The 55,408-nt window shown below is 72.5% G+C and carries 53 protein-coding genes and 1 pseudogene (1 of these 54 running past the window's edge); 23 read left to right on the forward strand and 31 right to left on the reverse strand.

What is annotated here, in order from left to right; genetic code table 11:
- Window positions 1–427 precede the first annotated feature (427 nt).
- The 7 genes from asnB (at window position 428) to ACIBCT_RS26950 (ending at window position 9,572) form a co-directional block, all read left to right on the forward strand.
- Entirely contained in the window at window positions 428–2,338 is a 1,911-nt protein-coding gene (gene asnB, locus ACIBCT_RS26920) for an asparagine synthase (glutamine-hydrolyzing) (protein ID WP_399193098.1), read from the forward strand.
- A complete protein-coding gene (locus tag ACIBCT_RS26925) occupies window positions 2,323–3,618 on the forward strand; it encodes a lipopolysaccharide biosynthesis protein (protein WP_399193100.1) in 1,296 nt (431 codons plus the stop codon). The genes asnB and ACIBCT_RS26925 overlap by 16 nt, the downstream gene beginning before the upstream one ends.
- A gap of 393 nt (window positions 3,619–4,011) precedes the next feature.
- A complete protein-coding gene (locus ACIBCT_RS26930) occupies window positions 4,012–5,148 on the forward strand; it encodes a glycosyltransferase (RefSeq protein WP_399193102.1) in 1,137 nt (378 codons plus the stop codon).
- Complete coding sequence (locus ACIBCT_RS26935; protein ID WP_399193104.1) at window positions 5,145–6,110, forward strand: NAD-dependent epimerase/dehydratase family protein; 966 nt, start codon at window positions 5,145–5,147, stop codon at window positions 6,108–6,110. Before ACIBCT_RS26930 ends, ACIBCT_RS26935 begins: the two co-directional genes overlap by 4 nt.
- 60 nt (window positions 6,111–6,170) lie before the next feature.
- Window positions 6,171–7,160, forward strand: a complete 990-nt coding sequence (locus ACIBCT_RS26940) for an NAD-dependent epimerase/dehydratase family protein (RefSeq protein WP_399193106.1) — start codon at window positions 6,171–6,173, stop codon at window positions 7,158–7,160.
- Window positions 7,157–8,194, forward strand: coding sequence for a glycosyltransferase family 4 protein (locus tag ACIBCT_RS26945; RefSeq protein ID WP_399193108.1), 1,038 nt, complete (start codon window positions 7,157–7,159; stop codon window positions 8,192–8,194). Before ACIBCT_RS26940 ends, ACIBCT_RS26945 begins: the two co-directional genes overlap by 4 nt.
- The gene (locus ACIBCT_RS26950) at window positions 8,178–9,572 is read left to right on the forward strand and encodes a polysaccharide biosynthesis tyrosine autokinase (RefSeq protein WP_399193110.1); all 1,395 of its coding nucleotides are present in this window, start codon (window positions 8,178–8,180) and stop codon (window positions 9,570–9,572) included. Before ACIBCT_RS26945 ends, ACIBCT_RS26950 begins: the two co-directional genes overlap by 17 nt.
- Here the strand turns inward: ACIBCT_RS26950 and ACIBCT_RS26955 are convergent.
- The 3 genes from ACIBCT_RS26955 to ACIBCT_RS26965 form a co-directional block, all read right to left on the reverse strand.
- A complete protein-coding gene (locus tag ACIBCT_RS26955; RefSeq protein WP_399193112.1) occupies window positions 9,550–10,275 on the reverse strand; it encodes a hypothetical protein in 726 nt (241 codons plus the stop codon). The genes ACIBCT_RS26950 and ACIBCT_RS26955 overlap by 23 nt on opposite strands.
- 79 nt (window positions 10,276–10,354) lie before the next feature.
- Entirely contained in the window at window positions 10,355–12,121 is a 1,767-nt protein-coding gene (locus ACIBCT_RS26960; protein ID WP_399193114.1) for a DUF4012 domain-containing protein, read from the reverse strand.
- Window positions 12,111–13,046 (reverse strand): hypothetical protein, encoded by a 936-nt coding sequence (locus ACIBCT_RS26965; RefSeq protein ID WP_399193116.1) that lies wholly within the window; start codon window positions 13,044–13,046, stop codon window positions 12,111–12,113. Before ACIBCT_RS26965 ends, ACIBCT_RS26960 begins: the two co-directional genes overlap by 11 nt.
- A 269-nt stretch (window positions 13,047–13,315) precedes the next feature.
- On the opposite strand from ACIBCT_RS26965, the gene ACIBCT_RS26970 reads away from it, so the two are divergent.
- Entirely contained in the window at window positions 13,316–14,065 is a 750-nt protein-coding gene (locus tag ACIBCT_RS26970; RefSeq protein WP_399193118.1) for an SDR family NAD(P)-dependent oxidoreductase, read from the forward strand.
- A gap of 119 nt (window positions 14,066–14,184) precedes the next feature.
- On the opposite strand, the gene ACIBCT_RS26975 is transcribed toward ACIBCT_RS26970, so the two are convergent.
- Both ACIBCT_RS26975 and ACIBCT_RS26980 read right to left on the reverse strand, forming a co-directional pair.
- Window positions 14,185–15,672 carry an ice-binding family protein gene (locus tag ACIBCT_RS26975; protein WP_399193120.1) on the reverse strand — a complete coding sequence of 496 codons (1,488 nt, stop codon included), beginning with the start codon at window positions 15,670–15,672 and terminating at the stop codon, window positions 14,185–14,187.
- Window positions 15,673–16,077: 405 nt separating this feature from the next.
- Complete coding sequence (locus ACIBCT_RS26980) at window positions 16,078–17,298, reverse strand: ABC transporter ATP-binding protein (RefSeq protein WP_399193123.1); 1,221 nt, start codon at window positions 17,296–17,298, stop codon at window positions 16,078–16,080.
- 177 nt (window positions 17,299–17,475) lie between these two features.
- On the opposite strand from ACIBCT_RS26980, the gene ACIBCT_RS26985 reads away from it, so the two are divergent.
- Window positions 17,476–18,474 carry a LacI family DNA-binding transcriptional regulator gene (locus ACIBCT_RS26985; protein ID WP_399193125.1) on the forward strand — a complete coding sequence of 333 codons (999 nt, stop codon included), beginning with the start codon at window positions 17,476–17,478 and terminating at the stop codon, window positions 18,472–18,474.
- On the opposite strand, the gene ACIBCT_RS26990 is transcribed toward ACIBCT_RS26985, so the two are convergent.
- Entirely contained in the window at window positions 18,446–18,931 is a 486-nt protein-coding gene (locus tag ACIBCT_RS26990; RefSeq protein WP_399193127.1) for a glutathione peroxidase, read from the reverse strand. The genes ACIBCT_RS26985 and ACIBCT_RS26990 overlap by 29 nt on opposite strands.
- A gap of 319 nt (window positions 18,932–19,250) precedes the next feature.
- On the opposite strand from ACIBCT_RS26990, the pseudogene ACIBCT_RS26995 reads away from it, so the two are divergent.
- From ACIBCT_RS26995 to ACIBCT_RS27005, 3 genes and pseudogenes are all read left to right on the forward strand, one after another.
- A pseudogene (locus tag ACIBCT_RS26995) lies at window positions 19,251–19,541 on the forward strand (transglycosylase SLT domain-containing protein); the annotation flags it as partial.
- Between the two features lie 337 nt (window positions 19,542–19,878).
- Entirely contained in the window at window positions 19,879–20,376 is a 498-nt protein-coding gene (locus ACIBCT_RS27000) for a transglycosylase SLT domain-containing protein (protein ID WP_399193129.1), read from the forward strand.
- 162 nt (window positions 20,377–20,538) lie between these two features.
- Complete coding sequence (locus ACIBCT_RS27005) at window positions 20,539–21,666, forward strand: ferritin-like domain-containing protein (protein ID WP_399193131.1); 1,128 nt, start codon at window positions 20,539–20,541, stop codon at window positions 21,664–21,666.
- A 76-nt stretch (window positions 21,667–21,742) separates the two neighbouring features.
- On the opposite strand, the gene ACIBCT_RS27010 is transcribed toward ACIBCT_RS27005, so the two are convergent.
- The 4 genes from ACIBCT_RS27010 to ACIBCT_RS27025 all read right to left on the reverse strand — a co-directional run bounded on the left by ACIBCT_RS27010 (window position 21,743) and on the right by ACIBCT_RS27025 (window position 23,785).
- Window positions 21,743–22,492, reverse strand: a complete 750-nt coding sequence (locus tag ACIBCT_RS27010; RefSeq protein WP_399193133.1) for a hypothetical protein — start codon at window positions 22,490–22,492, stop codon at window positions 21,743–21,745.
- 23 nt (window positions 22,493–22,515) lie between these two features.
- Window positions 22,516–22,956, reverse strand: a complete 441-nt coding sequence (locus ACIBCT_RS27015) for a DUF202 domain-containing protein (protein WP_399193135.1) — start codon at window positions 22,954–22,956, stop codon at window positions 22,516–22,518.
- 24 nt (window positions 22,957–22,980) lie between these two features.
- Window positions 22,981–23,322: a DUF202 domain-containing protein gene (locus tag ACIBCT_RS27020; RefSeq protein WP_344900739.1), complete on the reverse strand. Its 342-nt coding sequence runs from the start codon at window positions 23,320–23,322 to the stop codon at window positions 22,981–22,983.
- A 61-nt stretch (window positions 23,323–23,383) separates the two neighbouring features.
- Window positions 23,384–23,785 (reverse strand): hypothetical protein, encoded by a 402-nt coding sequence (locus tag ACIBCT_RS27025; RefSeq protein ID WP_399193137.1) that lies wholly within the window; start codon window positions 23,783–23,785, stop codon window positions 23,384–23,386.
- 149 nt (window positions 23,786–23,934) lie between these two features.
- Here ACIBCT_RS27025 and ACIBCT_RS27030 point away from each other — a divergent pair, with 149 nt between their 5' ends.
- Window positions 23,935–24,198, forward strand: coding sequence for a UBP-type zinc finger domain-containing protein (locus ACIBCT_RS27030; RefSeq protein WP_399193139.1), 264 nt, complete (start codon window positions 23,935–23,937; stop codon window positions 24,196–24,198).
- A gap of 55 nt (window positions 24,199–24,253) precedes the next feature.
- On the opposite strand, the gene ACIBCT_RS27035 is transcribed toward ACIBCT_RS27030, so the two are convergent.
- The 5 genes from ACIBCT_RS27035 to ACIBCT_RS27055 form a co-directional block, all read right to left on the reverse strand.
- Window positions 24,254–25,075, reverse strand: coding sequence for a GyrI-like domain-containing protein (locus ACIBCT_RS27035; RefSeq protein ID WP_399193232.1), 822 nt, complete (start codon window positions 25,073–25,075; stop codon window positions 24,254–24,256).
- A gap of 210 nt (window positions 25,076–25,285) precedes the next feature.
- Complete coding sequence (locus ACIBCT_RS27040; protein WP_399193142.1) at window positions 25,286–26,209, reverse strand: RNA polymerase sigma-70 factor; 924 nt, start codon at window positions 26,207–26,209, stop codon at window positions 25,286–25,288.
- 141 nt (window positions 26,210–26,350) lie between these two features.
- Window positions 26,351–26,824: a carboxymuconolactone decarboxylase family protein gene (locus ACIBCT_RS27045; RefSeq protein ID WP_399193144.1), complete on the reverse strand. Its 474-nt coding sequence runs from the start codon at window positions 26,822–26,824 to the stop codon at window positions 26,351–26,353.
- 113 nt (window positions 26,825–26,937) lie between these two features.
- Window positions 26,938–28,521: a Na+/H+ antiporter gene (locus ACIBCT_RS27050; protein WP_399193146.1), complete on the reverse strand. Its 1,584-nt coding sequence runs from the start codon at window positions 28,519–28,521 to the stop codon at window positions 26,938–26,940.
- Window positions 28,522–28,727: 206 nt separating this feature from the next.
- Window positions 28,728–30,188 carry a hypothetical protein gene (locus ACIBCT_RS27055; RefSeq protein ID WP_399193148.1) on the reverse strand — a complete coding sequence of 487 codons (1,461 nt, stop codon included), beginning with the start codon at window positions 30,186–30,188 and terminating at the stop codon, window positions 28,728–28,730.
- 284 nt (window positions 30,189–30,472) lie between these two features.
- Between ACIBCT_RS27055 and ACIBCT_RS27060 the strand changes: the two genes are divergently transcribed.
- Complete coding sequence (locus ACIBCT_RS27060; protein WP_399193150.1) at window positions 30,473–32,680, forward strand: ATP-dependent DNA helicase; 2,208 nt, start codon at window positions 30,473–30,475, stop codon at window positions 32,678–32,680.
- A 63-nt stretch (window positions 32,681–32,743) separates the two neighbouring features.
- On the opposite strand, the gene aroQ is transcribed toward ACIBCT_RS27060, so the two are convergent.
- From aroQ to ACIBCT_RS27090, 6 genes are all read right to left on the reverse strand, one after another.
- On the reverse strand, window positions 32,744–33,178 hold the full coding sequence (gene aroQ, locus ACIBCT_RS27065) for a type II 3-dehydroquinate dehydratase (protein ID WP_399193152.1): 435 nt from the start codon (window positions 33,176–33,178) through the stop codon (window positions 32,744–32,746).
- Between the two features lie 168 nt (window positions 33,179–33,346).
- A complete protein-coding gene (gene aroB / locus ACIBCT_RS27070) occupies window positions 33,347–34,423 on the reverse strand; it encodes a 3-dehydroquinate synthase (RefSeq protein ID WP_399193154.1) in 1,077 nt (358 codons plus the stop codon).
- A 124-nt stretch (window positions 34,424–34,547) separates the two neighbouring features.
- A complete protein-coding gene (locus tag ACIBCT_RS27075) occupies window positions 34,548–35,051 on the reverse strand; it encodes a shikimate kinase (protein ID WP_399193156.1) in 504 nt (167 codons plus the stop codon).
- A 64-nt stretch (window positions 35,052–35,115) separates the two neighbouring features.
- Window positions 35,116–36,294 (reverse strand): chorismate synthase, encoded by a 1,179-nt coding sequence (aroC, locus tag ACIBCT_RS27080; RefSeq protein ID WP_399193158.1) that lies wholly within the window; start codon window positions 36,292–36,294, stop codon window positions 35,116–35,118.
- A gap of 102 nt (window positions 36,295–36,396) precedes the next feature.
- Window positions 36,397–37,125 (reverse strand): prepilin peptidase, encoded by a 729-nt coding sequence (locus tag ACIBCT_RS27085; protein ID WP_399193160.1) that lies wholly within the window; start codon window positions 37,123–37,125, stop codon window positions 36,397–36,399.
- A 155-nt stretch (window positions 37,126–37,280) separates the two neighbouring features.
- A complete protein-coding gene (locus tag ACIBCT_RS27090; RefSeq protein WP_399193162.1) occupies window positions 37,281–37,889 on the reverse strand; it encodes a TetR/AcrR family transcriptional regulator in 609 nt (202 codons plus the stop codon).
- Window positions 37,890–37,953: 64 nt separating this feature from the next.
- Here ACIBCT_RS27090 and ACIBCT_RS27095 point away from each other — a divergent pair, with 64 nt between their 5' ends.
- The 3 genes from ACIBCT_RS27095 (at window position 37,954) to ACIBCT_RS27105 (ending at window position 40,495) form a co-directional block, all read left to right on the forward strand.
- On the forward strand, window positions 37,954–38,370 hold the full coding sequence (locus ACIBCT_RS27095) for a VOC family protein (RefSeq protein WP_399193164.1): 417 nt from the start codon (window positions 37,954–37,956) through the stop codon (window positions 38,368–38,370).
- A 134-nt stretch (window positions 38,371–38,504) separates the two neighbouring features.
- Window positions 38,505–39,497 carry a hypothetical protein gene (locus ACIBCT_RS27100; RefSeq protein WP_399193166.1) on the forward strand — a complete coding sequence of 331 codons (993 nt, stop codon included), beginning with the start codon at window positions 38,505–38,507 and terminating at the stop codon, window positions 39,495–39,497.
- Window positions 39,494–40,495: a hypothetical protein gene (locus ACIBCT_RS27105; RefSeq protein WP_399193168.1), complete on the forward strand. Its 1,002-nt coding sequence runs from the start codon at window positions 39,494–39,496 to the stop codon at window positions 40,493–40,495. Before ACIBCT_RS27100 ends, ACIBCT_RS27105 begins: the two co-directional genes overlap by 4 nt.
- Here the strand turns inward: ACIBCT_RS27105 and ACIBCT_RS27110 are convergent.
- The 5 genes from ACIBCT_RS27110 to ACIBCT_RS27130 all read right to left on the reverse strand — a co-directional run bounded on the left by ACIBCT_RS27110 (window position 40,416) and on the right by ACIBCT_RS27130 (window position 44,266).
- A complete protein-coding gene (locus ACIBCT_RS27110; protein WP_399193170.1) occupies window positions 40,416–40,970 on the reverse strand; it encodes an SseB family protein in 555 nt (184 codons plus the stop codon). The two genes, ACIBCT_RS27105 and ACIBCT_RS27110, sit on opposite strands and share 80 nt — an antisense overlap.
- A 78-nt stretch (window positions 40,971–41,048) precedes the next feature.
- On the reverse strand, window positions 41,049–42,140 hold the full coding sequence (locus ACIBCT_RS27115; protein WP_399193172.1) for a ring-opening amidohydrolase: 1,092 nt from the start codon (window positions 42,138–42,140) through the stop codon (window positions 41,049–41,051).
- 24 nt (window positions 42,141–42,164) lie between these two features.
- Entirely contained in the window at window positions 42,165–43,082 is a 918-nt protein-coding gene (locus ACIBCT_RS27120; RefSeq protein ID WP_399193174.1) for a carbamate kinase, read from the reverse strand.
- A 217-nt stretch (window positions 43,083–43,299) separates the two neighbouring features.
- Window positions 43,300–44,028: a thioesterase II family protein gene (locus tag ACIBCT_RS27125; protein WP_399193176.1), complete on the reverse strand. Its 729-nt coding sequence runs from the start codon at window positions 44,026–44,028 to the stop codon at window positions 43,300–43,302.
- 25 nt (window positions 44,029–44,053) lie between these two features.
- Entirely contained in the window at window positions 44,054–44,266 is a 213-nt protein-coding gene (locus ACIBCT_RS27130; RefSeq protein ID WP_399193178.1) for an MbtH family protein, read from the reverse strand.
- 288 nt (window positions 44,267–44,554) lie between these two features.
- On the opposite strand from ACIBCT_RS27130, the gene ACIBCT_RS27135 reads away from it, so the two are divergent.
- Window positions 44,555–45,463, forward strand: a complete 909-nt coding sequence (locus ACIBCT_RS27135; protein WP_399193180.1) for a cation diffusion facilitator family transporter — start codon at window positions 44,555–44,557, stop codon at window positions 45,461–45,463.
- 101 nt (window positions 45,464–45,564) lie between these two features.
- Here the strand turns inward: ACIBCT_RS27135 and ACIBCT_RS27140 are convergent, their stop codons facing one another.
- Entirely contained in the window at window positions 45,565–46,140 is a 576-nt protein-coding gene (locus ACIBCT_RS27140; protein ID WP_399193182.1) for a TetR family transcriptional regulator, read from the reverse strand.
- A gap of 81 nt (window positions 46,141–46,221) precedes the next feature.
- Here ACIBCT_RS27140 and ACIBCT_RS27145 point away from each other — a divergent pair, with 81 nt between their 5' ends.
- Window positions 46,222–47,832: an MDR family MFS transporter gene (locus ACIBCT_RS27145; RefSeq protein ID WP_399193185.1), complete on the forward strand. Its 1,611-nt coding sequence runs from the start codon at window positions 46,222–46,224 to the stop codon at window positions 47,830–47,832.
- Window positions 47,833–48,021: 189 nt separating this feature from the next.
- On the opposite strand, the gene ACIBCT_RS27150 is transcribed toward ACIBCT_RS27145, so the two are convergent.
- From ACIBCT_RS27150 to ACIBCT_RS27160, 3 genes are all read right to left on the reverse strand, one after another.
- Window positions 48,022–48,585: an RICIN domain-containing protein gene (locus tag ACIBCT_RS27150; RefSeq protein ID WP_399193187.1), complete on the reverse strand. Its 564-nt coding sequence runs from the start codon at window positions 48,583–48,585 to the stop codon at window positions 48,022–48,024.
- Window positions 48,586–48,984: 399 nt separating this feature from the next.
- Window positions 48,985–50,037, reverse strand: a complete 1,053-nt coding sequence (locus ACIBCT_RS27155; protein ID WP_399193189.1) for a bifunctional 5,10-methylenetetrahydrofolate dehydrogenase/5,10-methenyltetrahydrofolate cyclohydrolase — start codon at window positions 50,035–50,037, stop codon at window positions 48,985–48,987.
- A gap of 164 nt (window positions 50,038–50,201) precedes the next feature.
- Complete coding sequence (locus ACIBCT_RS27160) at window positions 50,202–50,603, reverse strand: helix-turn-helix transcriptional regulator (protein ID WP_399193191.1); 402 nt, start codon at window positions 50,601–50,603, stop codon at window positions 50,202–50,204.
- Between the two features lie 59 nt (window positions 50,604–50,662).
- Between ACIBCT_RS27160 and ACIBCT_RS27165 the strand changes: the two genes are divergently transcribed.
- Window positions 50,663–51,031, forward strand: coding sequence for a hypothetical protein (locus tag ACIBCT_RS27165; RefSeq protein ID WP_399193193.1), 369 nt, complete (start codon window positions 50,663–50,665; stop codon window positions 51,029–51,031).
- A 162-nt stretch (window positions 51,032–51,193) separates the two neighbouring features.
- On the opposite strand, the gene ACIBCT_RS27170 is transcribed toward ACIBCT_RS27165, so the two are convergent.
- Window positions 51,194–52,375, reverse strand: coding sequence for a pyridoxal phosphate-dependent aminotransferase (locus ACIBCT_RS27170; protein WP_399193195.1), 1,182 nt, complete (start codon window positions 52,373–52,375; stop codon window positions 51,194–51,196).
- A 218-nt stretch (window positions 52,376–52,593) separates the two neighbouring features.
- Here ACIBCT_RS27170 and ACIBCT_RS27175 point away from each other — a divergent pair, with 218 nt between their 5' ends.
- The 3 genes from ACIBCT_RS27175 to ACIBCT_RS27185 all read left to right on the forward strand — a co-directional run.
- On the forward strand, window positions 52,594–52,899 hold the full coding sequence (locus tag ACIBCT_RS27175) for a hypothetical protein (RefSeq protein WP_399193197.1): 306 nt from the start codon (window positions 52,594–52,596) through the stop codon (window positions 52,897–52,899).
- A gap of 273 nt (window positions 52,900–53,172) precedes the next feature.
- Window positions 53,173–55,155, forward strand: a complete 1,983-nt coding sequence (locus ACIBCT_RS27180) for a VWA domain-containing protein (protein WP_399193199.1) — start codon at window positions 53,173–53,175, stop codon at window positions 55,153–55,155.
- Window positions 55,152–55,408: the start of an extracellular solute-binding protein gene (locus ACIBCT_RS27185; RefSeq protein WP_399193201.1), read on the forward strand. The gene runs 1,114 nt beyond the window's last position; 257 of the gene's 1,371 nt are visible here — the first part of the coding sequence; it begins with the start codon at window positions 55,152–55,154; its stop codon lies off the right edge, out of view. Before ACIBCT_RS27180 ends, ACIBCT_RS27185 begins: the two co-directional genes overlap by 4 nt.

The following is a 55,408-nucleotide window of genomic DNA, read 5'->3' on the forward strand; positions in this document are numbered from 1 at the left end:
CCGTTCAGCGAGAAGGAAGGAAAGGGACGCGGCGTCGCGGCCGGATCCCGGGGTCCGCCGCGGGCGTCCGCCGGGCGGGCCGGCGCGCGTGCCGGGCGCCGGCGACGAGCCGGAGTCATGCCTTCCGCCACGTTCGTTCACACGCTCACACGCCGCCGCCCGCGCGCGGCGCGCGGCGGCTCCCCCGCGAGCAATGATCTTCACGATCCTTACCCGGCCTTGGGACACCTGGCCGCGGGACGCCCGGTGGCGGAACGCCCCTTGGCGGAACGCCCGGCGACACGCCCCCGCGGCCCGCTGGCCGGTGACACCCCGCTCCGTTACCGTGATCTTGCAGAACGTCACCGACGGGGGCCGCCCGCGCCGGCGAACGGGCACGGGCCTGCGGGCGCCGGCCGACGAGCGTCACCGAGCAATGGAGGACCCGATGTGCGGGATAGCCGGAGTCGCGTCGACGTCGCGTCCCGATCCGGAGCTGGTGCGCCGCATGTGCGACGTGATCGTGCACCGGGGCCCGGACGGCGCCGGTTTCCACACCGACGAGCACGCCGCGCTCGGCATGCGCAGGCTCGCCATCGTCGACGTGGCGACCGGGCACCAGCCCGTCCACAGCGAGGACGGGCGGGTCGTGTCGGTCTTCAACGGGGAGCTCTACAACTTCCCCGAGCTGCGGCGGGAGCTGACGCGGCAGGGGCACCTGCTGCGCTCCTCCGGCGACTCCGAGTGCCTGGTCCACCTGTACGAGGAGCACGGCCCCGACCTGGCCCGGCTGCTGCGCGGGATGTTCGCCTTCGCCGTCTGGGACCGCGACCGGCAGCGGCTGGTCCTGGCCAGGGACCGGGCCGGCAAGAAGCCGCTGTACTGGTGGGCCGACGGGACCTCGATCCGGTTCGGCTCGGAGCTGAAGTCGCTGGCCCGCGACCCCGGCATGCCCCGCGAGATCGACCCGGTGGCGCTGCACCACTACCTGACCTACCGCTACGTCCCCGCCCCCTGGTCGATCTACCAGGGCGTGCACAAGCTGCCTCCCGGTCACGTGCTGGTCTGGGAGCGGGGTCGGATCACCGTGGACCGCTACTGGCGGCTGGACCGCACCCCGCGGGCGGTGACCGACGTCCGCGAGGAGGAGGAGCGGCTGCGGGAGCTGATCCTGGAGGCGACCCGGGTCCGGATGGTGAGCGAGCGTCCCATCGGCGCGTTCCTGTCCGGCGGGATCGACTCCTCCGCGGTGGTGGCCGCGATGGCCATGCAGAGCCGCGACCCGGTCAAGACGTTCTGCGTCGGTTTCGACGACGGCCGCTACGACGAGCGCGCCGAGGCGCGGTTGGTGGCCGAGCGTTACTCCACCGACCACCACGAGCTCATGGTGACGGCCGACGTCCCGGACGTGCTGCCGCTGCTGGCCTGGCACTTCGACGAGCCGTTCGCCGACTCCTCGGCCGTGCCGAGCTTCTACGTGGCACGGCTGAGCCGGCGGCACGTCACCGTGGTGCTCAACGGGGACGGCGGGGACGAGTGCTTCGGCGGCTACCAGCGCTACGCCCTGATGAACCAGGCCGCCAGGATCCCGGCCATGCCCGGCGCCCTGGCGGCCATGTCGGCCCGCGCGGGCACCCGCATCACCGAGCAGAGCCGCTACCGCTCACCCGCGCGGCTGCTGGGACGGTTGATGCGGTTCGCCGCCGAACCCCCCGCGCGGCGCTACGCCGGGCTGATGTCCTGCTTCACGCCCGAGCAGAAGGACGAGCTGTACGAGCCCGCGCTCCGTGAGCGGCTGGCGGGGGTGGACAGCGGCGCGCTGCTGGAGGAGGCGTTCCTGGCCTCCTCGGCGACGACCACGCTGGGCCGGGTGATGGACGTGGACACCACCGGCTACCTGCCGTACGACCTGCTGGTGAAGGTCGACATCACCACGATGGCCAACTCCATGGAGGCCCGCTCCCCCTTCCTGGACCACCACCTGATGGAGTGGGCGGCCGGGCTGCCCGACCCGCTGAAGGTCCGTGACCGGAGGACCAAGCTGCTGCTGCGGCGGGCGGTCGCGCCCTGGCTGCCCGCACGGCTGCACAACCGCCCCAAGCGGGGGTTCGGCGTGCCGCTCGCCGCATGGCTCCGGGGCGAGCTGCGCGACCTCGCCCACGACGCGCTCACCGACGACACCGCCCGCGGCCGGGGGCTGTTCCGGCCGGAGGTCGTGGCCGATCTGCTGCGGCGGCACGACGAGGGCGCCGACCACGGCGACCGCCTCTGGGCGCTGCTGCAGTTCGAGCTCTGGCACCGCGCGCACGCGGTCCCGGACGGCGCCGTGCCCGCGGAGATCGGATGCCCGGGGTCCTGAACGGGAGCACCGCCCTGAAGCGGGCCGTCCAGACGATGGCCAGCCACCTGGTACGGCTGACGCTGGCGGCGCTGACGGGCATCCTCATCGCGCGTACCCTCCAGCCGGAGGGGCGGGGCGTCTACGCGATGATCGCGACCACCGGCGGGATCGCGATCGTGCTGGGCAACCTGTCGATCGGCAGGTCGCAGATCGCGCTCTGGCCCGACCCGGCGCGGCACCGCGCGCTGACGGGCAACGGCCTGCTCCTGGGGCTGCTGCTCGGCGTGGTGTCGGCGCTGGTGACGCTGGCGGCGGTGACCGCGCTCGTGCCCGTCCCCGCGCCGCACCTGCTCGTCGTCGCCCTGCTGGCGGTGCCGTTCGGCGTGGCGGCGGTCAACCTCAACGGGATCGCGCTGCTGCGCTCGCGCAGCGACCTGGCCAACCGGGGCGTGGTCGCGACGGCGCTCGTGCTGAACCTGCCGATCCTGGTGCTGTCGGCCGCCGGGGGGCTCACCGTGGCGGCGGTGATCGTCTGCTGGACGCTCGCGATCACCGCGCCGTTCTGGCTGCTCCTCGCGGGGCTCGGGCCGCGCGCCATGCGCGTCGAGGCGGCGCTCGCCCGCCGCCAGCTCGCCCTGTCGTGCCGCTACCATCCCGGGCTGGTCGCGTTCCACCTGCTGCTGAGCGCCGACATCTTCCTGCTCGGCGCCCTGACCTCCCCGGCCGAGGTGGGCCTGTACACGGTCGGGACGGCCTTCCTGACCTTCTCGCGGGTGCCGGCCGACGCGGTCACCCAGGTGGTCCTGCCCCGCCAGACGGTCGTGGACGGCGCCGACGCCCGGGACGTCACCGTCCGGGTGCTCCGGCTCAACCTGGCGCTCTCGGCACTGTTCGCCGGCGCGCTGGCGGCCGTCTCGCCCGTGCTCGTCCCCCTGCTGTACGGCGCCGCGTTCACCGGCAGTGTGACGCCGCTGCTGCTGCTGGCCCCCGGCATGGTCGCGCTCTCGCTGCTGCGGCCGGTCGAGCAGTACCTGATCCGCCTGGAGCGCCCGACGACCATGACCGTCATCGCCGCCGGCGCCCTCGCACTGGACCTGGCCCTGAACGCCGTCCTCATCCCCCGCTGGGGAGCCGCCGGAGCGGCACTGGCCGCCAGCGTGAGCTACACGGCGATGGCCGCGACCGAGATCGCCTGGTTCGCCACCAGAACCTCCACCCCCCTGCGCGCCCTCCTCCCCCGCCCCTCCGACCTGAAAGCCGCCCTCAGACCCACCACCCCGATCACCACTCCCCCATGAGGACACGTCGGGGACCGGCCCCATGAATCCCCCGCCAGGGACTCCCCGTGAGGCCGCGCCGGCGACTGGACCGAGGAGGGAGGGGTCGTGAGGAACGAACGATCCCTCCCGACGAGGGAAGGAGCCGGATCAGAGCGGCCTCACCGCGACGCGCAGCGTCGCCATGAACACAGAGCCGGATCAGAGCGGCCTCACCGCGACGCGCAGCGTCGCCATAGACGCAGCTACATCACGTTTAGGTAGGGAGTAGGAAAAACATCGCGCCGCTCCCGTGATGGTGTCGGCGGACGGATCGGGTGGAGAACTAGTTTCTCCGACGTGAGCCAGGCCTGTCAGCAAGGAGCCTCCATGAAGCCAGACGGCCGGATTCGCGTTATGGAGATCATCGCGCGAATGAACGTCGGCGGTCCCGCCACCCAGGTCTCGGGGCTGCACGAGCGTCTGAACCGCGAGGAGTTCGACCACCGTCTCTACACCGGCCACGTCGGCGCCGGGGAGGGTGACCACCTGCTGCTGCACGGCGCGCGCGCCCCGGTGCACCGGGTCCCGGGCCTGGGCCGCTCGGTCAGGCCCGGTGACGACCAGCGCGCCCTGTACTGGCTGGTCCGCGCCATGCGGTCGTTCCGGCCGCACATCGTGCACACCCGTACCGCCAAGGCCGGTGCCCTGGGCCGGGTGGCGGCCCGGCTGTCGGGCGTCGGCGCGGCCCGGGTCCACGTCTTCCACGGCCACCTGCTGCACGGCTACTTCTCCCCCTTCAAACGCGGGCTCTACGTACGGTCGGAACGGCTGCTGGCGCTGCTGTCGGACCGGCTGGTGACGGTCGGGACCCGGGTGCGGGACGAGCTGCTGGAGGCGGGGATCGGCCGGCCAGAGCAGTACGTCGTCATCCCGCCCGGGGTGCGGCTGGGGCCGGTGCCCGCCCGCGAGGCGGCCCGCGCCGCGCTGGGCCTGCCGCAGGACGCGCCCGTGGTGGCGTACGTGGGGCGGCTGACCGGGGTGAAGCGGCCCGACCGGTTCGTCACGGTGGCCCGTACCGTGCTCGGCCGCGTCCCGAACTGTCACTTCGTGGTGTGCGGCGGGGGCGAGCTCGCCCGGACGATGGAGCGGGAGACGGAGTCCATGCGCGGCTCCTTCCACCTGCTGGGCTGGCGCGCGGATCCCGAGACGGTCTACGCCGCGGCCGACGTGGTCCTGCTGACCTCCGACAACGAGGGCACCCCGGTGACGCTCGTCGAGGCGGGGATGGCGGGCGTCCCGGTCGTGTCCACCCGGGTGGGGAGCGTGGCCGAGGTCGTCAGGGACGGCCACACCGGTCTGCTGTCGGGTGCCGGGCCGGACGAGCTGGCGGCGCACGTCGTCCGGTTGCTGAACGATCCCGCGCTGGCCCGGCGGATGGGCGAGGCGGCCCGCGACTGGACCACGTACGCCTTCGCGGTGGACCGCCTGGTCGCCGACACCGAGAACCTGTACCGGTCGCTGTGCCCGGTTCCCGGCCGCGATCCGCTGCCCGAGCGGAGCAGCCGATGAGGGTCCTGGTGACGGGCGGCGCGGGTTTCATCGGCGCGCACATGTGCCGGACCCTGGCGGCCAGGGGCGACGTGGCGCGCGTCACGGTGCTGGACGACCTGAGCAGCGGCGATCTCGCCAACCTGGACGGGGTCGAGGCCGAGGTGGTGACCGGCAGCATCCTGGACCGGGACCTGCTGGGCGACCTGGCGGCCGACGCCACGCACGTGATCCACCTGGCCGCGCGGCCGTCGGTGCCCCGGTCGCTGGCCGATCCGATGGCCTCGCACACCGTCAACGCGACCGGCACCCTGCACGTGCTGGAGGCGTGCCGCGCCGGGCGGCCGCACGTGATCCTCGCGTCGTCCTCCTCGGTGTACGGCGACCGTCCCGAACCCCGCAAGCACGAGGACCTGCCCACCAGGCCGCTCAGCCCGTACGGGGCCGGGAAGCTGGCCGCCGAGGCCTACACGCTGGCGTACGCGGCCAGCTACGGCCTGCCGGTCCTGCCGTTCCGCTTCTTCAACGTCTACGGGCCGCTGCAGAGCGCGGGTCACGCCTACGCGGCGGTGATCCCGGCGTTCGTCTCGGCCGCGCTGCGCGGCGAGGCGGTGCCGCTGCACGGCGACGGCGGGCAGTCGCGGGACTTCACCTACGTGGGGTCGGTGACCGAGATCCTCGCCGACGCCGCGGCCCGGGGGGTGACGAGCGCCAAACCGGTGAACCTGGCCTTCGGCACCCGTGTCTCGCTGCGGCAGCTGATGGACGTCCTCGGCGAGATCCTCGGCCGCACGATCGAGACGGTCCCGCTGCCGCCGCGCCGGGGTGACATCCGCGAGTCCCAGGCCTCCAGCCGCCTGCTGCGCGAGCTGTTCCCCGGTGCGTGCCCGGTCTCGCTCGAGGACGGGCTGCGCAGGACGGTGGCCTGGTTCGAGGGGACGCGGGCACCGGGCGCGGACGCGAGACTCGGCGCGCCCGCGTGAACCACCGCCGCCTCCTGCCGGCAACCCAGTTCTCTCCAAGCACGCGATGAGGAGCAGCACGTGAGCAAGGCATCAAGAACCCGCTATCTGATAACGGGTGGCAGCGGATTCATCGGATCGCATCTGGCCGACGCGCTGCTCGCCCGCGACGACTCCGTCGTCGTCCTGGACAACCTCTCGACGGGGCGGCTGGAGAACCTCCGGCCCCACCCCGACCTGCACTTCGTGCACGGTTCGGTGCTGGACGAGCTCATGGTGGACGAGCTGGTCCACCGGTGCGACGTGGTGGTGCACCTGGCGGCCGCGGTCGGCGTCAAGCTGATCGTCGAGCAGCCGCTGCGGTCCCTGACGACCAACATCCGGGGCTCGGAGATCGTCATCGAGGCCGCGCACCGCTACCGCAAGAAGATCCTGATCACCAGCACCAGCGAGATCTACGGCAAGAACTCCTCGGGCGCGCTGCGCGAGGACTCCGACCGCATCCTGGGCAGTCCCGCCGTGGTCCGCTGGGCCTACAGCACCGCCAAGGCCGTGGACGAGATCCTCGCCAACGCCTACCACAAGGAGCGCGGCCTGCCGACGATCATCGTCCGGCTCTTCAACACCGTGGGCCCGCGGCAGAGCCCGACGTACGGCATGGTCATCCCGAGCCTGGTCCGCCAGGCCCTGTCGGCCGCGCCGCTCACGGTCTTCGGCGACGGGACCCAGACCCGGTGCTTCGCCCATGTCGCCGACGTGGTGGACGCGCTGCTGGGGCTGCTCGACGAGGAGGCGGCGATCGGGGAGACGTTCAACATCGGCTCCTCGGACGAGGTCAGCATCCTGGAACTGGCGAAGATGATCATCGGGTTCACCGGCTCCACCTCCGGGATCGAGCTGGTGCCCTACTCCGAGGCCTACGAGCAGGGATTCGAGGACATGACCCGCAGGGTCCCGGACACGGCGAAGCTCCGTGCCCTCACCGGCTGGGTGCCGCGGCGCGCTCTCGACGAGATCCTCATGGAGATCATCGGCGCGTCCTCCGGGGCTCCGGCGACGTCCCCGCGGTGAGCGGGACGATCGCCCTCACCGCGGGGACGGCATGCCTGCTCAGCGCGGCGGCCGTGGTGCCGCTGCGGCGCCTGGCGCTGCGCTGGGACCTCACCGACCATCCCGGGGGGCACAAGGCGCACTCCCGCCCGACCCCCTACCTCGGTGGCATCGCGATCACGGTGGGCACCGTGGTGCCCGCCGCGGTCGCGCTCGGCCTGGCCGACCTGCAGATCACCGCGATCCTGCTGGCCGCCACCGCGGTGTCCCTGCTGGGGCTGATCGACGACATCTCCCCGCTGCCGGCGGTGACCAGGCTGACCGTGGAGACCGTGGTGGCCGTGGGGGTGGTGCTCTCCGGGGTCCAGGCGACCGTGACCGGGACGTGGCTGGACGCCGTGCTCACGACGGTGTGGATCGTCGTGATGACCAACTCCTTCAACCTGCTGGACAACATGGACGGCGCGCTGGGCTCCGTCACCGCCGTGGCCGCGGCGCTGCTCGCGGTGACGGCGCTGCTGCAGGGCCATGTCGCGCTCGCGGTGCCGCTGGTCGCGCTCACCTGCGCCTGCCTGGGCTTCCTGCCCTACAACTGGGCGCCGGCGAGGGTGTTCATGGGCGACTCGGGGTCGCTGTTCATCGGGTTCACGCTGGCCTGCTCGGCGACCGTGCTGGTCGCGGGACGCCCCCCGGACGCGACGATCGCCGGGCTGTTCCTGCCGACCTTCGTCGCGACCGTGGACACCTGCGTGGTCTTCCTCTCCCGGGTGCTGACCGGCCGGTCCCCGCTGCAGGGCGGCACCGACCACGTGTCGCACCGGCTGCGGCGCGCCGGGCTGGGGACCCGCTCGGTCGCCGTCACGCTGGGCGCGATCACGGCGGTCACCGGCGCCCTCTGCCTGGCCACGGCGCTGGGCCGGATGCCCCCGCTCGTCGCGACGGCCGTGGCCGGTGCGATCGCCGGTGGCCTCGTCGGCATGCTGCGGGACATGAGCGTCCGCGTTTCCGTCCGAACCCCCCAGCCCCTCCAGAGAATCCGTGAAAGGCGACGTTGACATGGAACTGCTCTACTACGTACGGCTCGCGCGCCGGAACTGGCCGCTCATCCTGCTGTCGTTGATCATCGCGGTGGGCGCGGCGGTGACCGTCACGGCCAACACGCCGCCGAAGTACGTCGCGACGATCTCCATGCTGGTCTCCGGTCACGACAAGGAGGGCAGCCTGTCCACCGCGTACCAGGCGGGCATCCTGTCGGCGCAGCGGGTGCAGTCCTACGCCACCCTGCTCTCCACCCGGCGGGTGCTCAGCCGGGTCACCGACGACGCCGACGTGGAGCGGCTGCAGTCGAACATCACGGCCGAGGCGGTGCCCGGCACGGTGCTGCTGCGCGCCACGGTCGCGGACACGGTGCCCAAGCGGGCCGCCGAGCTGGCCAACGACCTGGGGGCGAGCTTCGCCGACCTCATCGACCAGATCGAGCGGCCCACCTCCTCCAGCCGTCCCACGGTGAAGGTCACGGTGGTGGACCACGCCGAGGTGCCGCAGGAGCCGGTCAGCCCCAAGCCCGTGGTCAACCTGCTGATGGCCGTGCTGCTGGCCCTGCTGACGGTGATGGCCGTCATCGTGGTCCGCGACCACCTGGACACCACCATCAAGACGCCGGAGGCGCTGCAGGAGGCGTCGGGCAGCTCGACCCTGGGGATCATCGGCTACGAGCGGGACGCGCGGCACCAGCCGCTGATCCTGCGCACCAACGGCCGCTCGTCCAGGTCGGAGGCGTTCCGCACGCTCCGTACCAACCTGCAGTTCATCGGGGTCGACCGCCAGCCCAGGTCGCTCGTGGTCACCAGCTGCCTGCCGAGCGAGGGCAAGTCCTCGACCTCGGTCAACCTGGCCATCACGCTCGCCCAGGCCGGATGGCGGATCGTCCTGGTGGACGGCGACCTGCGCCGTCCCACGATCCCCCGCTATCTCGGCATCGAGGGGACCACGGGCCTGACGGACGTGCTGATCGACCGGGCGCGCCTGAAGGAGGTCATCCAGGTCTGGGGCGAGCCGGGCATGTCGGTGCTGCCGAGCGGGCAGATCCCGCCGAACCCGAGCGAGCTGCTCGGCTCGGGCGGGATGCGCGAGGTGCTGACCCAGCTGACCGAGACCTACGACATGGTCATCATCGACGCGCCGCCGCTGCTGCCGGTGACCGACGCCGCGACGCTCAGCGCGCTGTGCGACGGCACCCTGCTGGTCAGCCGGCACGGCAAGACCCGCCGCGAGCACATGGTCCGCGCCGCCGCGCTGCTGGCGTCGATCAACGCCCGGGTGGTGGGAACGGTCCTGAACTTCGTCCCGCCCCGGCACGAGACCTACTTCGGGTACGGCTACGGCTACGGGTACGGCTACGAGCCGGAGGTCAAGCGTCCGGTGGGGGTGTGAGCAGCCGGAGCGGGGCGGCCAGGTACCGGGTGATGGTCCGCCCCGCCATCCGGTAGGCCAGCCAGGACCTCCCGTAGGGGTCGTCGATGTCGGACTCGTCGACGCGTACCAGCCCGCGCAGGGCCCGCGCCTCCTCGACCAGGGCGCGGGCCCTGCGCACGGGGTCGTGGTGGCGCAGGATCCGCTCCGGCGGCACGGCCTGGGCCAGCGCGCCGAACTCGGCGATGGTGAAGGTCCGGGTGGCCGCGGCCAGGTGCAGGGCGACCGCCTGCGCGCGGTGCCTGCGGGTGGCGGTCAGCACCAGGTCCGCGTCGGCCACCAGGCGGGGGGTGAGCAGGCGGGAGGTGAACCCGGCCGGGTCGCCGCCGAGCCGGGCCAGGGTGTTCCCGGCGCGCCTGTCCATCTCCATCCCGGGCCGGGCGTGCGTGCCCGCGCTGCTGATCCGCAGCGCCGGGCAGGGGCCCAGTGCCGAACGGGCCAGCCGTTCGGCCAGCGGGGAGCGGCAGATGTTGGCGGTGCACACGAACAGGATGTGGAAGCGGACGCCGTCCCTCGGCGCCTGCGCGTCCCGGGGGTCCCGCCAGCAGCGCGTGCCGCAGTCCTCGTGCCCGGGCGGGGCCTTCTCGCCGCCCGCGGGGACCGCGCTCCGCTCCCCGGTCACGCGCCCCTGCGTGGTCCCGGTGGTCCCCGGCGAAGCCCTCATGACGAGAGGGTAGGTCCGTGCCGGTACGCGGCAGGCCGCGGCGCACCGCTCTTTGCCCTTTCATACCGGCCCGGCGTCGTCACGGGAGGCATCCCCGCGCGTCCTGGGTGACGCGGGTCCGCTGCGGCCGGACCAGCGGCTGCACCGGGACCAGCGGTGGTTCGTTCGAGACGGGTTCGGTGAGCTCGAACTCCAGGACCCTGGACTGGCCGGGGGCGAACTCCACCATGGTGGAGTAGACCGGACGGGACCGCTCGGTCTCCCGGATGATCGGCGCCCGGTCGCCGTCGAGCCGGGCCGCGGTCACCTCCGCCCCGACGCCCGCGTACAGCGACACCCACAGCAGGTTGGACCCGGGACGGTGCCGTCCCATGCCGGCGTTGTCGAGCCGGCCGGTCACGTAGGAGGGCAGGGTCTTCCTGGGGACGTCGTTGGTCAGGCGCACGCGCACGGTCGAGGAACGCCTGCCGTCCCGGCAGGGGCCGAGCCGGTAGTGCAGCGAGCGCTCCAGGTAGTAGTCGAGCTTGCCGCCGGCGGAGTTGTTGACCACCAGGGCGGCGAACGGCCCCGGCCGGGACGGCAGCACGCCGCCGAGGGGGGTGCGCGCCAGCAGCCGTTGCTCGGCCCGGTGACGGCTCCAGACCTGCAGCCGCCGGTCGGCCGCCATCCCGGCCAGCACGGGGAGCAGCCGGGCGGGGTCGGCGAAGGCGGCGGGCAGGGCCTCGCCGACGGCGCGGGCGATCCCCATGAGGAACACCTTGCGCGCCAGGGGGTCGGGATAGCGGGCGTAGGCCACCCGCTCGGTGAGGTCGACGACGTTCCCCGCCGTCACGACCTCCCCGCCGGGCACGGTGACCGGGCCGATCACCCGGAGCAGATGGGCCAGGCCGACCGGGTCGGTGGCGATGGCGCCGTCGAGCCGGGTGCGGGCCTGGCGCTCCCACAGGCCGGTCCAGATGGCCGCGGCGTAGGGGAAGTGCGGGGAGAGGTTGGAGACCGACAGCATCCGGGTGGCGTTCGGCCCGTAGCGGCCGAGGAATCCACGGCCGGGGTGGGTGACGGGGACGGGGCTGGTGTCGAGGTCGTTGTTGGAGGAGAGCCGCTCGATGACGACCTTGCCCCGGTCGAGCCGCAGGATGCCGAAGGCTCCCACCAGCCCCCCGGTGCCGCGCGCCTCGGCGTTGGTCTGGAAGGCCAGGAAGTAGCGCCGCGGATCGTCGCCGCCCAGCATCGGGGGGAGCAGCGCGGCGGCGGTCACCGCGTCGCCCAGCGTGCCGCGCAGTTCGTCGATCTCCCGCAGCGCGGTGCCGCGGGCCTGGTCGAGCTCGTCCACGCCGGTCCGCGCCGGGGTGGACGCCAGGCGCGAGCTCACCCGGGCGAGCCGGGCGACGGCCTCGTCCAGGACCGGTGCCGCCGTCTCGACGGCGGCCAGCAGCCGTCTCGGGTCCCCCGACGAGGGGGTGCCCGCGGTGATGAACGCCGCACCGACGCGCTGGAGGTCGTTCAGCACGTCGGTCAGTTCGGCCACCCCCTCGGACAGTCCCCGTACGGTGCTCGCGGCCTGTCCCACCATCGGGACGTGGGTGAGCAACGACCAGTCGGCACCCGCGGTCAGCCGCCGCGCCTCGGCCGCGTGCCGGGCGGCGTCCGCGAGCGGTGCGGCGACGAGCGACGGCTGTCCCGCGCTCACCGCCGCGCGCAGCCGGAGCAGCGCGCCCCGGGTCGCCTCCAGGTGGTCCCGTACGCCCAGACCGAGGTGCGCCGACCAGCCCCCGGCCGACACGAGGACGGCGACGAGGGCCAGCAGGCAGATGACGGCGGTCCGGCGGTGTCGTCTAGCGGGCACTGGACGATCGACGGCGCCGGATGGAGATCAGGGTGCCGACGACCCCGGCGGCCAGCAGGCCCCCACCGACCGTTGCCACGGTCGACACCGGCGTTCCGGTGAAGGGCAGCTTCTCCCCCGAGCCCCAGGAGGCGTCGCGGAAGCATCCGCCGCCACCGCAGCCGCCGCCGCAGTGGTCGCCCTCGCAGCCGTCACGGGCCTCGAGTGCGAGCAGCGCGACGTTCCTGGCCTTGAGGGCCAGGTTCTCCGCGGCCTTGGCCAGGTCGGCCGCCGCGGAGGCGAGCTCCTCGGCCTCGGACGCGACCCGTGCGGCGTTGGTCGCCACCGCGGCCGCGGCGGCGTTGGTCGGTGCCGCGAGCGCCGCGATGGCCGCGGCGTCGGAGGCGATGTCCGCCGCCCGGTCCGCGATCGCCTCGGCCCTGGCGGCGATGTCCCTGGCCCTGGCGGCGATCCTGCCCGCCTCGGCCGCGATCCAGGCGAGGTCGCCCGGGCGGGCGACCGCACCGCCGGAGACGATCGGCCGGGAGGCCGAGACGAGCTCCACGGTGCCGGGCGCGAGCCTGGCCGCGTTCGCCCCCGCGTTCCGCGCGTCGTTGAGCGCCTCCCTCGCGTCCTCGAGGGCCTCCTCCGCGGCGTCGAGGTTGGCCCCGCCGACGTCACCGGCGATGTCCTCCGCCGCGGCGGCGATGTCCTCGGCGTCGGACGCGACGTCCTCGGCCTCCTCGGCGACCTCCTCGGCGTCGTCCAGGACGTCCTCGGCCTGGAGGGCGATCCGGTTGGCCGAGGCGGCGTAGTCGATGACGGGCGGATACGGCTGTGCGTGGAAACCGGCGACCGAGGCCGGAAGCCCGGTTCCGGCGGTCGCGGTTCCGGCGATTCCAACGCCCAGCCCGCTCCCGGCCATCACCGTAAGAAGGATGGACATTGTGTATTTTTTGACCATTTCGAACTCCTCATGGCAAGTATTCAGGCCAGGAGCACAGCGCTTGGAACACAAGCGACATGCCTCCGGAACCCGTTATATTTGACTATCGAAAAAGGCGGCTTATCCGGCTCACCGCCCTTACCGAATGATCACTCACTGTTCTCCGATCTTTGATGTTCACGGGCGAGGCGGATTCATCCGGGCGGAGCGTCGCGGCCCGGCCGGGCGCGCCCGTCCCCGGCGCCCCGCCGCGTCCCTAGAATTCGGATATGCCAACCGCATTGATCACAGGGGCGACGGCCGGCATCGGTGCCGCCTTCGCCGACCGTCTGGCCGCCGACGGCTTCTCCCTCGTCCTGGTCGCCCGCGACGGGAGACGCCTGGCCGAGGTCGCCGAGCGGCTGCGGCTGCGGCACGGGGCGGACAGCGAGGTGCTCGTCGCCGACCTGGTGACCGAGGAGGGCCTGGAGGCGGTGGAGCGGCGGCTGCGCGAGGGCGTCGACCTGCTGGTCAACAACGCCGGTTTCGGCCATCCGGGCCACTTCCTCGACGTTCCCGCCGAGCAGGAGGTACGGATGCTCAGGCTGCACTGCGAGGCCGTGCTGCGGCTGACACTGGCCGCGCTTCCGGGGATGAGGGAACGCGACCGGGGCGCGGTGATCAATGTCGCGTCGGTGGCGGCGTTCTTCACCAGGGGCTCCTACAGCGCGTCCAAGGCGTGGGTGGTGAACTTCAGCGAGTCCACGGCCGCGGAGATGGCCGGCACCCGGGTGCGGGTCATGGCCCTGTGCCCGGGGTTCGTGCGCACCGAGTTCCACGAACGCGCCTCGATCGACACCTCGGGGATCCCGGGCTTCCTCTGGCTGTCGGCGGAGAACGTGGTCCGCGAGGCCATGCGCGACCTGGCCCGCGGCGTACGGGTGAGCATCCCCGACCTGCGCTACAAGGCGCTCGTCAGGGTCGGCAGGCTGCTCCCGCTGACCCTGATCGGCCAGGTCTCCCGCCGCATCGGCCGCTAGAAGGCGGCCGGGGGACCGGCCGGGAGCGCCCCCGGGCCGCCGGGAGGGCGGAGCGGAGCGCTCCCGGACCGGGAGACGGTGAGCGGGCGCGCTCCGCATCGGGGCCGCGGGCCGGGGCGTCAGCCGGTCACCGGAAGGTGGTGGTCGACCGGCCGGGGAACCGGTGCCCGGCCGGGCCCGCGGTCCTGGTGCCCGCGCGGGCCGTACCAGCGGTCACCGAACCAGCGGTCACCGAACCGGCCCGGACCGAAGATCCGGTCGAGGAACGCTCCCGGGCCGCCTCCGCTCTCCTCGATCTCCGTATCGCTCCGGTTTCCGCGTCGGCCCTGACGGCCGGGCCCGGCCTCGCCGGGCGGCAGGATGATCTCCCGCCTCTGCGGGGGCCGCCGCGTCCCGGTCGGGCTCACCGTGGGTGTGGGGGTGACGGTCGGGGTCACCGTGGGAGTGACCGTCGGCGTCACCGTCGGAGTCACCGTCGGGGTCACCGTGGGCGTCACCGTCGGGGTGACCGTGGGCGTCACCGTCGGTGTCACCGTGGGAGTGACGGTCGGAGTGACCGTGGGCGTCACGGTCGGCGTCACCGTGGGCGTGACCGTGGGCGTCACGGTCGGCGTCACCGTCGGAGTCACCGTGGGCGTCACCGTCGGAGTCACCGTGGGCGTCACCGTCGGAGTCACGGTCGGCGTCACCGTCGGAGTCACCGTGGGCGTCACCGTCGGAGTCACCGTGGGCGTCACCGTCGGAGTCACGGTGGGCGTGACCGTGGGCGTCACCGTGGGAGTGACGGTCGGAGTGACCGTGGGCGTGACCGTGGGCGTCACCGTGGGAGTGACGGTCGGAGTGACCGTGGGCGTCACGGTCGGCGTCACCGTGGGCGTGACCGTGGGCGTCACGGTCGGAGTGGGGGTCACGTCGCAGACGGCCCGGGTGATGGTGTTCGTGTCGAGGCTGACCTGCCCGTTGCGGGCCAGTACCCGGCCGTCGACGACGGCGCCGGTCGTCACCGTGATCGACGTCAGGGCGAGGATGTTGCCGACGAAGGTGGAGTTGGTCCCCAGCGTCGCCGAGCTGCCCACCTGCCAGAAGACGTTGCACGCCTGCGCCCCGTTGATGAGCTGGACCCTGCTGGCCGACCCGGTGATGAGCGTCGAGGCGACCTGGAAGATGAAGATCGCGTTGGGGTCGCCCTGCGCGTCGAGGGTCAGGGTGCCGGTCAGCCCGAGCGAGGAGGTGGAGGTGTAGACGCCGGACACCAGCGTCCGGCCGACCAGGTCCCCCGAGACGAGGGCGGTCGAGGCCTGCCCGGCCGCGTTGTTGTAGGCGATGGTCAGGTCGTTCTGCGCCTGGAGCGCGACGGCGTCGGCGATGTTCTGGGTCCCGAACACGGTGCCCGGGGGGAAGCCGGTCACCGCGGTGCCCGGGCTCAGGCCCAGGTTTCCGGTGATCACGCTGGGGCCGGTGTTGGTGACGGTGGTCCCGGCCAGCACGGCGAAGGCGTCGGCGGTGCCGAGGTTCACCGGCTCCTGCACGACCCTCGCCCCGGATTGCGTGGCGACGGCCACGGCGATGACCGGAAGAAGCAGAATTCCAATGAGAAGCCCGAACACTCCCGGCGACCTTCGAGCAAAACCAATGAGAAATACTGTCATTTGCCGGATCTTCTCCCTCAAGGGGCGGCGAACGCGCCTGGACTCATAGGAGCGGTGAAGACATCCGGCCGTATGAAATCTCCCTCGGGTCGAAAGCGCCTGCCGGCACTCTCGACGGCCCGGGAGGTCCGAGAGCCCTACCCCGCGATTCCGCACGCTACCCGGGAATATCGGAAAGCCTCGGCGTGAACCGCTGAAACGGGAAACAAAGATCACTTAATTCTTCATTGAATATCCGGACGACGTCCCGCCGGAAGGGCCGCGGACACGAAAGGGCCCGCGCCACGGGAGGGGGTCGTGGCGCGGGCCCTGTCGGCCTTGCGGGATGTGGTCCGGGACGGGCCGGGTGCGGCCCGTCAGGGGTCAGACGCGGGTGTTGGCCGGGTGACCGATGGCCAGACCCGAGACCGGGTCGAAGAAGTGCAGGTTGTGGGTGTCGACGACCAGCTCGATGTTCTGGCCGGGACGGACGTGGCTGCGGGAGTTGACGCGGGCGGTCCACAGGGACTTGTCGCCCACCAGGGGCAGCGTGGCGTCCTCCTCGCCGTCGTCGGCGGCGGCGGCGACGGTGTCCTGGTGCTGGACCGGCGGGGCGTCGATCAGGAAGAGCACGTTGATCTCGGAGCCGAGCTCCTCGGTGACCTCGGCGCGGACCTGCAGGCGGGTCCAGCCGCCCGGGGTGCCGTTGGCGGCGACCGAGTCCTCGAAGTCGGAGGGGCGGATGCCCAGGATGATCTTCTTGCCGATGTAGTCCTCCAGGCCGCGCTTCTCGGCGAAGGTCTCGGCCGGGACCGGCAGGTTGAAGCCCGCGAAGGAGACGGCCGCGCCGCCGTCACCGCGTACCAGCTCGGCGTTGACGAAGTTCATCGAGGGGGAGCCCATGAAGCCGGCGACGAACAGGTTGACCGGCTTGTCGAACAGGTTCTGCGGGGTGTCGACCTGCTGCAGCAGACCGTCGCGGAGCACGCAGACCCGGTCCCCGAGGGTCATCGCCTCGACCTGGTCGTGGGTGACGTAGACGGTCGTCACGCCCAGGCGCTCGTGCAGGGTGTTCAGGGAGGCGCGCATGGAGACGCGGAGCTTGGCGTCCAGGTTGGACAGCGGCTCGTCCATCAGGAAGGCCTGGGGCTCACGGACGATGGCGCGGCCCATCGCGACACGCTGGCGCTGACCACCGGAGAGGGCGGCCGGCTTGCGCTTGAGGTACTGGTCGAGGCCGAGCATCTTGGCGGCCTCGCCGACCCGCTTGGCGATCTCCGCCTTGGGCATCTTGCGGAGCTTCAGACCGAAGGCGAGGTTCTCCTCGACGGTCATGTGCGGGTAGAGCGCGTAGTTCTGGAAGACCATGGCGATGTCGCGGTCCTTCGGGGGCAGGTGGTTGACCACCCGGTCGCCGATCGCGATCTCACCGCCGCTGATGTCCTCAAGGCCCGCGATCATGCGCAGGGCGGTGGACTTGCCGCAGCCGGACGGGCCGACCAGCACCATGAACTCGCCGTCCTTGATCTCAAGGTCGAGGCCGTTCACGGCTTTGACGCCGCCCGCGTAGATCTTGTCGACTTTGCTGAGAACGATGGATGCCATGGAAGTCCTTAGCGCCTCGGGCCAACCCCGTGTTCACCCGATATTGGATACGTTTTCATGCATCTCATCGGAAACGGACATCGGTGTCAAGAGGTTGCCCGGTTCTGGCCTGTCAGCAGGGCGGTCGTTATGCCTCCGTACTGGATCGTTCGTGAAAAACATGATGGAATCGTTTCCATGAACATGCGTCGCGCGACGATCAGGGACGTCGCCGAGACGGCCGGGGTCGGGGTCGCCACCGTGTCGCGGGTCCTGTCCGGCGGGTCGGCGAGCCCGGAGACCAGGGAGCGGGTGCTGACGGTCGCCGCCCAGCTCGACTACCGGCCCAGCGCGCTCGGCCGCAACCTGCGCCAGCGCCGCTCGGGCGGGATCGGGCTGCTGCTGCCCGACATCACCGACACCTTCTACGGGAGGGTGGCCGACGGGGTGCTCGCCTGCGCGCGCTCGGCGGGCGAGCCGGTGATCCTGGGCACGACCGGCGACGACCCCGAACGCGAGGCCGAGGCGATCGGCGTGCTCCTGGAGCAGGGGGTGGACCGGCTGGTCGCGATCCCGTCGGGGGACGGCGAGAGCTGGGCGCCGACCCTGCGGGCCGGGCTGACCACCGTGTTCGCGCACCGGACCTCGGCCGGGTGCGGGGACATCCCGGCCGTGCTGGCCGACGACCGCGCCGGGGTCAGGACCGCGGTGGACTACCTGACCGGGCTGGGACACCGGCGCATCGCCTACCTGGGCGGTCCCGGGCAGGCCCAGCGGCTGGCGGTCTTCCGGGAGGTGATGGGCCCGCTCGTCGACGAGGAGCTCATCGTGGTGGCCCGGGGCAGCCGCGACTCCGCCTACGCCGCCGCGGCCGGGCTCTTCCAGCACCGGCCCGACCTGACCGCGGTGCTGGCGGGCGGCAACCTGCTGGGCGAGGCGGCCGTGCTGGCCGCGCGGGAGCTGGACCTGCGCCTGCCCAGGGACATGTCGCTGATCATGTTCGACGACGTGCCCTGGGCGGAGCTGTGCTCGCCGTCGCTGACGGTGATCGCCCAGCCGGCCCAGGACATCGGCTACCGCGCCGCAGAGCTGGTGCTCCGCGGCGGCGGCAGGCGCCCGCGTGGCGTGCTGCTACCGACCGAGCTGATCGTCAGGGGCAGCTGCGCGGCTAGAGGGACTTCTCGATCGCCGCGATGACGGCGGGGTCGCCGGGCTCGACGCCGGGCCTGAAGCGGGCCACCACCTCGCCGTCGGCGGAGACGAGGAACTTCTCGAAGTTCCACTGCACGTCCCCGGCCTCGCCGTCGGCGTCCGGGACCTCGGTGAGCCGGTCGTACAGCGGGTGCCTGCCCTCGCCGTTGACCTCGGTCTTGGCCAGCAGCGGGAAGTCGACGCCGTAGGTGGTGGCGCAGAACTCCTGGATCTCCTCGGCGCTGCCCGGCTCCTGGCCCATGAACTGGTTGCACGGCACGCCGACCACGGTGAGGCCCCGCTCGCCGTAGGTCCGCTGGAGCTCGACGAGCCCGGCGTACTGCGGCGTGAGCCCGCACTTGGAGGCGACGTTCACCACGAGGACGGCCCCGTCCCCGGCCAGCCCGGCCAGGGTGGTGGGGGTGCCGGAAAGAGTCTGTACGGCAATATCACGGATTCCCATGCAGTGCACCCTAATCCCCTTGTCACATTTGAGAGTTATGACGTCCATAAAGTGAAATGTGACTGAAGCCACAGGCGGGACGACACCCGCCTCACCATCGCTTTGATCATTCTCTTACCGATCTCTGACATGGCTCCTGACAGACGCTGTCGGCTGGCCCGCCGCCGGATCGCGAGGCATCGTGGCGCCGTCCCCCGACCTCAAGGCACAAGGGAGTCCCATGTCGACGCTACGCCGTACCGGTGCACTGGTGATCACTTCGGTGCTCGCCCTCGGCACCACCACGGTCGCCCAGGCGTCCTCGGCGAGTACGGGCAACCGGGCGGTCGCCAGGCCGATGGTGTCCGCTCACGGCTGGAACAGCACTCAGTTCGACTGCCTCAGCAGGCTCTGGACCAAGGAGAGCAACTGGAACCACCGCGCCCGCAACCGCTCCTCGGGCGCGTACGGCATCCCGCAGGCGCTTCCCGGTGGGAAGATGGCCAGCGCGGGACGCGACTGGCGCACCAACCCCAGGACGCAGATCAAGTGGGGGCTCGGTTACATCAAGCAGCGCTACGGCTCGCCGTGCCGGGCGTGGTCGCACTCGCTGTCGCGGGGCTGGTACTGATCAGGAGCGAGCACTCCGAAACCCCATGGTGGGCTGATTTTCATGCCGTCTCCGGGCATTGGGGATTCGCCGGTCGTCATCGACCTCTCGCTGAACCACCCGTAAATCCCGAAGATCGGGCAAACACCTTTCCTTCGCGTGTCCCATCCGCCGCTCGGCGCTCTCCGGCGTACTAGAAAGCCGCCTAGAGAGACCGCCGCGGCGTCTCATGCCGGAAACAGGCCGGCGAGACCGCGCGGGCGTTCCCCGTCCGAGCCACGGGCGCCGGATCGTCAGGCGTGCGAGGGCACCGATGCCCTCGCGCGCCCCCGCACGCGGCCCGAGGACAAGGAAACATGTGAACAGCAGCCACCGTGTTCTACGCGGTACCGTCGTCACCGTTCTCGCCGCCTCGGCGATGGTCGGTCCGTCGACGGCGGGACGAGCCGAGAGCGCCACCGAGTCGTCCAGGAAAGGGACGGCGCGGATGGTGCACCGCTTCACCTGGGTGACCCAGGTGAAGCCCACGATGAAGGCGGTCGCCAGGACCGCCAAGAGCAGGAACAAGACGATCGCCTACCGCCTCGTCTCCCGGCGGGCGTGGCCGCACAGGCAGTTCCGCTGCCTGGACAGCCTGTGGACCAGGGAGAGCAACTGGAACCACCGCGCCTACAACCGCTCCTCCGGGGCCTACGGCATCCCGCAGGCGCTGCCCGGCTCGAAGATGGGCGGCAGCGGCGGCGACTGGCGGTACAACCCGATCACCCAGATCCACTGGGGTCTGCGTTACATCAAGAGCCGCTACGGGTCACCGTGCGGCGCGTGGGGTCACTTCCGGTCGAGCAACTGGTACTGACCCGTCCGGAGAGTGTCCAGGGGAAGGGAACACTCTCCCGGCGCCCGGGGCCGTCCGCGGCCCCGGGCGTCACCTCCGCGGGCGCGGCCTCCATTGACGTACGTACAGTGTACGTGACAACCTCGTGGGGGTACGTACGATGTACGTCTCCAGGAGGCCCCCATGTCGACGCACGACCTCTACGCCATCCCCTCCGAGCTGTCCACCTGGGACGTCGAGGCGGCCGGAGCCGCCCGGTTCACCTGGGAGTACGACGAGGGCCGGGACCGCATGCTGAGCCTGTACCAGAAGGGCAAGGACAAGCAGTGGGACTCGGCCAAGCGCATCGACTGGGACCTGGAGGTCGATCCGTACGACGTGCTCGGCGTCCCCGACCGGACGCTGGCGATCTACGGCAGCCCGCTGTGGGAGCGGATGGACGACAGGCAGCGCGCCGACGTGCGGCTGCACAACGCCTCCTGGCAGTTCTCCCAGTTCCTGCACGGTGAGCAGGGCGCGATGATCTGCTCGGCCAGGATCGTGGAGTCGGTCCCCGACCTGGACTCGAAGTTCTACGCGGCCACCCAGACCATGGACGAGGCCCGGCACGCCGAGACCTACGCCCGGTTCCTGCAGGAGAAGGTGGGCCTGGCCTACCCGATCAACCCCCACCTGAAGGCACTGCTCGACAACACGCTGAGCGACTCCCGCTGGGACATGCCCTACCTGGGCATGCAGGTGCTCATCGAGGGTCTCGCGCTGGCCGCCTTCGGCGTGATGCGCGACATCACCACCAAGCCGCTGCCCAAGCAGATCCTCGCCTACGTCATGCAGGACGAGGCCCGGCACGTGGCCTTCGGCCGGATGGCGCTGCGCGACCACTACGCGCAGCTCGGCGAGGCCGAGCTGCGCGAGCGCGAGGACTTCGTCATCGAGGGCTGCTACCTGATGCGCGACCGGCTGCGCGGCCGGGAGACCTGGGAGACCCTGGGCCTGAACAAGGCCGAGGTGGCCGAGGCCATGGAGTGCGTCGACCGGTCGGAGTACCTGAGGATCTTCCGCTCGCTGCTGTTCAGCCGGATCGTCCCCTGCGTCAAGGACATCGGGCTGTGGAGCCCGCGCCTGCAGCAGGCCTACGCCGACATGGGCGTGCTGGAGATGGCGGGCCAGGACCTGGACCGGCTGATGCGCCAGGACGAGGACATCGCCGAACGGCTCGACGCCGAGCGGTTCGCGGCCGAGGAGGCCGAGCGCCACGCCGAGGTCGCCGAGACCGTCGCCCTGGGCGGCACCGAGGCCCCCCGGCCCTGATCTCCCGCCCCTGACTTCCCGGCCCTGATCCCCCGCCGCCTCCCGGCCCCTCGCGCGGCCCGTGCTCCCGCCCGTCTCACGGCAGGTCGAGGGCGCTCAGGCCGAGCAGGAACGTCTGCCGGTCACGGGTGGTCAGGGTCTCGTACGGCCGCGCGGCGCGGCGGTTGGTGTCGGCCTCGATCCGGTCCCGGACCGGCCCCGGGGGCAGGGAGACGATCTCGGCGGCGGTCAGGCCCGCCCGCGCCCAGGCTCCGGCGTGCGCGTCGGCGCGGTGGTAGCGCAGGGCCGCCAGCCGGTTGAAGAGCAGCACGCCCGGCGGGGTGCCCGCGGGCTCGTACGGCGGCGAGACCTGGGTGAAGGCGGCCCCGCCGGTCGCCGCGCCCGCCCGCAGGAGCCGTCCGGCGACGGCGGCCAGCTCGGGCAGCCGGTCGGCCTGGGCGGCCCACAGCCCGCCGAGCACCGTCGCGTGCACCTCGTACAGGGAGGCGATGAAGGCCCGCGCGGCCGGGGTCGCGCGCAGGACGCCCCCCTCTGCGGGAGCGCCGGCGGGGGCGGTGTCCTCGACCAGGGTGCCCTGGACGAGGTGGACGTCGATCTCGGACCGCCGCAGGGGGTTGTAGCGGTAGACGGCGGCCACCCCCTCGGGGGTGAGCGGCCTGACCGGAAGCACGAAGCGGAGATCGACCAGCAGGTCGGCCTGCAGCCCCCAGCGCTCGGTGAGCTCCCGGCAGGGTGGCCTGCTCGCGATGTGGACCCCGAGGTTGACCGCGTCGATCAGCGGGCCGATCGACGCCGCGTAGCCGGGCAGATCATCGAAGCGGGACATGCTCCGCTATCTTGCCGCATTTTTTACCGCCCGACCCCCGCGAGCACGGAGGCGACGGCCCCGGCGGTGACGGCGACGGTGCCGATCCAGGCGATGAGGACGTCGGCGCCGTCGTCGAGGGGGCGCCCCCGGCGGAGGGCCTCCTGGGCGCGCCGGTAGCGGATGCCGGTCTGGGTCAGCAGCAGGAAGGCGCAGAACACGGCGGGGACGAACAGCAGGGCGATCCCGGCGGGGGCACCGGCGCGCAGGGCCACTCCGGCGCCGCCCAGGGCACCGGCCGCCAGCACGGTGGCGGTACGGACCCAGGCGAGCCTGGTCCGCTCACCCTGCAGGCCACCGTCCCCGACGCCACCGTGCCCCGTGCCGTCACCTCCGGGGCCGTCACCTCCGGGGCCGTCGTCCCGGGGAGCGACGTCCTGGAAGCCGCCGTCCCCGGACCCGCCTCCGTCCCGGGAGCCGCTCATCGGGAGCCGTTCATCGGGAGCCGTTCATCGGGAGAGCAGGATGAGGATCAGGGCCAGCACGGCGACGGCCGCCACCCCATACCCGAACAGCGGGGCCAAAGCCGGGGGCGGGAGCGGCGCGGAACTGCGCAGGGCCCGCTCGACGCTGCGCCAGCGGGGATAGGCCATCGCGGCGGCCAGGGCGGACAGCGACACCAGGACCACCGCGAGCAGGGTGCGCATCCACGGGATGAAGACGTCGGCCGAGACCGCGGCCATGGCGACGCCGCCCGCGCTGAGCGCGAGCGACGTACTCAACCAGGTCAGATAGGTGCGTTCGTTGGCGAGAGTGAACCGGGGATCCGGTTCGTTGTCCGGAGCGTCCATGGGAACGACGCTATTTCAGCGCTATTCCCCTAGGAGAATGCGGGTTGGGAACAGGCCGCCGTCACCCGCAGGCGTTGGTCAGCTGCTGGACCCAGCCCACCGAGTCGGTCGCCACCTTCTGGGCGGCGTCGACGGCGCTGTTGGCGTCGGTGACGTTGAAACCCTGCAGGGTGTTGGACACACCGTCGGCGGCCTCCTTCAGGGAGGTGTTGGAGGCCTTGTCGGCGAGATCACCCAGCTTGGCGCCCCCGTCGTTCAGCGCCTTCTCCATGCCCGCGGGGTCGTTGAGCAGGCCGGACACCTTGGAGGCGGTCTCGGTGACGATACCCGCGGCCTGCACGCACTGCTGCGCCTTGTCGATGCCCTGGCTCACCTGCTGGATCTCGGAGCAGCCCGTGACCAGCAGGGCGGCGGCCACCGCTGAGGCGGCGAGGACGGGAATTCGTCGCGGAAGGGGTCGCATGTCCCGACCCTACCCAACGCGCCCGCGCGGCAGGCGCGGTCGTACCGGCTCGTTACCGAAGGAGGCCGCAGGCCGGAACGCGGAGAGGCACACCGACCCGAACATGGTTCGGGTCGTACGATCCTGAGTATTCACACAAGGGGGGAACCATGGAGCTCTGTCAGCATCTCACCCGGGCCCGGACCGAGGACCCGCCGGCGCGCACGCCGCAGGGGTGTGAGGAGTGCCTGGCGATCGGAGCGCGCTGGGTCCATCTGCGCAGGTGCCTGTCCTGCGGCCACATCGGCTGCTGTGACTCGTCGCCCAACCGGCACGCCACCGGCCACGCCACCGGGATCGGCCACCCGGTCATCGCCTCGTTCGAACCGGGCGAGAACTGGCGCTGGTGCTACGTGGACAACGTGATGGGCTGAGACGTGTCCACTGAACGATCTCGGTGGCGCGGCGGGACCGTGACCTACCGCAGGATCACGCCGGCCCGCCGGACCGGACCGGCCAGGCCACCTGGGTGAGCAGGTCGGCCTCGGCGGTCACGGCCGGGTCGTTGAGGTAGGTCTCCCGAGGCGGACCGGCGATCTCGTGGCCCTGCTCGGTGATCCAGGCGGTCAGGGCGTGGTAGGCGGGAGCGATCTCGTCGTGACGGCCCCGGTGGACGGTGACCGCGGCGGTGACCGCGGCCAGCCGGTCGACCCGTACGGGAGAGGTCGCGGCGACGGGCGACCCGATCGGGATGCAGATCTCGATGTCGCCGTCGTTGTCGGCGTCGATGACGTCGTGGAACACCAGGAAGGGGGCGCCGGCCGGGTGCCTCCCGGCGTGCGTGAGAACCCCGACGACGGTGCCGAAGCCCTCGGCGATCGTCGCGCCGGCGCCGGCCAGGTCGGTGCGGCGGCGCACCGAGGCCACGGTCTGCGCGGGCAGGGTCTCGACGGTGACGGTGTAGTTCATGAGGCGCTCCTCGCCGTTGATCAATCGGGTGATGACGGCCAGCATGTGATCGTGGCGATCCCGTTCCGCCCGCAGGCGTCGCCGGTGCGCGCTCAGCAGGCCGGGGACGTCCGCCGGGGAGGCGGTCAGCACCCGCTTGATCTCCTCGATCGGCATGTCGAGTGCCCGGAGCCTGCGGATCGACTCCGCCGTGCCCGCCTGGCCGAGCGCGTAGTAGCGATAACCGCTGGAGGCGTCGACCTTCGCAGGTCGCAGCAGGCCCAGCTCGTCGTAGAGGCGCAACGCCTTGACCGACAGCCGGGTCATGGCCGAGAACGTGCCGATCAGCACCAGCCGAGTCATCACCAACCCCGATCACATCCTGGTCCGCTCACCGTCGCCTCTCCCCCGGGGGGAGGGTCAACCCGGAGCCGCGAGCACGACGCACGGTAGAGGACGATCCGTGCCGGGTTCCTCGTCGCGGCCGATTTCTGCGGCCGATTCTCCGGCCGGATGAGATCGAACCGGATCCGGATCTGCTCCTCCGCCTCCGTGGGGCCGCGTGATCTGCGGTCATCCCGTGGACCGGCGCGCCCGCCTTGCTTCGCGGTCGATCGCCCAGGCGTCCGCCACCGGGCCCAGGTGCCCCAGCTTGTCGGGGTTGATCACCGAGCGGATCGTCTGGATCCTCCCGCCGAGCACATCGAGCGCCAGGATGTGGAGCACTCTGCCGTCTCGGTCGCGGAAGATCGCACCCGGCTGGCCGTTGATCTCGTGCGGCTCGAACGTCACGTCGATCCGGGCCACCCGGGGGAAGAAGGAGGCGAGCAGCCGGGCCACGTTCTCGGCGCCGAAGACGGTCCTGGCCAGCTGGGGGGCCTTGCCGCCGCCGTCGCCGACCACCGACACGTCGGCGGCGAGCAGTTCCCGCAGGCCGGCGACGTCGCCTTCGCGAAGGGCGGCGAAGAACCGTGAGGCCAGCTCCTCCCGCTCCTCGCGGGCCGCTTCGAAGCGGGGCCGGCCGGTCTCCATGTGCCGCCGTGCCCGCACCAGCAGCTGCCGGCACGCGGCCTCCGAGCGTCCCACCGCCGACGCGACCTCGTCGAACCCGAAGCCGAACACCTCCCGCAGCACGAACACCGCCCGTTCCAGCGGGCTGAGCCGTTCCAGCAGCAGCAACGCCGCCATCGACACCGAGTCGGCCAGCTCCGCCGACCGCGCCGGATCCTGGTACGGATCGCTCAGCAGCGGCTCGGGCAACCACGGGCCCGCGTACTCCTCGCGCCGCGCGCGGGCGGAGCGCAGCACGTCGATCGAGATCCGTGTCACCACGGCCGACAGAAGGGCCTTGGTCGACGTGGGCGGGGTCGTCAGGGCGTCGAAGCGCAGCCACGTCTCCTGTACGGCGTCCTCGGCCTCCCCCACGCTGCCCAGGATCCGGTAGGAGATCGAGAACAGCAGCGGTCGCAGTTCCTCGAACTCCTCGGCCTTGTTCACTCCGGCCTCCCTCCCCTGTCCCCGTCCGTACCGTCCGGCGCGGGGGTCTTCCGGTGATCGTCCACGGTGCCGGTACGGCAGGGCGACGCCCCCGGCGCGGGGCCCGGAGCCCGCGGGCCCCGAGCCGGTCGCCGGCGCCGTTCAGTGGAACTGGCCGGGCACGTGGTCACCGGCCGGCTGCCGGGCGATGATGTTCAGCCGGTTCGCGGTGTTCATGAAGGAGACCAGGATCACCAGGGCGGCGAGCTGTCCCTCGTCGTAGTGTTCGGCGGCGCGGGCCCAGGTGTCGTCGCCGACCCCGTCGGCCGCGTCCGCGACCCGGGTCCCCTCCTCCGCCAGCCTCAGTGCGGCGCGCTCGGCCTCGGTGAAGACCGTGGCCTCCCGCCATGCCGCGACCAGGTTCAGCCGCACCGGGCTCTCACCGGCGGCGGTGGCCTCCTTGGTGTGCATGTCGATGCAGACGGCGCAGCCGTTGATCTGGCTCACGCGGAGCGCCACCAGTTCCTGCGTGGCGGCCGGCAGCGGGGACTCCTTGAGTGCCCTGCCCGCCGACATGAAGTGCTTGAGGATCTTGCCGGCGGCGGGGTCGGCGAAGTAGTTCAGTCGAGCGTCCACGTCGTGCTCCTGCGCGGTCGGTGATGGCTACACCTCCTGAGACGAGGTAGCCCGACCCCCAGTGACACGGACGGATGTGACCTGTGTCTCCCGGCCGCCGACCGTGACCGGCCTCAGTCACGCTCCAGCGTGGCCTCCTCGAAGTCGATCTCGTGGAGGACCCGGCGGAGCACCTCGTCGTCGACGCGCCGCTCGTCGCGGAGGCGGATGAAGACCTCGCGCTCGACCGCCAGCATCTCCCTGCGGAGCCGGCGGTAGACGGTGCTGGGCGTCTCCTCGCCCTCCGGGCCGGTCCCGCCGCCCAGCCGCTCCCACGCGGTGAGGGCGCGGCGCTCGGTGCGCGACCTGAGCTGGTCGACCACCTCCCGGTGGACGTCGTCGACCCCGTCGGCCACCAGCTCCTCCAGCCGGGCCAGCGACGCCGAGGCCGCGGCCTGCTGGGCGGCGGCCTCGGACAGGTTGTCGGCGTAGGTCTCCTGCTCGTTGGACACCCTGAGCCTGCGGATCAGCGCCGGGAACGTCAGGCCCTGGAGGAGCAGGGTGCCGATCACCACCGCGAAGGTGAGGAAGAGCAGCAGGTCGCGCCCCTCGAAGTCCTCCGGGATGGCGAAGGCCGCGGCCAGGGAGACCACGCCGCGCATGCCGGCCCAGCTCACGATGGCCGTGTACTGCCACGACGGCGCGTGGGTCTCGCGGCTGCGGACCTTCTTGGACAGCATCCTGGGCAGGTAGAGGCTGGGCACCACCCAGACCGCCCGGGAGATCACCACCGCGGCGAAGACGGCCAGGGCCATCCCGGTGAGCCTCCACCGGTCGCTCCACTCCAGCTCCCTGACGATCGGCCACAGCTGCAGGCCGATCAGCGCGAAGACGATCGTCTCCAGGAAGAAGCCGAGCACCCGCCAGATCGCGTCGGACAGCAACCGGGTGCCGAAGCCCGCCCTGGGCATCCGGTGCCCGATGTAGAGGCCGACGATCACGACGACGACCACCCCGGAGACGTGCACGCTCTCGGCCGCCAGGTAGACGGCGAACGGGGCCAGCAGCATCACCGTGTTCTCGATGAGCGCCTCGCGCAGCCGCAGCAGCACCCAGGTCAGCATCCAGGCGAGCGCCAGCCCCATGACCACGCCGCCCACCGCGGCCCTGACGAAGTCGACGGTGACGTCCAGCCAGGTCAGGCCCTGCCCCAGCGCGGCGGCGATGGCCACCCGGTAGGCGGTCAGCGCGGTGGCGTCGTTGAACAGGCTCTCCCCCACCAGGATGGTGACCACCTTGCGCGGCAGCCCGAGCCTGCGGGCCACGGCGACGGCGGCGACCGCGTCCGGCGGGGCCACGATGGCGCCCAGCGCGAACGCGGCGGCGAGCGGCAGCTCGGGCAGGAGCAGGTGGGCGACCCCTCCGACGACCAGCGTGGTGAACAGCACCAGGCCGATCGAGAGCAGCGCGACCGGCCTGCGGAGATCCTTGAGCCTGAGGTAGGAGCTCTCGATCGCCGCCGCGTAGAGCAGCGGCGGCAGGAAGACCAGCAGGACGAGTTCGGGGTCGAGCTCGTACTCGGGGAACAGCGGTGACAGCACCAGGCCCGCGAACACCAGCAGCAGCGGCGCCGGCCATCCCCTGCGCCTGGCCACCGCGGCCACGGCGATCCCGACGACCGACACGGCCAGCATCTGCAGCACCGTCGACTGGTCCACGCCACCCCGCCCGATAGAGATCGATCAGCCCGCCCGCCCGGTGCCTCCGGGGAGCCGCCCTCGAGGGCGGGACGCCGTCAGGCGCCGGGGTCCGCATCCGGCGAACGGGTCACCGTATCTCCTCGGGGGCCGCGCTGGCGAACGGGCGCGACGGGGCCGCATCGGAACGTGAGCCGGGCCACACCGGCGGGGTCATCGGCGGACGGTCACCAGTCGCGGCGCTCGCCACGGCGCCTGCCCTCGTGGCGCCCGTCCTCGTAGCGGGGCTCCTCCCGCTGCTCCTCGTAGCGCCGCTCGTCGTGACGCTGCTCGGGGCGGAGACGCTCGCCGGTGGAGTGCGGCGGCTCCTGCACGTAGGGGCGCGGCAGCCGCTGGTCCGGCGCGGAGCGGCCGAACAGGCCCAGCGGGTCGGACGGGTCGACGTCCTCCTGCGGGTAGGCGGGCGGGGTGTAAAGGTCGCGCAGGTCGGCCGGGTGACCGGCCGGGTGCGGCTGCTGGGCGCCCGGCGCGTAGGGGTCGGGCTGCGCGGCGGCCGGGTAGCCGTAGGGTGCCGCCTGCCCGGCCCCCTGGGCGGCCTGCTGCGCGGCGAACCCGAAGGGGTCGGTCGAGGTCTGCTGTGCCTGCGCGTAGGGGTCGGGCTCGGCCGGGCGGGCGTGGCCGGGGAGACGGTCGGCGGGCGGCGCGAAGGGGTCCACGGGCTTCTGCCGCTCGGCCGGGGGCGCGAAGGGGTCCACCGGGTGCGGCTGCGGCGGCACCTCGTACGCGCCGGACCGCGGGGCGCCGTAGGGGGCGGGCTGCGCGGCGCCGCCGGGATAGGCGTCCTGCGGGACCGGGCCGCCGTAGGGGCCCGGCTGCTGGGCGGGCGCGCCGTAGAAGTCGGCCTGCGGGACCGGACCGGGGTAGCCGTCCGGCTGCGAGCCCCCGTAGGGGGCGGGCTGCGCGGGGCCGCCCGGTTGCGGGCTCCCGTACGGGGCGGGCTGCTGCGCGCCACCGGGGTAGGCGTCCTGGGGGCCGCCGTAGGGGCCGGGGCGCTGGGCGGGCGGGTAGAGGTCGCCGGGCATCTGGTAGCCGGCCTCTCCGGGCCCGGGGTCCGTGGCGAGCGGCTCGGCGGGCTGGGGCTGCCCGTAGGGCAGCGCGTCGTTCACGATGAGGTTCTCGCGGGGCACCGCGTCGGCCGGGCCGTACCCGGGCTGGGCGCGGTCGGAGGATCGATCCAAGGCGGGCACCGCGCCCCGCGCGACGAGCACGTCGTTCGGCCCGAGGGCCGGGGCCGGGCGGGACGCGCTCGGGTCGGTGGTGTGACCGATCGGGTCGACGTACTGCTGCTGCGGCTGGGCGTAGTCCTCGGGCCGCGGCCGGGCGTACTGGCCGGTGCCCGGGTACTCGCCGTAGACCTGCTGCTCGCCGTGGTGCGGCTGCTCGGCCGGGACGGGCTCGTCCACCTCGTCGGGGTACTGTCCACCGGCCTCGACGAAGCCCTCGTCGAGGGTGTCGACCAGGCGTCCCACGTCGTTCATGGGCATGCGGAAACTCGCGGTGCACATCTCACCGCGCCAAAGGCTCAGCACCAGGGTGCCTTCGTGCCAGGTGACCCGGAGCACGCGCTCCTGGCCACGCTCGTCAAAGAACACCTCGCCGAACGACGGCAACGGCACAACTTCCGACATGGAGGACATAGTGCTTTAACCAGCCTTTATTCGTCCACTCGACCTCGGGAAACCCTACCGAACCGGCCTTTCCATCCCCATCTTCCGCCCCAGGGACACCAGAACGATAGATCTTCCGTGACCTTGCGGGGCTCGACGAGCCGGGTGATCCAGCCAGTTTGCCACGTGACGTGAACCTCGGCTTCCTGAATACCGCCATGCGTCCGTACGGCGAACTCCTCCGGAACCGCCGAAGCCCCCGGAGCCGCCGCGATCGTCGGAGTGAACGGGTACGGTTGGCTGTCGTGCCGACCGACTCCATCGCCCCATCCGAAGACGTCTCCCCGAAGACGGATATTCCCCCCGTCGAGGATCTGCTGAGCACCGCCGTCGAAGCGGTGGGCGGGGTCGAGCGCCCCGGCCAGATCGCGATGGTGAGGGCGGTTCAGCACGCGATCGAGTCGGGCGACCACCTGGCCGTCCAGGCCGGCACCGGCACCGGCAAGTCGCTGGCCTACCTGATCCCCTCGATCAGGCACGCGATGACCTCCAAGGGGGCCGTGGTCGTCTCCACCGCGACCATCGCGCTGCAGCGCCAGCTCGTCGACCGCGACCTGCCCCGCCTGGCTGCGGCCCTCGCCCCGCACCTGCCGCACGAGCCCGCGTTCGCGATCCTCAAGGGCCGCCGCAACTACCTGTGCCGGTACAAGGCGAGCGCCGGGTGGCCCGACGAGGAGCAGGACCAGCTCTTCGACCCCCGCGAGGTGAACGCGACGGGCCGGATGGTCCAGCGCATCCAGGAGTGGGCGAACGAGACCGACACCGGTGACCGCGACGAGCTCGTTCCCGGGGTCAACGAGCAGGCCTGGCGCCAGTTCTCGGTCAGTGCCAGGGAGTGCCTGGGCGCCATGCGCTGCCCGAACGGCGCCGAGTGCTTCGCCGAGCTGGCCCGCGCCCGCGCCGGTGAGTCCGACGTCGTGGTGACCAACCACGCGCTGCTGGCGATCGACGCGATGGAGGACTTCCCTCTGCTGCCCGAGCACGAGGTGGTCGTGGTCGACGAGGCCCACGAGCTGGTCGACCGCGTCACCTCGGTGGTCAGCGGCGAACTGTCGGAGACCATGGTCTCGGTGGCCGTGCGACGGGTCGGCAAGCTCATCGAGCAGCACCTCGCCGACCGGCTGATGGAGGCCGGGGAGGACCTCAGGGCCCTGCTGGCCGCCGCGCCCGCCGGCCGTCTCGACGAGCTCCCCGAGGTGCTGGGGATGACGCTCGCCCTGATCCGCGACGCGGCCTGGGCGTGCATCACCGCGATGGGGCCGCGCGGCGGCGACAAGGACGACCCCGAGGGCGCTGGGCTGCGCAAGGCGGCCTTCACGTCCCTGGACGAGGTGCACGACACCGCGCAGCGCATGCTCGACGCGTTCGGTCACGCCACGGAGGTGGACCGGGCAGAGGTGGTCTGGCTGGAGGCGGGCACCGACCGGCGCCCGCCCCTGCTGCGGGTGGCCCCGCTCACCGTGGCGGGCATGCTCCGCGACAAGCTCTTCGGTGACCGTACGGTGATCCTGACCTCGGCCACGCTCGCCCTGGGCGGCGCCTTCGACGGGCTGGCCCGCCAGTGGGGGCTGGGCGCCGGGGGCGGCCGGGCCGAGCCGTCACGGGACGCGGCCCGCGGCGGCGCCGAGGACACCCGTGACACCCGTGACACCGGCGACACCCGCGACACCGGTGACACCGAGGACGCCTCCGGCACCGGCGCGCGGGACGGTGAGCGCGGCAACGGCGGGCGCCGCGCCAGGGGGAACGGCGACAAGGGCGCCGGCAAGGGCACGAGGAGCCGGGCCGGCTGGACCGGCCTCGACGTCGGCTCCCCCTTCGACCACCCCCGCAGCGGCATCCTCTACGTCGCCAAGCACCTGCCCCAGCCGGGGCGCGACGGGCTGCCCGAGGCCTACATCGAGGAGATCACCGAGCTCATCGAGGCCGCCGGGGGACGCACCCTCGGCCTGTTCTCCTCGATGCGGGCCGCCAGGGCGGCGACCGAGGCGCTGCGCGACCGGCTGAGCGTGCCGCTGCTCTGCCAGGGGGACGACTCCACGATGCTGCTGGTCAAGCAGTTCGCCGAGGACGAGCCGACCTGCCTGTTCGGCACGCTCTCCCTGTGGCAGGGCGTCGACGTGCCCGGCCCGTCGCTGCGCCTGGTCATCATCGACCGCATCCCGTTCCCGCGCCCGGACGACCCGCTCAGCTCCGCCCGGCAGCGTCACGTCGCCGCCAAGGGCGGCAACGGGTTCATGTCGGTCGCCGCCACCCACGCCGCGCTCCTGCTGGCCCAGGGCGCGGGCCGCCTGCTGCGCAGCCAGCACGACAAGGGGGTGGTCGCGGTCCTGGACCCGCGCCTGTCCACGGCCCGCTACGCCGGGTTCCTGCGCGACTCCCTGCCGCCCTTCTGGCCCACCGAGGACCCGGCGAAGGTCCGCAGCGCCCTCAAGCGCCTCGGCGCCTCCTGACCGGGCGCGCGTCCTCGAGCGCCCGGTCCCCGACCGGGGGCGCCTCACCTGACGCCGTCGGCGTCAGGTGGCGCTGTCGGCGATGGCGTGCAGGGCCAGCACGTACGACCTCAGGCCGAAGCCCGCGATGGTGCCGGTGGCCACCGAGGCGACGACCGAGGTGTGCCGGAACTCCTCCCGCGCGGCCGGGTTGGAGATGTGCACCTCGACCAGCGGGGCGGTGCGCTGGGCGATGGCATCGCGCAGCGCGTAGGAGTAGTGGGTGAACGCGGCCGGGTTCAACACCACCGGGATCCGGCCGTCGGCCGCCTCGTGCAGCCAGCGGAGCATCTCGGCCTCGTCGTCGGTCTGCCGCACCTCGACCGAGAGGCCGAGCCCTTCACCGGTCTGCCGGCAGAGCGCGGCCAGGTCGGCGAAGGTCTCCGCGCCGTAGACGTCCGGCTCGCGGGTGCCGAGCCGTCCCAGGTTGGGGCCGTTGAGCACGTACACGGGTCTCATCGGATCACTCACCGCTCCTCGACGGCCACGCGCCCGGTGCGCGGGCCGAGTTCCTCACCGGACTCCCGCCGGGCCGGCCGTTCCCGCCCGCCCGGGTCACCGGGCTCACACGGCTTGCGGGGCGCATACGGCTTGCCGGGCTCACCAGGCTCACCGGGCTTGCGGGGCTCACCGGGCGACCTCGCGGTAGGCGGCCTCGAGGAGCTCCTCCGACGGGTCGACCAGCGGGGAGACCTTGGCCAGGCCGTCCAGCACGACGAAGCGCAGCGTGGCACCGCGGCTCTTCTTGTCCAGGCGCATGTGGTCGCGCAGCTCGGGCCAGGCCTCGTGACGGTAGGCGGTGGGCAGGCCCACGGAGGTCAGCACGGACCGGGTGCGCTCCACCAGGTCGGCGCCGATCCTGCCGTCCAGGCGGGACAGCTCGGCCGCGTAGACCATGCCGATCGCGACGGCCTCGCCGTGGCGCATCCGGTAGTCCTCGGCGCGCTCGATGGCGTGGGCCAGGGTGTGACCGTAGTTCAGGATCTCCCGCAGGCCGCTCTCGCGCAGGTCGGCGCCGACGACGTCGGCCTTGATCTGGATCTTCCGCTCGATCAGCTCGCGGGTGTGCCGTCCCTCGGGGCGGCGGGCGCCCTCGGGGTCGTCCTCGATGAGCCTGAGGATCTCCGGGTCGGCGATGAAGCCGCCCTTGATGATCTCCGCCAGGCCGCCCACGTAGTCGTCGCGGGGCACCGAGACCAGCGTGGCCAGGTCGCACAGGACCCCCGCCGGCGGGTGGAAGGAGCCCACCAGGTTCTTGCCCTCGGGGGTGTTGATGCCGGTCTTGCCGCCCACCGCCGCGTCGACCATGCCCAGCAGGGTCGTCGGCACCTGCACGACCTTGACGCCGCGCAGCCAGGTGGCCGCGGCGAACCCGGCCAGGTCGGTGGTGGCCCCGCCCCCGACGCCGACCACCGCGTCGGAGCGGGTGAGGCCGGCGCGGCCGAAGGCGGACCACAGCCCGGCGACCACCTCGACCGTCTTGGCGCGCTCGGCGTCGGGCACCGGCAGCGGCACGACCTCGTACCCGGCCGCCTCGACCGCGCCGCACACCGGGCGGGCGATCTCCGGCAGGCTCTCCGGGTGGACCACGGCGACCGTGCGGACCTTCGGGCCCAGCAGTCCGGGCAGCTCGCCGAGCACACCGGCGCCGACCACCACGTCGTACGGGCTCTCGCCCCTGACGGAGATCCGGGTGACCGTCATCGGTCACCGTCCATCGGTGAGGGGGCTGCGTTCAGGAACACGTGGGAACTCCGGGGTGGGTTGTGCGGGTGGCTGCGGGTCCGGGGTGAAGCGGGGAGACGGCCGCCGGGGCGACCGGCCGCGCTCACTCCTTCAGGCTCGCGGCGATCTCGTCCACGACCTCCGCGGGCGAACGGTCGTCGGTCGCCACGGTGATCGTGGCCAGACCGCTGTAGAGGGGACGGCGGGCGTCCATCAGCTTCTTCAGCTGGCTGCGCGGGTTCAGCACGAGCAGCGGGCGCGCCGAGGCCAGGCCCACCCGCTGGACGGCACTGGACAGGCCGACTTCCAGGTAGACGACCTGGTGGCCGGTCAGCAGCTCGCGGGTGGCCTCGGCCAGGATCGCCCCGCCGCCGAGGGCGAGCACGCCTTCGTGCTCGGCCAGCGCCCGCCGTACGGCGTCGGCCTCCATCGCGCGGAAGGTCTCCTCGCCGTCCTCGATGAAGACGTCGCTGACGGGCTTGCCCGCCGCGAGCTCCACGTCGGCGTCGGTGTCGCGGAAGGCCAGACCGAGCCGGTCGGCCAGGAGCCGCCCGACGGTCGACTTGCCCGACCCCGGGGGGCCGATCAGCACTGCTCGGGGACTCACGTGTTCTCCTCGGACCGCGGGCCGCCGGCCGGGAGACCACAGGCTCCCGGGCCCGGACGCCCGCTCACTTGATCACCAATGACGAGAGGTAGCCGGACAGGTTGCGGGCGACCTCGTCGACGGAGTCGCCGCCGAACTTCTCGATCACCGCGTCGGCCAGGATCAGCGCGACCATCGCCTCGGCGACGATCGCGGCCGCCGGGACCGCGCACACGTCGGAACGCTCGTGGTGGGCCTTGGCCGCCTCGCCGGTCAGCACGTCGACGGTGGCCAGTGCCCTGGGAACGGTGGAGATCGGCTTCATCGCGGCACTGACGCGCAGCGGCTCGCCGTTGGTCATGCCGCCCTCGACGCCGCCGGCCCGGTTGGTGATCCGGCGGATGCCGCCCTCGGTGTTCTCGATCTCGTCGTGGGCCAGGGACCCCGGGCGGCGGGCCGTCTCGAAGCCGTCCCCGACCGCGACTCCCTTGATCGCCTGGATGCCCATCAGACCGGCCGCGAGACGGGCGTCGAGACGGCGGTCCCAGTGGGTGTAGCTGCCCAGGCCCGGCGGCAGGCCGTAGGCGACGACCTCGACGACGCCGCCGAGGGTGTCGCCGTCCTTGTGCGCCTTGTCGATCTCGGCGACCATCGCGGCGCTGCCCTCGGGGTCGGCGCAGCGCACCGGGTCGGCGTCGATCGCCTCCAGGTCGCCGGGACCGGGCAGGACGCCCCGGGTGGCCGCGGCCCCGCCGATCGAGACGACATGGCTGACGATGTCGACGTCGAGGGCCTGCTTGAGGAAGCTCCGCGCCACCTGGCCGAGCGCGACGCGGGCGGCGGTCTCGCGGGCGCTGGCCCGGTCGAGCACCGGGCGGGCGTCGTCGAAGCCGTACTTCTGCATGCCGGCGAGGTCGGCGTGACCGGGGCGGGGGCGTGAACGCGGCGCGTTGCGCGCCTGGCCCTCCAGCACGGCCGGATCGACGGGGTCGGCCGCCATGACCGTCTCCCACTTGGGCCACTCGGTGTTGCCGACGCGGATGGCGACGGGGCTGCCGAGGGTCCGTCCGTGGCGGACCCCGCCCACGATCGTGACCAGGTCCTGCTCGAACTTCATCCGCGCCCCGCGGCCGTAGCCGAGGCGGCGGCGGCGCAGCGCCTCGCCCAGCTGGGCCGTGGTCACCTCCACCCCGGCGGGCAACCCTTCCAGGATCGCGACGAGCTCGGGGCCGTGGGACTCTCCGGCGGTCAACCAGCGCAACATGGTGACAAGTCTTCCACGTGCCGCCCACTGGAATGGTCCGGGTTCACGGGTTGAGACGCCCCGATCCGCGAGGTCGCCCACGGGACGGCTCGGGACGGGGGCTCAGAGCGCGGTGAGAACGGCGGCGAGGGTGCCCAGCGCCATGAACGGGCCGAAGGGGATCTCGCTCTTGCGGCCCGCGCGGCGCAGGAGCATCAGGGCGGCCCCGTACAGGGCGCCGGCCACCAGGCCGAGGAAGGCACCGGTCACCAGCGTGTCCCAGCCCAGCCAGCCGAGCGCGGTGCCCAGGCTCCCGGCGAACTTGACGTCGCCCAGCCCCATCCCCGCCGGGTTGACCAGGAAGAGCAGCAGGTAGAACGCCACCAGGGCGAGGCCGCCGAGCCCGGCCGTGAGCAGGTCCGCGAGGCGGCCGTCGGCCAGGGCCGAGGCCGCCAGCAGCACGGTCGTGCCCAGGTAGGCGGCCAGGGTGAGCCTGTCGGGCAGCCGGTGGACGGCCACGTCCACGAAGACCAGGACGACGGCCACCACCGCCAGCCAGCCGAAGGCGAGCAGCTCCCCCGCCCTTCCGAGCGGCGTCGTCCCGGCTTCGACGGGCATCCCGGGCCACAGCGCCCGCAGCGCCAGGGCGGCCAGCACCGCGGCGGTGACCGCCTCGACGGTCCCCCTGGCCGGGAGGAGGACCCGGCCGGGCGGCAGGTCCCGTTCCGGTCCGGCCTCCGGATCGCCGGACACCGCGTGCAGGACCACCAGGCGTCGCGTCCAGGATCCGATCGCCAGACCCGCCAGGCCCGCCAGGACGGTGAGGAGTACGAGCCAGGCCGGGGGGGTCATGGGGCGACGATAACCCGCCCTCTCCTCGCGCGCCCGCGATCCGGACGTTCTCCCCTCGAAGGACGGCGGCCCAGGGACGAGACGCCACGAGGACGACGGCCCGGGACGAGGAGTCCGGGACGAGAGGCCGAGGACGACGGCCCGAGGACGCGGCGTCAGCCGTCGCGCAGGGCCTCCAGCATCCGTGACAGGGCGGCCCGGGTCTCGGCCAGGTCCCGGGGGTCGGTGGAGCCGGCCAGCCACAGGGCCGCCTCGTTCATGGCGCCCGACAGCAGGTGGGCCAGCGGCGCGACGGGCCTGCGGGCGATCGTTCCCGCCTCGATCAGGGTGGTGAGCTCGTCTGTCAGGTGACGGGCGGAGGCCGCCTCGTCCATGGCGCGCCATTCGGCCCACCCCAGGACGGCGGGGCCGTCGACGAGCATGATCTGCCGGACGTCCGGGGCGGTCCCGGCGGTGAGGAACGCCTGGCACCCGGCGACCAGCCGCTCCCACGGATCGTCCTGGGCGTCGGCGGTCGCGGCCACCTCCCGGGCCACCTCCTCCTGGACCTGTTCCAGGACGGCGCGGAAGAGGGCGGCCTTGCCGTCGAAGTGGTGGTAGAGCGCGCCCTTGGTGACCCCGGCCGCGCGGACGATCTCCGACAGGCCCACCGCGCCGTAGCCGAGCGTCGCGAACAGGCGCCTGCTCTCGCGCAGCAGGGCCTGCCTGGTCTGCTCGCGCTGCCGCGCCCTGCCGCCGTCCCTCATCGTCCCGCCCCCGCTCATTGACGTACCGACGGTACGTCAATATCGTACCTTCACATACCGACGGTATGTGAAAGGGAGTCCCATGAGACTGATCGGCTTCTATCCGGTCATCTGCACCTCGCGGATCGAGAGGTCCCGCGACTTCTACACCGGCCTGCTGGGCTTCGAGACGACGTTCGAGGCCGACTGGTACGTGAGCCTGCGGCGGCCCGGCGACCCGTCGTACGAGCTGGCGCTGCTCGACCACGGCCACCCGACGCTGCCCGAGGCGTACCGCGTCCCCGTGCGGGGGCTGCTGCTCAACCTGGAGGTGGAGGACGTGGACGCGGAGTGGGAACGGCTCGTCGCCCGCGAGGGGCTGCGGCCCGAGCTGGAGCTGCGCAGCGAGGACTTCGGGCAGCGGCACTTCATCGTGGCCGACCCCGACGGGGTCCTGATCGACGTGATCACGCCCATCGCGCCCACCGAGGCCTACGCCGAGCGGTACGTCGGCCCGTGAGGCCGTGAGGACGACCACCCCGGGACCGGCGATCATCCCGGGTGGGCGCCCGGGGTGACCTCCGAGGTCATTGACGGCCTCCCGGCGAGCACGGAGGCTGGCAGCAGACCCCTACCCCCGGAGGGCCGGACCACGTGGACACGGACCGCTTCAGCAAGCTGCCCGCGATCATCGCGTCCCTCGTTCTCCTGCCGGTGCTGCTTGAGCTCCTCGCGTGGTACATCGAGGGCGAGGAGTACGACGTGGCCCGCGCGATCACGGTGATCTCGGTGATCGTCATGCTCGCCCTGATCGCCACCGTGCTCGGCCGGATCCGGGCGCGGCTGCCGGTGCTGCTGGTCGTCGGGCTGACCGTCACCGCGGCGGGCGAGGCCGTGCTGGGGTTCGTGGCGGCCTTCGGCCCGGTGCTCTGGCGGGGCGGGGTGCCCGGCGAGGTGCACGGGCTGATCACCACGGGGGTGAGCGCGTTCGCCGTCGTCACCGGCGTCTACCTGCTCGTCCAGTACCGGCGGGGCCTGTACCTGCCCTACCTGGCGGCCGGGATGGGACCGCTGCCGACCGCGACCAAGCGCAAGGTGATCGGCGAGTCGGAGATCCTGATCCGCACCATGCCCGGCATCGGGCCCTCGGTGGAGAAGGCGCTGACCAGCTGTGTCGCCATGACCGACCAGGAGGACCTGCACTTCGTCGCCTACTACGCCGACAAGCGGTGCTGCTTCTACGTCGACGTGCTCGACGACGGCGACCTGGCCCACTTCTTCCACGAGACCGACCAGGAGCAGCGCAGGAGGATCTACCTCCAGGCCGGCAACCAGCTCAGCTGGCTCACCCAGCGGCTCAACCGGCAGCTGCACCGGCTGGAGGGCGGAGCCCTGATCCGCACGGTCCTGGACGTGGAGCGCGGGGCGATGTACCTGCACTGGATCGACGAGACCCGCTACCTGATCGGCGTGACCCTGGACCAGCGGAAGGTCGACTCCGCCGACGCCAAGATGGCCGAGCTCGTGGACCTGATCCGCGGGCACTTCTCCCTCCCCCCGATCAACCAGCGCAAGCACTCCCCCACGTCACATGGGCATCTGCGCTCCGTCCCGAGGAGTGAACGGTGGCCCGAATCGGGCTCTTGATCGTCGTTGTCGGCCTGGGCTGGCTGGCCGCCGACCTGGGAGGCCTGCGTGAGCTGGAGCACTCGGGCGCGTACGTGCTCCTCAGCAGCCTGCTGCTGGCCATCGGCCTGTACGGCAGCACGCACGGCATCGACCGCGCCGAGGCCAGGGAGCACACCCGGCTGATCACCCTGGCGGTCACCGTCGGGGTGCTGCTCAAGGCGGCGTTCATCGCCGGGGTGGTCTACCTCGTCTCCGGTGACCCCCGGGCACTGATCATGGCGGTGGTGGTCGCCCAGATCGATCCGCTCTCGGTCGCCGGGGTGATGCGGGACGACCGGCTCTCGACCCGGGCGAAGACCATCCTGGGAGCCTGGTCCTCGTTCGACGACCCGGTGACGATCATCCTGGCCGTCTACGCGGCGGCGCTGGTGAGCGACTCGGGACAGGGCGGCCTGTCGGCCTCCTACTTCGCCGACCTGGGACGGAACGCGCTGTTCGCGGTCGCCGCCTACCTGGTGTGGCGGCTGGTCAGGAAGGCCCCCGCGGCGCTGACCTACCTGGCCGCGGCCGGGGCGGTCGTGTCGGCCGCTTGGAGCTCCCTCATGCTCGGCCTGGCGACCGCCGGTCTGTACCTGCGCCTGCCGGACGCGCGCTGGCTGGGCCGGGCGGTGAGCGCGGCGTTCGCGCTCTCGGCGTTCCTGATGGGCCTGCTGCTCGTCGGCGGGACCAACATGGGGATGGGCGTGCTGCTCGGGCTGTCCGCGTACGCCGCGCAGATGGTCGCGGCGCTGGCGCTCACCCACGGCCTGCCGGTCGTCGACCGGGTGCACCTGGGGCTGGCGCAGCAGAACGGTGTGACGGCCGTGATCCTCGCCCTGGTCTTCGAGCGTGACTTCGGCGGGTTCGTCGCCGTGATCGCCCCGGCGATCCTGACGGTCAACCTCGTCCACGCGATGGCCAACCGAACCGCCGACGCCTGGGGGGCTCGGCGATCTCTTCCATCCGCGCCACGGTGACGTCGGGTCCCAGCGCGTCCAGGGTGCCCGACTCGACCGCGGCCAGGACGCGCAGCAGGTCCCCCTCGACGACGAAGGGCACCGGGCCCGCGACGTCCACCACCACGGCGGCGGCGCCCTCGTGCACGGCTGCCTGGCAGACCTGAAGGGCGGTGGCCTGGATGGGGCGGGCGTCGGCGCGCCACCGGCGCAGCGCGTCCACCCCGGTGAAGGCGAGCACCGCCTCGCGGCCGTCGGCGCCGACGAGCTTCGGGAGGGCCATCTCGCTCTCCTTCTCCTGCCGCAGGCCGTGCTCGCCGATCTCCGACTCCTTCAGCAGGGCGACCACCGGCACGAGCAGCCGGGCCCCGCCCAGGGCGGTGACCACGTCGCCCGCGTGCGCCGTCCCGGCGGCGAAGGCCGCGAGCGCGGACGTCACTGCGGCGTCGGCGGCGCCGTCGTCGCCGGGGACCAGGGGCTGCGGAATGCTCGGCACGAACCGGGAGCCTACCGGCGGCCGGGACGGGCGGGCGACCGCCGCGCCCCGGTCACCGTCCGGGGACGCGGGCGGTCCTCAGCCGAGGTCGGCGATGGCCGCCACCGGTCCGCCGCCGCTGGGGCCCTGGTGGACCGCGGCGACCGAGACGAACACGGCCGGGTCGCCGGTGACGCTGGCCGCGACGCCGCCGACGGTGGCCTTGATCTGCCGGTGCCAGTGCACGTCGGAGTCGTCGAGCATGATGTTGCGACGGCCCCGGACGCTGCCCGACGGATCGGCCTCGCACTTCATGAACACGTTGACCAGCCTGTCGCCCAGGTCGGACGGGTGGGGGCGCTCGGGCAGCTCGATGCCGCTGGAGCGGATCGCCTCCCAGATGCCGTCGGCGTCCAGCGCGTCCTTCATGACCGAGTGGCCGATCCGGTAGCGGCCGCCGATGCCCCGTACGTTGCCGACGACCACGATCTGCGCGCGGTCCAGCTCGACGCCCGAGGAGCACGACGCGACCGAGGAGTACAGCGACAGGTCGCGGTGGATCTGGTCGGCGGCGGGCATCTCGATCTCGCCCAGCGCCACGGCGATGCCCAGCGCGGTGGTCGAGTTGGAGATGTCCATCGACGGGCCGGTGTCCTCGATCACCACGTCCTTGCCGCGCGACTTGGCGTCGTTGATCGTGGACAGGGTGAGCAGGGGCGTCTTGGTCTGGACGTAGTGGACGTCGGCGGGGTCGTCGATCCCGGCGAGCTTCATGGCCTCGCGTACCCCGGCGGCGACCTTCTCCACCATCGCGGGACGGCCGATGTCCTCGGGCAGGATCACCTCGCTCATCGCGATCCCGACGCTGACCCGCGGCTCGTCGCTCGGCTCGGCGTCCGCCGTGGTGGCGAAGATCGTGGCGTGCGGGCTGAGCACGCCGTCGGTGCCTCCCGACCAGACCAGCGGGACGCTCTCCGGGGACGGGTGCCCCTTGGCCGCGAGCACCTCGCGGAAGGCGCGGTCGGCCAGGATGCGGGTGTAGTCGTTGACCCCGCCGTTGCCCTCGGTCTTGCCGATCACCGCGAGCACCCGGGCGGCCTCGATCACCCCGTCGTCGATGAGCCGTGCCAGCCCGGAGGCGTCGGTCACGCTCTCGATGGGCACCTTGCGCACTTCAATGGGTTCCGGCATCCCTGCCGCCTTTCGTAGTCGTGTTCACTTTCGCACCACGGTGCCGGTCTTCCCGGTCAGCGCCGTTCCGATCTCCTCCAGCGAGGTGATCACCGAGCGGTCGCCGCCCTGCTCGACGAAGCGCAGCGCGGCCTCGACCTTGGGGCCCATGCTGCCCCCGGCGAAGTGCCCGGCGGCGTGCAGCGCGCGCAGCTCGGCCACGCCGACGCCGCCGAGGGGCCTGGCGTCGGCCGTACCGAAACCGACGACCGCGGCCGGGACGTCGGTCGCGATGACCAGGACCGTCGCCCCCACCGCGCGGGCGAGCACGGCGGCGGCCAGGTCCTTGTCGATCACCGCCTCGACGCCGGTCAGCCGCCCCTCGGCGTCGCGGACCACGGGCACGCCCCCGCCGCCCGCGGCCACCACGGTGAACCCGGCCTCCGTCAGCGCCGTCACGGCGGGCGCGTCGAGGATCTCCAGCGGCTCCGGGGAGGCCACCACCCGGCGCCAGCCCCGGTCGAAGCGGCGCCAGGTCTGGCCGAGCCCCTCGAAGTGGCGGGCCCGGGCCTCGTCGAAGTAGCGGCCGATGGGCTTGACCGGGTCCCGGAAGGCCGGGTCGGCGGGGTCCACGAGCGTGCGGGTGACCACGACCGCGGCCCGGCCGCCGAGCGCGTTGAGGACGAGCGTCCCGACGGTGGCCTGGGTCTGGGCCACGCACCAGTCGAGCGGCACCGGGGGGACGACGTGGGCGGCGAGCTGGTTCTTCAGGATCAGGTTGCCGACCTGGGGGCCGTTGCCGTGGGTGAGGGTCACCCGGTGGCCGTCCTCGACGAGCGCCGCCACGTGGCGCACGGCGCGCTCGACCGCGCGGTGCTGGTCGAGGGGCGAGGCGGCGCCGTCGGGGCCCGTCATCGCGTTGCCGCCGAGCGCGATCAGTACTCGTTCACCCACCTGGTTCACCCACAGGCCGACGCTAACGGCCCGCGGGTCCCGCCCTCATGGGCACTCCTTGCCCAAGGGGCATCCGCCCTTCGGCACAACCCGCCAACCGGCCCGCCGGCCGATCCCTCGGTCGAGCCCTCGACCGATCCCTCTGCTGATCGCTCGACCGAGCCGAGAACCGGCCCGGGAACCTGCCCGGGGACCGGCCGGTGGGCCGGAGCGTCCCCGGGCCGGCTCACACCAGGAGCGACCGGGTGATCTCCTCGACCACGGCCGCGCGGCGCGGCTGCAGGTAGAAGTGGTCGCCGGGGAAGACCCCGAGGGAGAACCCGGAGGAGGTGCGGGCCTCCCAGGTCTTGGCCTGCTCGGGGGTGACCACCGGGTCGGCGTCGCCGAGGAGGACCGAGACCGGGGTGCGCAGCGGCGGTCCTGGCCGGTGCCGGTACGCCTCCAGCAGGCGGAGGTCGGCGCGGACGTAGGGCAGCACGATCTCGCGCATCGCCTCGTGGGCGAGCACCTGCGCCTCGGTGCCGCCGAGCTTGGCCAGCTCGGCGACCAGGGCGTCGTCGTCGTACGTGGACAGCGCGCGCCTGTCGCGACGGTCGTGCGGGGCCGTCGCCCCGGACACGAACAGCCGCGCCGGGGCGTACCCGCGGCCCTCCAGGCGGCGGGTGACCTCGTAGGCGAGCGTCGCCCCCATGCTGTGGCCGAACAGCGCGAAACGCCGGTCCAGCAGCGGGAGCATCGCCTCGGTCAGCACGTCGGCCAGCGCGTCCATGCTCTCCGGTGACGGCTCGGCGAACCGGTCGGCCCTGCCGGGCAGCTGCGTGGCGTGCAACTCGACCGCCTCGGGCAGCAGCGCGTACCACTCGCGGTAGGCCGTGGCCGACCCGCCCGCGTGCGTGAAGCAGAACAGCCGCGCGACCGCCGCCGGACGGCGCACGGCACAGCGCAACCAGGTCATGCGGTCTCCTCGCGGGTCCGTCCGGTCACTGCCCCATGGCCCTGATCAGGCTCTTGGGCCGCATGTCGGTCCAGGTGGCCTCGATGTGCTCCAGGCAGGCCTGCCGGGTGTCCTCGCCGAAGGCGACGGTCCAGCCGGCCGGGACCTCCGACCGGGCGGGCCAGAGGGAGTACTGTCCCTCGTCGTTGACCAGCGCCAGGTAGGCGCCGTCGGTGTCCTCGAAGGGGTTGCTGCTCATGTCCTCGTCCTCTCTGGGAAGCGCGGCGATCTCTCCGGGAAGAGCGGCGATCCACGCGGCGCGCCCGGGATCCACCATGCTGAATGGTGGCAGGCGATCACGCGTCCGTCGACGGCGCCCCTGAGGTACGGCCTCCGGTCCGCGGTGACGGAACCGTCCCGGTGCGGGCCGGACGATCCCGGCATGTCACCCGCGCCTCCTGGCCTGCGGGGGAGCACGGGGAGCCGGATCTTGCCGTGTTAGGCTTACCTTGCTTAACATATGAGCATCTGTTCAGATATTGGCGAAGTGGATCTTGTGATGGGTCACGGGCACGGGCATGGGCACGGCGCGAACACCGACCGCCGCCATCTCGCGGCGGCGCTCGCCCTGCTGCTCGTCTTCATGGCGGCCGAGGTCGCCATCGGCATCGCCGCCAACTCCATCGCGCTGATCTCCGACGCCGGGCACATGCTCACCGACGCCGCGGCGATCGCGCTCGCGCTGGTCGCGATGCGGATGGCCGCCCGCCCGGCCCGCGGCGCCTACACCTTCGGCTGGAAGCGCGCGGAGATCATCTCCGCGGCGGTCAACGGTCTGACCTTCGTGGCGCTCGTCGTCTACTTCGTCTACGAGGGCGTGCGGCGGCTCGTCGAGCCCCCCGAGGTGCAGGGGGCCCTGGTCCTCGGCACGGCGCTGGCCGGGATCGTGGTCAACGCGGTCGCGGCCTGGCTCATCGCCAGGGCCGACCGGCGCAGCCTCAACGTGGAGGGCGCGTTCCAGCACATCCTCAACGACATGTACGCCTTCGTGGCCACCGCGGTCGCGGGCGCAGTGGTCTGGCTGACCGGGTGGGGGCGGGCCGACGCGATCGCCGCCCTGGTCGTCGCGGCCCTGATGGCCAAGGCCGCCTACGGCCTGCTGCGCGACGCCGGGCGCATCCTGTTCGAGGCCGCGCCCGACGGGGTGAACCCGGCCGAGGTGAGCGCCGCGATCAGCGCCCACGCGGCCGTGACCGGCGTGGAGGACCTGCACATCTGGACGGTGACCAGCGGTTTTCCCGCGCTGTCGGCGCACGTGACCGTCGTCAGGGGCGGCGACTGCCACCGGGTACGCCGCGAGCTGGCCGCGCTGCTGCACGAGCGTTTCCAGATCGACCACACCACCCTGCAGGTCGACCACGTCCCCGGCACCGCGTGCCGGCTGAACACCGGCTGATCACACCGGCCGGGCACACCAGCTGGTCACATCGGCCGGACACCCGGGCCGGACGCCCGCCCGTCACCCGGTCCCCTACCGGCCGGTCACCGGCAGGGCGTTCAGGGCACCGGCGTACGGATCGCCAGGCAGGCCTCGAAGACGGCGGTGAGCCGGGCGACCACGGCCTCGCGGTCGGGGGTCCCCACGGCCTCGGGGCCGTACAGCTGGCGCATCGTGCCGGTGCCGGTGATCAGGGCGGTGGCGATCGTCGCCCGGAACACCGCGTCCGGCCCGGGGAGCAGCGCGGACAGCGGCCCCAGGATCGCCGACCCGACCCGGTCCCGGATGATCTCGTGGATCTCCGGGCAGTTGGACGACCGGATGAGCGCGGCCACCACCGGGCTCCCCTGGTCGGAGAAGAGCCGCTCGGCCACGTACTCGGCCAGCCGGTGGGGAAGCTCCTCCTGCGGGCCGTCCAGGATGCCGGGAAAGCGCCCCTGCATCGCGAGCACCTCGGCGAACAGCTGCCGCTTGCTCCCGAAGTAACGGTTGATCAGTGCGATGTTGGCGTCCGCCTCGGCGGAGATCAGCCGCATCGTCACCTGGTCGTAGCCCAGGTCGGCGAACAGACGGCGGGCCGCGTCGAGGATGCGCCGCCTGGTGCCCTCCCTGTCGCGCTGCCGTGTCTCGTCCACCTGACCGATCCTTCCAGATTTGACGGGTAAACAAGCGTCTACTAACTTCATGTGTACTGTACATGCATTGGGGGACGGTTCATGCTGACCGAACAACAGGTCCAGGCCGAGGCGGCACCGCGTTTCACGCACAGGCAGGTGCTGGAGATCCTCGCCGGGCTGATGCTCGCCATGCTGACGTCGATGATCTCGACGTCCGTGGTGGGGACCGCGCTGCCGACCATCGTCGGCACGCTCGGCGGTCAGGACCAGCTGGCCTGGGTGGCCAGCGCGACCCTGCTGACCATGACGGCCTCCACGCCGATCTGGGGCAAGCTCTCCGACCTCTACGGCCGCAAGCTCATGTTCCAGGTCTCCCTGGTCGTCTTCGTGCTCTCCTCCATCGCGGCGGGCTTCTCCCAGGACATGGCACAGCTCATCGCGGCCCGCGCGGTCCAGGGCATCGGCGCCGGCGGCCTGGCCGCGCTGCCGCAGATCATCCTGGGCGACGTGGTGGAACCGCGCGAGCGGGGACGCTACTCCGGCTACATCGGCGCGGTCTTCGGCGTCTCGACCGTGGCCGGGCCGCTGCTCGGCGGGTTCATCGTGGACAACATGTCCTGGCGCTGGACGTTCTGGATCTGCGTGCCGCTGGCCGTGGTGGCGTTCGTCGTCATCCAGAAGGTGCTGAAGCTGCCGTTCACCCGCCGTGACACCAGGGTCGACTGGTGGGGCGCGACCTTCATCACCGGCGGGACCACCGCGCTGATGCTGCTGCTCTCCCTCGGCGGCCACGAGTTCGGCTGGAACTCCCCCTGGACCTACGGCCTGGGCGCGCTCAGCCTGGTGATGTTCGGCCTCGCGGTCGTCGCCGAGCGCAGGGCCGCCGACCCGATCCTGCCGCCGCACATGTTCCGCGACCGCACGTTCGTGCTCACCTCCGCCGCCTCCCTGCTGGTCGGCGCGTCGATGTTCGGCGCCCTGATGTTCCTGCCGCAGTACCTGCAGATCGTCAAGGGCATGAGCCCCACCGGCTCGGGCCTGATGACCCTGCCCCTGGTGCTCGGCCTGCTCGTCTCCTCGATCCTGGTCGGCCGGTTCGTCACCAGGACCGGCCGGTGGAAGATCTTCCCCGTCGTCGGCATGGTGCTGGTCGCGCTCGGCCTGTTCCTGCTCTCCCGGCTGCACGTCGACAGCTCGCTGCTGATCGTCGGCCTCGACAACGCGGTGCTCGGCGTCGGGCTCGGCGCCTCCATGCAGATCCTGATCCTGGCCGCGCAGAACGCCGCGAGCCGGAGCGACCTGGCCTCGACCACCTCCGGCGTGTCGTTCTTCCGCTCCCTGGGCGGCGCGGTGGGCGTCGCGGCCTTCGGCGCCATCCTGTCCAACCGGCTCGGCGCCGAGCTGGTCTCCCTCGCCAGGGCGGCGAAGCTGCCGCTGACCGGCGGGACCGCCCCCGCCCTCGGCTCCCCCGACGCCATCCACGCCCTCCCCGCCCCGCTCCTGGAGATCATCCTGGAGGCGTTCACCCGGGCGATGAGCGCGGTCTTCCTGGTCGGCGTCCCGATCGCCCTGCTCGCCGCGGTGGCCGCCCTGATGGTCAAGGAGATCCCGCTGCGTTCGGCCCGGACCGCCGCCCCGGCACCGGGCACCGACCCGGCCGCCCCCGGGGGCCCGGCGGGCCCGGCGGTCCCGTCCGGCGACCGGCCGTGACGCACGGGGGTCCCGGGCGGCCCCGACGGGGTCCCGGGCGGAACGGTAACCCGTCCCCGCCCGCTTCTCACGCCGTCGTGCCGTCACCCCCGGCGCGCCCCCGCGGCCCCGTTCCGCCCGGGGCCGGCCCCGCTCTCCGGCCGGTCCCGGGCCTCCTCACGGCCCCCCGCGGCCTCGCGGGAACGCCCGTCAGAGCGTCCACTTCTGGTTGGCCCAGCCGTTGCAGTTCCACAGCTGCACCTTGGTGCCGTTGGCGTTGATCGTCCCCAGATCGGCGTCCAGGCACCGGCCGTTGTACATGCTGTAGATCGTGTGGCTCGTCGCGTCGTAGATCCACTTCTGGTTGGCCCAGCCGTTGCAGTCCCACAGCTGCACCTTGGTGCCGTTGGCGTTGATCGTCCCCAGGTCCGCGTCCAGGCACCGGCCGTTCTCCCGGCTGTGGATCGTGTGGCTGGAGACGTCGTAGCTCCAGGACTGGTTGTCCCAGCCGTTGCAGCCCCACAGCTGCACCTTGGTGCCGTTCGGCCCGATCGTGCCCAGGTCGGCGTCCAGGCAGCGCCAGTTCTGGTGGCTGCGGATCGGCCCCCACGCCGCCCCGGTGCCCGCAGTGTTGACCGTGCCCGCGGCGTTCACCGTGCCCGCGGTGCTCACCGTGCCCGCGGTGTTCACGACGGGTGGCACGCCGGGGACGAACGCCGCACATCCCAGCGCGATCGCCGTCATCGCGCCCGCCACCCTCACTCTCCATCGCATCGTCGCCGCTCTCCCTTCGTCGAGGTACGGACTCCTCGAAGGAGTTCGAGGAGTGACGTGGAGAGTCGTCGTGACCGGGCGGAGTCCCGCCCGGTCCGCCCGATGCCGCGCCTGCCGCTCCCGCGGGCACGCCCGGCCATCACTCTCCGGAGCAGAAGGTACACGCAGTGAGATCGATCGCGGGGCGACGACACGGCGCTCAGGGCACGCGTCCGGCAGGGAACCTGCCGGACGCCGTTTCGCCGAGGAGCCCGGTGAAGCCCACGGAGCCCACGGAGCCCACGGAGCCCACGGAGCCCACGGAGCCCACGGAGCCCGTGGAGCCCGTGGAGCCCGTGGAGTCATAAGCGCGTGAAGCCCTTGGTCCTGGAGCCCGTGGAGCCCATGGGCTCGTGGAAGCTAGTCCGCAGCCCCCGGGGAGCCCGCGGAAAGGCCCGCCGCGCGCTCGGCCGCCGTGATCGCGTTGCGGAACAGCATCGCGACCGTGGTGGGGCCGACCCCGCCGACCCGGGGGGTGATGGCCCCGGCCACCCGGTCGCAGGACTCGTCGACGTCGGGCAGCAGCCGCCTGCCCTCGTAGCGCACGCCGCCGCCGATGACCACGGCACCGGGCTTGACGTGCTCGGGCCGGATGATGCCGGGCACCCCGGCGGCGGCCACCAGGACGTCGGCGCGGAGCGTGTAACGGGGCCAGTCGCTCACCCCGGTGTGCACGACGGTGACCGCGGCGTTCGCCGTCGGGCGCTTCTGCGCCAGGAGGATCGAGAGCGGGCGGCCGAGCGTGGCACCGCGCCCGAGGACGACCACCTCCCTACCGGCGACCGGGATGTCGTGGAAGGCCAGCAGCGCCTCGATGCCGGCCGGGGTGCACGGCAGCGGGCCCGGCAGCTCCAGTGCCAGCCGCCCGATGTTGAGCGGGTGCATGCCGTCGACGTCCTTGTCCGGGTCCATCACCTGAAGTGCCCGGTCGTAGTCGAGGTGACGCGGGACGGGATGCTGCACGAGCAGGCCGTGCACCGCCGGGTCGTCGTTGAAGGCGGAGATGACCGCGTGCAGGTCCTCCTGGGTGGCGCTCGCGGGCAGGTGCTCGTGCGGCGAGGCGAACCCGAGCTCGGCGGCCTGGCGCTGCTTGATCCGGATGTATCCGGCGCTGGCGTCGTCGTCGCCGACCAGGACCGTGGCCAGGCTCGGGACGACCCCCGCACGGGTCAGGGCGGCCGCCCGCGCGGCCACGTCGGCGAGGATCCGCTCGGCGACCGGGCCACCGGGAAGCAGCCGGGCCCGGCGGCCTCCGTGCTCGGTGTCCTCGGTGTGCTCGGTGTGCTCGCCCTGCTCCTCGTGGTCGCCGGTGGGCGTGGGAACGTTCGATGCGGGTCGGGACATGCGCGTCCTCTCGGCGTGGGCGCCCAGGCGGTCGACTCCCACGACGAGCTCCCCGATGGTTGATGCCATCCCCTTGCCGCCAGTCGCGTCCCTCCTAGGATGCCCGATCGGCTCCCCCGGGGTCGAACCGTCCCGCCCCTGCCCGGTCGGCCCGGCGCCTCCGGCCACCCGTGCGGACCGGCCGGGGACGTCGGACCGGCCCGCGCGGGCGTGACCGCCCCGGGGACCGCGTGTCAGGCGGAGGACGTGTGGGCGGCGAGGGCCGACAGGAGCTTGTTCATCGCGGAGCCGGCGCCGGCGGTCGTCGTCGGGCCCAGGGCGACGAGGCTGGAGATGAGGACGGCGAGTTCCGCCACGTCCAGGGCGAGCGGCGCGGCTCCGCCCGTCAGCGCGAGCCAGGTCCCGCCTCCGGGTCCGCGCCGGGAGCGTACCGGGACACCGGAGTCGCGCAGCCGGGCCAGGTCGCGCTCGACACTGCGCCGTGACGCCCCGACGGAGCGCGCGAGCTCGCCGGTCGAGGCCGGGACGCCGCGGCGGGCGACGAGGATCTCGACGAGTCGCTGCTGGCGCTCGACCCTGCGCAGGGTGAGGAGCGCGTCGCGCGAGGCGGCGGCGAGGGCCACGGACTGACTCATCACGATCCAGGTGAGATCCCGCCACCAGCGTGACGGCTTCTCAACCTACCGTGGATCACATGAACACGCTCACACGGGCCGACGAGGCCGCCCGAGACTTCTTCCAGGACTACCGCGACGCACTGCTGTCACGCGATGTGGAGCGCATCGCAGGCTCCTACAACCACGCCGTCCTGATCGCGTTTCCCGATCGGATCGAGGCCGTCACCGACCCCTCCCGGACGCGCGAGTTCTTCGAGAACGCGATCGGCCAGTACGACGGGGTGCAGGAGGCGGTCCCGTCGATCACGGTGATGGGTGCCACCGAGCACAGCATCTGGGCCGATGTCACCTGGGACTACGCCGGCGCGGCCCCCGCCGAACGCCTGGTGTACCAGTTGCTCAAGACCGCCCACGGGTGGCGGATCGGGGTGCTGACTCCGCGCTGAGAGCCGGACGGGGTCGACCGCGTACCGACCGTGGCGACAGGCCGCCGATCACGCGGCCGATCGACGTTCCCGGTCGGCACGCCCCGGCCGCCCCGGCCGCCCCGGCCGACCGGTCCGCGTTCCGGCCGGGACGCGGACCCGCGCCGCCCGGCCGTACCCCTATCAGGAGGAGGCGCCGCCGGTGCCGAGCCTTCTCAGGCGGGTCACGGCCTCGTCGATGACCTCGTTCTTCTTGCAGAAGGCGAAGCGGACGAAGTGCCTGCCGCGCTCGGGACGGGCGTAGAAGACCTGGGTCGGGATCGCGACCACCCCGGCCAGGGAGGGCAGCTCCCGGGTCAGGGCGAGACCGTCGGTGAAGCCGAGGGGGCGGATGTCGGTCTGCACGAAGTAGGTGCCCGCCGGGCGGTACACCTCGAAGCCCGCCGCCGACAGCCCGGCGGTCAGGCGGTCGCGCTTGGACTCCAGGTCGGCCCGGAGCGAGGCGACCCAGCCGAGCTCGTGGCGCAGCGCGTGGGCGGCGGCGAGCTGCCAGGGCGCGGCGGCGGTGAAGGTGAGGAACTGCTTGACCGTCTGCACGGCCCGGACGAGCTCGGCCGGGCCGCAGACCCAGCCGGTCTTCCAGCCGGTGACCGAGAACGTCTTGCCGGCGGAGGAGATCATCACGGTGCGCTCGCGCATGCCCGGCAGGGTGGCCGGAGGGATGTGCTCGACGCCGTCGAAGGTCAGGTGCTCGTAGACCTCGTCGGTCACGGCCAGCAGGTCGTGCTCCCGGCACAGCGTGGCGATCTCCTCCAGCTCGGCGCGGGTGAAGACCGTCCCGGTGGGGTTGTGCGGTGAGTTGACCAGGATCAGCCGGGTACGCGGTCCCACGGCGGCGCGCAGCTCGGCCGGGTCGAAGGTGAAGCGGCCCCCGTCCGGGCGCAGGGTGACCGGGCGGAGCACCGCCCCGGCGAGCGCGACGGAGGCGGCGTAGGAGTCGTAGTACGGCTCGAAGGCGATCACCTCGTCGCCGGGCTCGCAGAGCGCCAGGATCGTCGCGGCGATGGCCTCGGTCGCGCCGACCGTGACGAGGACCTCCCCGTCGGGGTCGTAGCCGAGGCCGTAGTGGTCCTTGCGGTGCTCGGAGACGGCCTGCCGCAGCTCGGGGACGCCGGGCCCGGGAGGGTACTGGTTGGCGCCCTCGCGGATCGCCGACACCGCGCGCTCCAGCATGGCGGGGGGCCCGTCGGTGTCGGGGAAGCCCTGTCCCAGGTTGATCGAGCCGGTCCGCGCGGCGAGCGCCGACATCTCGGCGAAGATGGTCGTGCCGAACCCGCGCATCCGCGCCACCAGAGGGTCATTCACGCGCTCCAGCGTAGTCTCCGTCCCCGCCGCCGGTCCCCGGGCGGGACGGCCTCGCGCGGGCGGCCGGGGTCGCGGAGGCCGGACGACGCCTCGTCGACGGGTGAGCCCCCCCCCCCGGCGCGGGCGAGAGGGCGGTCCCGGGACGAAATTTTTCCCCCGTCCGCACGAGAGGGCCTCTTCCGTGGGCAGGCAGGCAGGAACACGGGAAGGAGAAGGACATGCGAGCACGTGGTGAGCCCTCGGTCGCGGCGTCGGGCGAGTGGAGGGACGAGGAGGGCACGCGGATGCCGGCGGGTGAGGCCCATGCCTGGCGTCCGGGGACGAACCAGACGTTGTGCGGCCTGGCGCTGAGCCGGTCCCGGTTGCTGCGGTTCCACCACGTCCCGTGGCCGGACGTGTTCCCGGAGTCGGGCGGCGCCGCCGAGGAGATACAGCGGGTCTGCCCGAAATGCCGGGCGGCGGCCGGAGGCCGTTCCGAGCGCGGCTGGAGCAAGAGCTGGCGCCGGGACTCCCCCCGGCCCTGACGCCCGCGGACCGGGGCAGGGGCGGGGGCGGGACAGAACGGGACGGGCGGAGCGGGGGGCGGGCGCGGAAAACCTGGCGGATTCACATGGCCCGCCCACCGGGTGTGTTCACCGAATATGCCCGCGTTTTCGCGACCGCTGATACGGTCGGCCGGAAATGCTCGGTGAATCGTCCCTCATTCTGTGGATCACACGAACCCGGTCGTGGGGGTGATGTGCCGACGTAAGGTGAACGCACAGGTTCGGGGAGATCACCGGCGGAGACGACCACAGATGGTGCAGAGCGAGAAGACCAGGGAGCCCAGCCCTCCCGCGGACGACACCGGACCGACGAACCGCGCCTGGCAGCTGGTGACGGGTTTCTCCAACGCCCTCGTCCAAACCCTTCTCGTGCTTCTCGCCCTTTCCGTTTCCACGACCTCGAAGCTGATCCTCATCGGTGCGATTCTCGCGCTGACGGCACTGACCGTTTTCCCGGGCGTGCTGCTGCGGAACGCCACCTGGTTGCGCCGCGCCTTTCCCGGATGGGTCAGCGGCCGGCTGGAGTCCCTTTTCCGGGTCACGCAGAGGAACGTCTGGCGCTTTCTCACCGCCGGTGTCCTGGTCACCGTCCTCGTGGTCCTGGCCGTGGTCCCCAAGGACGAGCCGTGGCGTACCTGCCAGATCCCCGACGAGATCACCCTGCTGGCCTCCGACGAGACCGCGCCGGTCATCCGGCGGGCCGCCGGGGAGTTCATGGCGAGGAAGGTCGACTGGTGGGGGTGCCGCCAGGTGAACATCACCGTCAGCGGCCTGCGGGCCGGTGAGGCCCGGGAACGGCTGAGGGACTGGACCTTCCCCGTCCAGCCGACGACGGAACGGACCGCGCGGGAGGCGCCGGGCGCCCGGCCGGACGGGTGGATCTCCGACTTCGCCGAGGAGATCGACTACGTGCGCAGGGACGAGACCCCGGCCGAGGGACGGACGTTCGGCGAACGGACGGTCGTGGCGACCTCCCCGCTGGTCATCGCCGCGTCCCCGGCACTCGCCGACGACCTCACCCAGGGTGACTGGCGCCCGGGCGGGCGGGACTGGGCCTCGCTGCTGCGCGGGAAGACCGGCAGCCGCCTGCAGGTGCTGCGCACCCACCCCCGGGCCTCCAACGTGGGCCTGATGGCCACGGCCGCCACTCCCCTGCCCGAGGAGGACCTGTCCGCGAAGACGCGGCTGAGCGACGACACCCGCGACCTGATGTGCCGGTACGCCGGATCCGGCGAGGCGTCCCCGATGCTCCTGACCGAGCAGCAGCTCCACGAGCTCAACCTCGGCCTGTCGGGCACGGGACCGGCACCGGGTGACTGCGCGGCCCCCGGCACGGTCGGGGGAAGGCCCTCGACCACTCTCCGGCCGTCGGCCGCGTACGAGCCGCTGACGGCCGTCTACCCGGCGGGTGGTCACGCCATGCGGTACACCTGCGTCTCCAAGAAGTGGCCGGACCTGAGACGGCCTCTCGTCATCACCCGGACCGTCGAGGAGTTCTGCGGCGCGCTGCGGGAGATCCTGCCCCGGTACGGCTTCCGCGACGACCGGGGTCGCCTGGCCCTCGACAGGTTGCCCAAGCGGACGTCCTGGTTGAAGGCCGAGGCGCGGGTGGCGGACTGGAGACCGGACGTGCTGGCGCTGCTGCACGAGCTGAGGACCCCGCTCGGCGAGCACGTGCTCGTCGTGGTCGACGTCTCGGGCTCGATGGCGCGCAACAAGGTGAACGACGGCCGCTCGCGGCTGGAGGCGGCGATCCAGCTGGCCCAGCTCGTCGTCACGTCCAGGGGCGGTGACCTGACCACCGGGATCGCGACGTTCTTCCCCGGCGACGGCCACGCCGTCGAATCCGCTCCCGTCCGTGACGGGGGGAAGGCCCTGGCCGACAGGCTCGGCGCGGCCCTGAACGAGTACCGCACCGGTTCGCGCCCCGACCCCCCGATGCGTCCCGTCCTGAAGGAGGCCCTCGCCAGGATGGAAAGGACCGGCGACCCCCAGGAACGGCGGATCGTGCTGGTGCTCACCGACGGCGGGAACCCGGCCGGGCTGACAGCGGCCGACCTGCGGGGACACGGCGGCGTCCGGCTGGTGATGCTCTCCTTCGACCTGCACGGCTGCGACACTCCCCCGCTTCCGGAACTGCGCGACCGTGAGCTGATGTCCTGCCACGACGTGAGCACCGATCCGGAGAAGACACTGGACGACGCGTTCAACGAGCTTCGGACGGCCACCGGATGAGCCGCCTGCTCGCACTGGCCCTGTGCCTGCTCTGCCTGACGGCGAGCGTCGCGCCCGTGCCGCCCCCCGGCCCCTCCCCGGGGGGCTGCGTCCTGCGCATCGCCACCGGCGCCGACGTCTCGGGAGGCGTCCGCGAGCGGGCCCTCGAGGCCGTCTGGAACCGGCACCCGGGCAGGCCCCGGGCGTGTTTCGTGGCGATCTCCTCGGTCGCCGACGAGCAGCGCAGCGCCATGATCGCGGCGGCCCAGGCCAG

It is taken from the genome of Streptosporangium sp. NPDC050855, assembly GCF_044456585.1.
In the GTDB taxonomy this organism is placed as follows: domain Bacteria; phylum Actinomycetota; class Actinomycetes; order Streptosporangiales; family Streptosporangiaceae; genus Streptosporangium; species Streptosporangium longisporum.

Excerpts from the sequence above, each read along its gene's own strand:
- asnB (WP_399193098.1), top strand. The coding sequence starts at position 428 with ATGTGCGGGATAGCCGGAGTCGCGTCGACGTCGCGTCCCGATCCGGAG.
- ACIBCT_RS26925 (WP_399193100.1), top strand. The coding sequence starts at position 2,323 with ATGCCCGGGGTCCTGAACGGGAGCACCGCCCTGAAGCGGGCCGTCCAG.
- ACIBCT_RS26930 (WP_399193102.1), top strand. The coding sequence starts at position 4,012 with ATGAACGTCGGCGGTCCCGCCACCCAGGTCTCGGGGCTGCACGAGCGT.
- ACIBCT_RS26935 (WP_399193104.1), top strand. The coding sequence starts at position 5,145 with ATGAGGGTCCTGGTGACGGGCGGCGCGGGTTTCATCGGCGCGCACATG.
- ACIBCT_RS26955 (WP_399193112.1), bottom strand. The coding sequence starts at position 10,275 with ATGAGGGCTTCGCCGGGGACCACCGGGACCACGCAGGGGCGCGTGACC.
- ACIBCT_RS26965 (WP_399193116.1), bottom strand. The coding sequence starts at position 13,046 with ATGTCCATCCTTCTTACGGTGATGGCCGGGAGCGGGCTGGGCGTTGGA.
- ACIBCT_RS26970 (WP_399193118.1), top strand. The coding sequence starts at position 13,316 with ATGCCAACCGCATTGATCACAGGGGCGACGGCCGGCATCGGTGCCGCC.
- ACIBCT_RS26980 (WP_399193123.1), bottom strand. The coding sequence starts at position 17,298 with ATGGCATCCATCGTTCTCAGCAAAGTCGACAAGATCTACGCGGGCGGC.
- ACIBCT_RS26985 (WP_399193125.1), top strand. The coding sequence starts at position 17,476 with ATGAACATGCGTCGCGCGACGATCAGGGACGTCGCCGAGACGGCCGGG.
- ACIBCT_RS26990 (WP_399193127.1), bottom strand. The coding sequence starts at position 18,931 with ATGGGAATCCGTGATATTGCCGTACAGACTCTTTCCGGCACCCCCACC.
- ACIBCT_RS27005 (WP_399193131.1), top strand. The coding sequence starts at position 20,539 with ATGTCGACGCACGACCTCTACGCCATCCCCTCCGAGCTGTCCACCTGG.
- ACIBCT_RS27010 (WP_399193133.1), bottom strand. The coding sequence starts at position 22,492 with ATGTCCCGCTTCGATGATCTGCCCGGCTACGCGGCGTCGATCGGCCCG.
- ACIBCT_RS27015 (WP_399193135.1), bottom strand. The coding sequence starts at position 22,956 with ATGAGCGGCTCCCGGGACGGAGGCGGGTCCGGGGACGGCGGCTTCCAG.
- ACIBCT_RS27020 (WP_344900739.1), bottom strand. The coding sequence starts at position 23,322 with ATGGACGCTCCGGACAACGAACCGGATCCCCGGTTCACTCTCGCCAAC.
- ACIBCT_RS27025 (WP_399193137.1), bottom strand. The coding sequence starts at position 23,785 with ATGCGACCCCTTCCGCGACGAATTCCCGTCCTCGCCGCCTCAGCGGTG.
- ACIBCT_RS27030 (WP_399193139.1), top strand. The coding sequence starts at position 23,935 with ATGGAGCTCTGTCAGCATCTCACCCGGGCCCGGACCGAGGACCCGCCG.
- ACIBCT_RS27035 (WP_399193232.1), bottom strand. The coding sequence starts at position 25,075 with ATGACTCGGCTGGTGCTGATCGGCACGTTCTCGGCCATGACCCGGCTG.
- ACIBCT_RS27055 (WP_399193148.1), bottom strand. The coding sequence starts at position 30,188 with ATGTCGGAAGTTGTGCCGTTGCCGTCGTTCGGCGAGGTGTTCTTTGAC.
- aroQ (WP_399193152.1), bottom strand. The coding sequence starts at position 33,178 with ATGAGACCCGTGTACGTGCTCAACGGCCCCAACCTGGGACGGCTCGGC.
- aroB (WP_399193154.1), bottom strand. The coding sequence starts at position 34,423 with ATGACGGTCACCCGGATCTCCGTCAGGGGCGAGAGCCCGTACGACGTG.
- aroC (WP_399193158.1), bottom strand. The coding sequence starts at position 36,294 with ATGTTGCGCTGGTTGACCGCCGGAGAGTCCCACGGCCCCGAGCTCGTC.
- ACIBCT_RS27085 (WP_399193160.1), bottom strand. The coding sequence starts at position 37,125 with ATGACCCCCCCGGCCTGGCTCGTACTCCTCACCGTCCTGGCGGGCCTG.
- ACIBCT_RS27090 (WP_399193162.1), bottom strand. The coding sequence starts at position 37,889 with ATGAGCGGGGGCGGGACGATGAGGGACGGCGGCAGGGCGCGGCAGCGC.
- ACIBCT_RS27095 (WP_399193164.1), top strand. The coding sequence starts at position 37,954 with ATGAGACTGATCGGCTTCTATCCGGTCATCTGCACCTCGCGGATCGAG.
- ACIBCT_RS27115 (WP_399193172.1), bottom strand. The coding sequence starts at position 42,140 with ATGCCGGAACCCATTGAAGTGCGCAAGGTGCCCATCGAGAGCGTGACC.
- ACIBCT_RS27125 (WP_399193176.1), bottom strand. The coding sequence starts at position 44,028 with ATGACCTGGTTGCGCTGTGCCGTGCGCCGTCCGGCGGCGGTCGCGCGG.
- ACIBCT_RS27130 (WP_399193178.1), bottom strand. The coding sequence starts at position 44,266 with ATGAGCAGCAACCCCTTCGAGGACACCGACGGCGCCTACCTGGCGCTG.
- ACIBCT_RS27145 (WP_399193185.1), top strand. The coding sequence starts at position 46,222 with ATGCTGACCGAACAACAGGTCCAGGCCGAGGCGGCACCGCGTTTCACG.
- ACIBCT_RS27150 (WP_399193187.1), bottom strand. The coding sequence starts at position 48,585 with ATGCGATGGAGAGTGAGGGTGGCGGGCGCGATGACGGCGATCGCGCTG.
- ACIBCT_RS27155 (WP_399193189.1), bottom strand. The coding sequence starts at position 50,037 with ATGGCATCAACCATCGGGGAGCTCGTCGTGGGAGTCGACCGCCTGGGC.
- ACIBCT_RS27160 (WP_399193191.1), bottom strand. The coding sequence starts at position 50,603 with ATGAGTCAGTCCGTGGCCCTCGCCGCCGCCTCGCGCGACGCGCTCCTC.
- ACIBCT_RS27165 (WP_399193193.1), top strand. The coding sequence starts at position 50,663 with ATGAACACGCTCACACGGGCCGACGAGGCCGCCCGAGACTTCTTCCAG.
- ACIBCT_RS27175 (WP_399193197.1), top strand. The coding sequence starts at position 52,594 with ATGCGAGCACGTGGTGAGCCCTCGGTCGCGGCGTCGGGCGAGTGGAGG.
- ACIBCT_RS27180 (WP_399193199.1), top strand. The coding sequence starts at position 53,173 with ATGGTGCAGAGCGAGAAGACCAGGGAGCCCAGCCCTCCCGCGGACGAC.